This is a genomic window from Pelagibius sp. Alg239-R121 (assembly GCF_947331435.1).
Lineage (GTDB): Bacteria > Pseudomonadota > Alphaproteobacteria > Kiloniellales > Kiloniellaceae > Denitrobaculum.
Window position 1 is genome coordinate 57,672 of the sequence record NZ_CAMZOF010000010.1, and the last position, 57,671, is coordinate 115,342.

The 57,671-nt window shown below is 57.2% G+C and carries 54 protein-coding genes (2 of these 54 cut by a window edge); 24 read left to right on the forward strand and 30 right to left on the reverse strand.

What is annotated here, in order from left to right:
- Positions 1–1,181, reverse strand: partial view of a chemotaxis protein CheW gene (locus QMZ18_RS28355; RefSeq protein ID WP_282609767.1) — the beginning only. 1,618 nt of this gene lie to the left of the window's left edge; 1,181 of the gene's 2,799 nt are visible here — the first part of the coding sequence; it begins with the start codon at positions 1,179–1,181; its stop codon lies beyond the left edge, outside the window.
- 432 nt (positions 1,182–1,613) lie between these two features.
- Between QMZ18_RS28355 and QMZ18_RS28360 the strand changes: the two genes are divergently transcribed.
- Positions 1,614–3,317, forward strand: coding sequence for an iron ABC transporter permease (locus tag QMZ18_RS28360; RefSeq protein ID WP_282609768.1), 1,704 nt, complete (start codon positions 1,614–1,616; stop codon positions 3,315–3,317).
- A gap of 40 nt (positions 3,318–3,357) precedes the next feature.
- Here the strand turns inward: QMZ18_RS28360 and QMZ18_RS28365 are convergent, their stop codons facing one another.
- The 3 genes from QMZ18_RS28365 to QMZ18_RS28375 form a co-directional block, all read right to left on the reverse strand.
- A complete protein-coding gene (locus tag QMZ18_RS28365; protein ID WP_282609769.1) occupies positions 3,358–3,972 on the reverse strand; it encodes a hypothetical protein in 615 nt (204 codons plus the stop codon).
- A 201-nt stretch (positions 3,973–4,173) separates the two neighbouring features.
- Positions 4,174–5,202 carry a Fe(3+) ABC transporter substrate-binding protein gene (locus QMZ18_RS28370; protein ID WP_282609770.1) on the reverse strand — a complete coding sequence of 343 codons (1,029 nt, stop codon included), beginning with the start codon at positions 5,200–5,202 and terminating at the stop codon, positions 4,174–4,176.
- A gap of 452 nt (positions 5,203–5,654) precedes the next feature.
- Positions 5,655–6,290, reverse strand: coding sequence for a histidine phosphotransferase family protein (locus QMZ18_RS28375; protein ID WP_282609771.1), 636 nt, complete (start codon positions 6,288–6,290; stop codon positions 5,655–5,657).
- A gap of 373 nt (positions 6,291–6,663) precedes the next feature.
- Between QMZ18_RS28375 and QMZ18_RS28380 the strand changes: the two genes are divergently transcribed.
- The 3 genes from QMZ18_RS28380 (at position 6,664) to QMZ18_RS28390 (ending at position 9,149) form a co-directional block, all read left to right on the forward strand.
- Positions 6,664–6,843, forward strand: a complete 180-nt coding sequence (locus QMZ18_RS28380) for a DUF3553 domain-containing protein (RefSeq protein ID WP_282609772.1) — start codon at positions 6,664–6,666, stop codon at positions 6,841–6,843.
- A gap of 232 nt (positions 6,844–7,075) precedes the next feature.
- Positions 7,076–7,981 carry a LysR family transcriptional regulator gene (locus QMZ18_RS28385; protein ID WP_282609773.1) on the forward strand — a complete coding sequence of 302 codons (906 nt, stop codon included), beginning with the start codon at positions 7,076–7,078 and terminating at the stop codon, positions 7,979–7,981.
- A gap of 217 nt (positions 7,982–8,198) precedes the next feature.
- Complete coding sequence (locus QMZ18_RS28390) at positions 8,199–9,149, forward strand: hypothetical protein (protein ID WP_282609774.1); 951 nt, start codon at positions 8,199–8,201, stop codon at positions 9,147–9,149.
- A gap of 21 nt (positions 9,150–9,170) precedes the next feature.
- On the opposite strand, the gene QMZ18_RS28395 is transcribed toward QMZ18_RS28390, so the two are convergent.
- From QMZ18_RS28395 to QMZ18_RS28415, 5 genes are all read right to left on the reverse strand, one after another.
- Positions 9,171–9,938 carry a class I SAM-dependent methyltransferase gene (locus QMZ18_RS28395; protein ID WP_282609775.1) on the reverse strand — a complete coding sequence of 256 codons (768 nt, stop codon included), beginning with the start codon at positions 9,936–9,938 and terminating at the stop codon, positions 9,171–9,173.
- 98 nt (positions 9,939–10,036) lie between these two features.
- Positions 10,037–10,309 (reverse strand): hypothetical protein, encoded by a 273-nt coding sequence (locus QMZ18_RS28400; RefSeq protein WP_282609776.1) that lies wholly within the window; start codon positions 10,307–10,309, stop codon positions 10,037–10,039.
- A gap of 20 nt (positions 10,310–10,329) precedes the next feature.
- Complete coding sequence (locus tag QMZ18_RS28405; RefSeq protein WP_322097370.1) at positions 10,330–11,091, reverse strand: 2OG-Fe(II) oxygenase; 762 nt, start codon at positions 11,089–11,091, stop codon at positions 10,330–10,332.
- On the reverse strand, positions 11,088–12,236 hold the full coding sequence (gene ada / locus QMZ18_RS28410; protein WP_282609777.1) for a bifunctional DNA-binding transcriptional regulator/O6-methylguanine-DNA methyltransferase Ada: 1,149 nt from the start codon (positions 12,234–12,236) through the stop codon (positions 11,088–11,090). Before ada ends, QMZ18_RS28405 begins: the two co-directional genes overlap by 4 nt.
- Positions 12,237–12,381: 145 nt before the next feature.
- Positions 12,382–13,359: a DMT family transporter gene (locus QMZ18_RS28415; protein WP_282609778.1), complete on the reverse strand. Its 978-nt coding sequence runs from the start codon at positions 13,357–13,359 to the stop codon at positions 12,382–12,384.
- A 175-nt stretch (positions 13,360–13,534) separates the two neighbouring features.
- On the opposite strand from QMZ18_RS28415, the gene QMZ18_RS28420 reads away from it, so the two are divergent.
- A complete protein-coding gene (locus tag QMZ18_RS28420; protein ID WP_282609779.1) occupies positions 13,535–14,602 on the forward strand; it encodes an isoaspartyl peptidase/L-asparaginase family protein in 1,068 nt (355 codons plus the stop codon).
- A gap of 79 nt (positions 14,603–14,681) precedes the next feature.
- Positions 14,682–15,419 (forward strand): hypothetical protein, encoded by a 738-nt coding sequence (locus QMZ18_RS28425; protein ID WP_282609780.1) that lies wholly within the window; start codon positions 14,682–14,684, stop codon positions 15,417–15,419.
- A gap of 19 nt (positions 15,420–15,438) precedes the next feature.
- On the opposite strand, the gene QMZ18_RS28430 is transcribed toward QMZ18_RS28425, so the two are convergent.
- Positions 15,439–16,344, reverse strand: coding sequence for a LysR family transcriptional regulator (locus QMZ18_RS28430; protein WP_282609781.1), 906 nt, complete (start codon positions 16,342–16,344; stop codon positions 15,439–15,441).
- Between the two features lie 133 nt (positions 16,345–16,477).
- On the opposite strand from QMZ18_RS28430, the gene QMZ18_RS28435 reads away from it, so the two are divergent.
- From QMZ18_RS28435 to QMZ18_RS28450, 4 genes are all read left to right on the forward strand, one after another.
- Positions 16,478–17,659: a cytochrome P450 gene (locus tag QMZ18_RS28435; RefSeq protein WP_282609782.1), complete on the forward strand. Its 1,182-nt coding sequence runs from the start codon at positions 16,478–16,480 to the stop codon at positions 17,657–17,659.
- A 12-nt stretch (positions 17,660–17,671) separates the two neighbouring features.
- Entirely contained in the window at positions 17,672–17,992 is a 321-nt protein-coding gene (locus QMZ18_RS28440; RefSeq protein ID WP_282609783.1) for a 2Fe-2S iron-sulfur cluster-binding protein, read from the forward strand.
- A 44-nt stretch (positions 17,993–18,036) separates the two neighbouring features.
- The gene (locus QMZ18_RS28445) at positions 18,037–19,053 is read left to right on the forward strand and encodes a TRAP transporter substrate-binding protein (RefSeq protein ID WP_282609784.1); all 1,017 of its coding nucleotides are present in this window, start codon (positions 18,037–18,039) and stop codon (positions 19,051–19,053) included.
- Positions 19,054–19,259: 206 nt separating this feature from the next.
- A complete protein-coding gene (locus QMZ18_RS28450; RefSeq protein ID WP_282609785.1) occupies positions 19,260–20,486 on the forward strand; it encodes an NAD(P)/FAD-dependent oxidoreductase in 1,227 nt (408 codons plus the stop codon).
- Here the strand turns inward: QMZ18_RS28450 and QMZ18_RS28455 are convergent.
- From QMZ18_RS28455 to egtB, 6 genes are all read right to left on the reverse strand, one after another.
- A complete protein-coding gene (locus QMZ18_RS28455) occupies positions 20,483–21,445 on the reverse strand; it encodes an endonuclease/exonuclease/phosphatase family protein (RefSeq protein WP_282609786.1) in 963 nt (320 codons plus the stop codon). The two genes, QMZ18_RS28450 and QMZ18_RS28455, sit on opposite strands and share 4 nt — an antisense overlap.
- Before the next feature lie 157 nt (positions 21,446–21,602).
- Positions 21,603–22,439 (reverse strand): VOC family protein, encoded by an 837-nt coding sequence (locus QMZ18_RS28460; protein ID WP_282609787.1) that lies wholly within the window; start codon positions 22,437–22,439, stop codon positions 21,603–21,605.
- A gap of 27 nt (positions 22,440–22,466) precedes the next feature.
- Positions 22,467–23,369: an alpha/beta fold hydrolase gene (locus QMZ18_RS28465; protein ID WP_282609788.1), complete on the reverse strand. Its 903-nt coding sequence runs from the start codon at positions 23,367–23,369 to the stop codon at positions 22,467–22,469.
- Complete coding sequence (locus QMZ18_RS28470) at positions 23,356–23,661, reverse strand: helix-turn-helix transcriptional regulator (protein WP_282609789.1); 306 nt, start codon at positions 23,659–23,661, stop codon at positions 23,356–23,358. The genes QMZ18_RS28465 and QMZ18_RS28470 overlap by 14 nt, the downstream gene beginning before the upstream one ends.
- Positions 23,662–23,739: 78 nt before the next feature.
- On the reverse strand, positions 23,740–24,723 hold the full coding sequence (egtD, locus tag QMZ18_RS28475; RefSeq protein ID WP_282609790.1) for an L-histidine N(alpha)-methyltransferase: 984 nt from the start codon (positions 24,721–24,723) through the stop codon (positions 23,740–23,742).
- Positions 24,720–25,997 carry an ergothioneine biosynthesis protein EgtB gene (gene egtB, locus QMZ18_RS28480; RefSeq protein ID WP_282609791.1) on the reverse strand — a complete coding sequence of 426 codons (1,278 nt, stop codon included), beginning with the start codon at positions 25,995–25,997 and terminating at the stop codon, positions 24,720–24,722. The genes egtD and egtB overlap by 4 nt, the downstream gene beginning before the upstream one ends.
- A 141-nt stretch (positions 25,998–26,138) precedes the next feature.
- Here egtB and QMZ18_RS28485 point away from each other — a divergent pair, with 141 nt between their 5' ends.
- Positions 26,139–27,074 carry a LysR family transcriptional regulator gene (locus tag QMZ18_RS28485; protein WP_282609792.1) on the forward strand — a complete coding sequence of 312 codons (936 nt, stop codon included), beginning with the start codon at positions 26,139–26,141 and terminating at the stop codon, positions 27,072–27,074.
- Here the strand turns inward: QMZ18_RS28485 and QMZ18_RS28490 are convergent.
- The 5 genes from QMZ18_RS28490 to QMZ18_RS28510 form a co-directional block, all read right to left on the reverse strand.
- Positions 27,069–27,617: a GNAT family N-acetyltransferase gene (locus QMZ18_RS28490; RefSeq protein ID WP_282609793.1), complete on the reverse strand. Its 549-nt coding sequence runs from the start codon at positions 27,615–27,617 to the stop codon at positions 27,069–27,071. The two genes, QMZ18_RS28485 and QMZ18_RS28490, sit on opposite strands and share 6 nt — an antisense overlap.
- A gap of 4 nt (positions 27,618–27,621) precedes the next feature.
- A complete protein-coding gene (locus QMZ18_RS28495) occupies positions 27,622–28,002 on the reverse strand; it encodes a hypothetical protein (protein WP_282609794.1) in 381 nt (126 codons plus the stop codon).
- Positions 28,003–28,309: 307 nt separating this feature from the next.
- Entirely contained in the window at positions 28,310–30,157 is a 1,848-nt protein-coding gene (locus QMZ18_RS28500) for a GMC oxidoreductase (protein WP_282609795.1), read from the reverse strand.
- Positions 30,158–30,193: 36 nt separating this feature from the next.
- On the reverse strand, positions 30,194–30,835 hold the full coding sequence (locus tag QMZ18_RS28505) for a hypothetical protein (protein WP_282609796.1): 642 nt from the start codon (positions 30,833–30,835) through the stop codon (positions 30,194–30,196).
- 131 nt (positions 30,836–30,966) lie between these two features.
- Positions 30,967–32,592, reverse strand: coding sequence for a hypothetical protein (locus QMZ18_RS28510; protein ID WP_282609797.1), 1,626 nt, complete (start codon positions 32,590–32,592; stop codon positions 30,967–30,969).
- 527 nt (positions 32,593–33,119) lie between these two features.
- On the opposite strand from QMZ18_RS28510, the gene QMZ18_RS28515 reads away from it, so the two are divergent.
- Positions 33,120–33,548, forward strand: a complete 429-nt coding sequence (locus QMZ18_RS28515) for a YbaN family protein (RefSeq protein ID WP_282609798.1) — start codon at positions 33,120–33,122, stop codon at positions 33,546–33,548.
- A gap of 106 nt (positions 33,549–33,654) precedes the next feature.
- Here QMZ18_RS28515 and QMZ18_RS28520 read toward each other — a convergent pair whose 3' ends face one another.
- Positions 33,655–34,296 carry a c-type cytochrome gene (locus QMZ18_RS28520; RefSeq protein WP_282609799.1) on the reverse strand — a complete coding sequence of 214 codons (642 nt, stop codon included), beginning with the start codon at positions 34,294–34,296 and terminating at the stop codon, positions 33,655–33,657.
- Between the two features lie 239 nt (positions 34,297–34,535).
- Here QMZ18_RS28520 and QMZ18_RS28525 point away from each other — a divergent pair, with 239 nt between their 5' ends.
- Complete coding sequence (locus tag QMZ18_RS28525; RefSeq protein WP_282609800.1) at positions 34,536–35,300, forward strand: META domain-containing protein; 765 nt, start codon at positions 34,536–34,538, stop codon at positions 35,298–35,300.
- A gap of 3 nt (positions 35,301–35,303) precedes the next feature.
- Here QMZ18_RS28525 and QMZ18_RS28530 read toward each other — a convergent pair whose 3' ends face one another.
- Complete coding sequence (locus QMZ18_RS28530) at positions 35,304–36,275, reverse strand: YdiY family protein (protein ID WP_282609801.1); 972 nt, start codon at positions 36,273–36,275, stop codon at positions 35,304–35,306.
- A gap of 291 nt (positions 36,276–36,566) precedes the next feature.
- On the opposite strand from QMZ18_RS28530, the gene QMZ18_RS28535 reads away from it, so the two are divergent.
- The 5 genes from QMZ18_RS28535 to fbaA all read left to right on the forward strand — a co-directional run bounded on the left by QMZ18_RS28535 (position 36,567) and on the right by fbaA (position 43,998).
- A complete protein-coding gene (locus QMZ18_RS28535; RefSeq protein ID WP_282609802.1) occupies positions 36,567–37,121 on the forward strand; it encodes a DUF2199 domain-containing protein in 555 nt (184 codons plus the stop codon).
- A 179-nt stretch (positions 37,122–37,300) separates the two neighbouring features.
- Positions 37,301–37,924, forward strand: coding sequence for a hypothetical protein (locus QMZ18_RS28540; protein WP_282609803.1), 624 nt, complete (start codon positions 37,301–37,303; stop codon positions 37,922–37,924).
- A gap of 214 nt (positions 37,925–38,138) precedes the next feature.
- Entirely contained in the window at positions 38,139–39,851 is a 1,713-nt protein-coding gene (locus QMZ18_RS28545) for an NAD(P)H-dependent oxidoreductase subunit E (RefSeq protein ID WP_282609804.1), read from the forward strand.
- Between the two features lie 17 nt (positions 39,852–39,868).
- Positions 39,869–42,634: a formate dehydrogenase subunit alpha gene (gene fdhF, locus QMZ18_RS28550; protein WP_282609805.1), complete on the forward strand. Its 2,766-nt coding sequence runs from the start codon at positions 39,869–39,871 to the stop codon at positions 42,632–42,634.
- A 272-nt stretch (positions 42,635–42,906) separates the two neighbouring features.
- Complete coding sequence (gene fbaA, locus QMZ18_RS28555; protein WP_282609806.1) at positions 42,907–43,998, forward strand: class II fructose-bisphosphate aldolase; 1,092 nt, start codon at positions 42,907–42,909, stop codon at positions 43,996–43,998.
- Between the two features lie 103 nt (positions 43,999–44,101).
- On the opposite strand, the gene QMZ18_RS28560 is transcribed toward fbaA, so the two are convergent.
- Positions 44,102–45,523 carry a sodium:alanine symporter family protein gene (locus tag QMZ18_RS28560; protein WP_282609807.1) on the reverse strand — a complete coding sequence of 474 codons (1,422 nt, stop codon included), beginning with the start codon at positions 45,521–45,523 and terminating at the stop codon, positions 44,102–44,104.
- A 316-nt stretch (positions 45,524–45,839) separates the two neighbouring features.
- Between QMZ18_RS28560 and QMZ18_RS28565 the strand changes: the two genes are divergently transcribed.
- Positions 45,840–46,100, forward strand: a complete 261-nt coding sequence (locus QMZ18_RS28565; RefSeq protein ID WP_282609808.1) for a YdcH family protein — start codon at positions 45,840–45,842, stop codon at positions 46,098–46,100.
- A gap of 47 nt (positions 46,101–46,147) precedes the next feature.
- Here QMZ18_RS28565 and QMZ18_RS28570 read toward each other — a convergent pair whose 3' ends face one another.
- Positions 46,148–46,585: a GFA family protein gene (locus tag QMZ18_RS28570; RefSeq protein WP_282609809.1), complete on the reverse strand. Its 438-nt coding sequence runs from the start codon at positions 46,583–46,585 to the stop codon at positions 46,148–46,150.
- A gap of 32 nt (positions 46,586–46,617) precedes the next feature.
- On the reverse strand, positions 46,618–47,418 hold the full coding sequence (locus QMZ18_RS28575) for a CmcJ/NvfI family oxidoreductase (RefSeq protein WP_282609810.1): 801 nt from the start codon (positions 47,416–47,418) through the stop codon (positions 46,618–46,620).
- Positions 47,419–47,576: 158 nt separating this feature from the next.
- Here QMZ18_RS28575 and gcvA point away from each other — a divergent pair, with 158 nt between their 5' ends.
- The gene (gene gcvA / locus QMZ18_RS28580; protein WP_282609811.1) at positions 47,577–48,518 is read left to right on the forward strand and encodes a transcriptional regulator GcvA; all 942 of its coding nucleotides are present in this window, start codon (positions 47,577–47,579) and stop codon (positions 48,516–48,518) included.
- A gap of 410 nt (positions 48,519–48,928) precedes the next feature.
- On the opposite strand, the gene QMZ18_RS28585 is transcribed toward gcvA, so the two are convergent.
- Positions 48,929–49,165 (reverse strand): DUF1127 domain-containing protein, encoded by a 237-nt coding sequence (locus QMZ18_RS28585; protein WP_282609812.1) that lies wholly within the window; start codon positions 49,163–49,165, stop codon positions 48,929–48,931.
- 608 nt (positions 49,166–49,773) lie between these two features.
- On the opposite strand from QMZ18_RS28585, the gene QMZ18_RS28590 reads away from it, so the two are divergent.
- Complete coding sequence (locus QMZ18_RS28590) at positions 49,774–50,292, forward strand: GNAT family N-acetyltransferase (protein WP_282609813.1); 519 nt, start codon at positions 49,774–49,776, stop codon at positions 50,290–50,292.
- Positions 50,293–50,426: 134 nt separating this feature from the next.
- Positions 50,427–51,062, forward strand: a complete 636-nt coding sequence (locus QMZ18_RS28595) for a class I SAM-dependent methyltransferase (protein ID WP_282609814.1) — start codon at positions 50,427–50,429, stop codon at positions 51,060–51,062.
- A gap of 260 nt (positions 51,063–51,322) precedes the next feature.
- On the opposite strand, the gene mobA is transcribed toward QMZ18_RS28595, so the two are convergent.
- Both mobA and fdhD read right to left on the reverse strand, forming a co-directional pair.
- Complete coding sequence (gene mobA, locus QMZ18_RS28600) at positions 51,323–51,994, reverse strand: molybdenum cofactor guanylyltransferase MobA (protein ID WP_282609815.1); 672 nt, start codon at positions 51,992–51,994, stop codon at positions 51,323–51,325.
- Positions 51,978–52,859: a formate dehydrogenase accessory sulfurtransferase FdhD gene (gene fdhD, locus QMZ18_RS28605; protein ID WP_282609999.1), complete on the reverse strand. Its 882-nt coding sequence runs from the start codon at positions 52,857–52,859 to the stop codon at positions 51,978–51,980. Before fdhD ends, mobA begins: the two co-directional genes overlap by 17 nt.
- A gap of 391 nt (positions 52,860–53,250) precedes the next feature.
- Between fdhD and QMZ18_RS28610 the strand changes: the two genes are divergently transcribed.
- Positions 53,251–54,135, forward strand: coding sequence for a C40 family peptidase (locus tag QMZ18_RS28610; protein WP_282609816.1), 885 nt, complete (start codon positions 53,251–53,253; stop codon positions 54,133–54,135).
- Positions 54,136–54,263: 128 nt separating this feature from the next.
- Complete coding sequence (moaA, locus tag QMZ18_RS28615) at positions 54,264–55,268, forward strand: GTP 3',8-cyclase MoaA (RefSeq protein WP_322097379.1); 1,005 nt, start codon at positions 54,264–54,266, stop codon at positions 55,266–55,268.
- Between the two features lie 55 nt (positions 55,269–55,323).
- On the opposite strand, the gene QMZ18_RS28620 is transcribed toward moaA, so the two are convergent.
- A protein-coding gene (locus QMZ18_RS28620; RefSeq protein ID WP_282609818.1) for an adenylate/guanylate cyclase domain-containing protein crosses the window boundary here: on the reverse strand, positions 55,324–57,671 show its 3' portion. 1,651 nt of this gene lie beyond the right edge of the window; the window shows 2,348 of its 3,999 coding nt (coding positions 1,652–3,999); the start codon falls outside the window, past its right edge; its stop codon occupies positions 55,324–55,326.

The window sequence follows — 57,671 nt, forward strand, 5'->3', positions numbered from 1 at the left end:
AGGCCGCGGCCGTCATCGACGATTTCGATGATGATATGGCCACCTTCATGATAGGCGTTCAGCAGCACTTTACCGGTTTCGGGCTTACCAACCTTGATCCGGTCGTTAGGCATTTCGAGGCCATGGTCGGCAGAGTTCCGAACCATGTGAGTCAACGGGTCCTTGATGAGTTCGAGAACCTGGCGGTCGAGTTCAGTCTCGGCGCCCTTCATGACCAGGTCGATTTTCTTGTCGAGTTCAAGCGACAGATCGCGAATGATACGAGGCAGCTTGGCCCAGGCATTACCGATTGGCTGCATACGGGTCTTCATGACCCCTTCCTGCAGCTCGGAAACCACATGATTCAGTCTTTGTAGAGGGGCGGCGAATTCACTGTCCTTCTGACCTCGCAGGATCTGCAGGGTCTGGTTCCGGGTAAGGACCAGCTCCGAAACCATCGTCATCAGGTTTTCAAGCAGGTCGACGTTGACTCGGATGGACTGGTTTGCAACCGAAGATTCCTTCGCAACTTCCTGAGCTGCAGCCGGTTTCTTGGCTGCAGGTGCGGCAGCTGGTGCAGGCGCTGCTTCAGGCTCGGGAGCTGCTGGGGCTTCAGCAACCGGTTCGGCAGCGGCTTCAGCGGCAGGTTCTGCAGTGTCGGTGGCGGCGACTTCAGGCTCGGCGGCAGGCTCAGCTTCCGGCTCGCCGGCAGGCACCATATCGGACGCCAGAGTGGGAACGAACTCTTCCTCGGGCTCCTCGTCTGCTGCGGGTGCGTCCGCTTCGGGAGCCGGCGCCGCAGCAGCAGGAGCCGCATCGCCCAGCTTACCTTCGGCCGCCTCGTTCAGACGCCCGATCAACTCGCTGTCGTCGCCTTCAGGCTCGACTTCCGTTGCCTCGAGCGTGTTCAGAATTTCGCGGATCTGATCAAGGCATTCCAAAATCAATGAAACAATGGGGCCGGTTACGACCAGTTCACCGTCGCGAACCTTACTGAGAATATTTTCACCGGCATGCGCGACCGATTCCAATCGCGGCAATCCAAGAAACCCGCAGGTTCCCTTGATCGTGTGCATAAGCCGGAAGATATTTCCCAACAATACTTCGTCGTTTGGATTCTGTTCGAGCTTTACAATCTCGAGATCCAAAGTCGCGAGCCCTTCGTTGGTCTCGGTCAGAAATTCACTCAACAGGTCGTCCATGACCGCTGCCCCATAATAGTGTATTAACTCTGAACGGCAGGCACCACAGGTGTTAACCAAGCCTCCGCTTCAGGCATTAGAGTGCCAAACAGAACTTAATAAGCCCTTACCCCATCAAAAGCCTTACCCTGGGTAGGTAAGTATTTGTAAATCGGGCGATAATTCTCCCTTTGATTGTTGTGTCCAACTAACAGGCGAGAAGATGAACTGGGCGCATAAGGTCTGCTGTGCATGATAAGACAGGAAACCGTCCCCTGCGGCAGGCCCCGATCCGGACCGAACACTTCCACTTGATCAAAGCTTTGTTTGCGAACGCTTCGCGTTGTCAGCTATAAGCAGTTCTTCTGTTGCAGTGTGGGCTTGATGGCGAATTGTCAATCAAGCCCTGCGGCTTAACATCCCGGGTGAAACCTGGCGCCAGATGAGAACTTCGTGACCGACAGCACACAACGGGACTTTGCAAGCTCTCCCGCGCGCTCAAAACTTGGACAGCTGATTCGCATTTCCCGCGAACAGGGCCCTTTTACCTGGCTCACGCTCGTGATCGCCAGCCTGCTGACCATCCCGGTGATCAGCGTTGTTGCCAGTGTCTTTTCCAGTGGGACCGGCACCTGGCAGCATCTCGTGGAAACGGTTCTCCCCGGCTACGCCCTGAACACCACATTGCTCATTTTCGGGGTCGGTATCTGCGTTCCCGTCATCGGCACGACCACGGCCTGGCTTGTGACGATGTGCAGGTTTCCAGGCTGGCGCGTCTTCGAATGGGCGCTGATTCTGCCGCTCGCGGTCCCAGGCTATGTCATGGCCTACACCTACACCGATTTTCTGCAGCCGAGCGGCGCACTGCAACAATGGATCCGGGACACCTGGGATCTGTCGTTTCGCGAATACTGGTTCCCGGAAGTCAGGTCGCTGGGCGGCGCGGTCACAATGCTCTCGCTGGTGCTTTATCCTTACGTCTATATGTTGGCGCGGGCAGCGTTTCTGGAACAATCGATCTGCGCGCTCGAGGTCAGCCGCACCTTGGGCTGCACGCCCAGAAGCAGTTTCATGCGTGTCGCCCTGCCCCTCGCACGCCCGTCCATCGCCGCAGGAACCGCGCTGGCATTGATGGAAACCCTTGCCGACTTCGGCACCGTATCGTTTTTCGGCGTTCCGACCTTCACCACCGGCATCGTACGCGCCTGGATCGATTTCGGGGACCGGATTGCCGCGGGTCAGCTCTCTTCGGTCTTGCTTGTGTTCGTCTTCGCCATCCTGCTGATCGAACGGGCCAACCGGGGGATTGCGCAGTACCATCACACCACCAACCGTTATCAAAACCTGCCGCGCTATGACCTGACAGGTGCCCGCGGCTTCTTCGCGTTCATGGCGTGCGGCCTGCCTTTGACTCTGGGTTTCCTGCTGCCCTGCGTTCTGCTGGTGCTGATGGCCATCGAAAGCGACATCGGCCTGATCGCCCCGAGGTTCCTGGACCTGGTCTTTAACAGCTTCACCCTTGCCGCGGTGACAGCCATTATCGCCGTCGCTGTGGCCCTTGTGATGGCTTACGCCGTACGCCTGAAACCAACCAGTCTATCCAAAATCGCCGCCCGGATCGCGTCGATGGGCTATGCAGTGCCCGGAACGGTGATCGCGGTCGGAGTCCTTATCCCCTTCGCCCGGCTGGACAACGCCGTCGATGCCTGGATGGAAGCTACCTTCGGAATTTCGACCGGCCTCATTCTGACCGGCAGCATCGCCGCCCTGGTCTTTGCTTATCTCGTGCGTTTCATGGCGATCTCGTTGAATACCGTCGAAGCGAGCCTGGGCAAGATCAGGCCGACAATGGACGACGCCGCCCGTACCCTGGGTCAAAGTGCGTTCGGAACTCTCTGCAGAGTCCACATGCCCTTGATGTGGGGCAGTCTGCTGACCGCAGGACTGGTGGTCTTCGTTGATGTAATGAAGGAGCTGCCGGCGACCCTGGTCATGCGCCCCTTCAATTTCGACACCCTCGCCATTCAGGCCCACAATCTGGCATCGGACGAACGCCTGACCGAAGCCTCAATCCCGTCATTGTCGATCGTGATCGTCAGCATTCCACCGCTCATCCTTCTGACACGCGCCATTGCCAGGTCGCGGCCAGGAAGCTAACGGGTGGCAGCTAACGGGCGAGGACTCCAGACCCAACGGTTTATTGGCGCTGTTCCCGGAGCAGGTCGACAAGAAGGTCGGTCAGTTCGACCACGCGCAGATAGGACTTCTCAAAGGCTTCCTCACTGTTCAAGCCCGTGCGTGACGCCACGCCGAAGGCACTCCGGTCCCACACTGTCACCGGCAAAGCCCCCAATCGATCGAGCATGGCGCGGGTTTCGGTGTCGACTCCGGTGATGTTTTGCGCCGGAATCGAAGTATGGAAGGACAGCTCAACATGCAGGGCGCATTCGACGTCCAGCAGGCCAAAGGCGATATTGCTGACGATCAGAGACGCATCCACGAGCGCATCGGGCCGTTCATCCAGCTGCAGTTTCTCCATCGCCGAGACCGCGTGCGCCCGGATTTCCTTGTCGCGCGCGTCCAGGTCACAGTCAGCCGCATCGTCATCAAGCTTCACTTCAAGATTTCGATAGCCGCGGAGCTCCTTGGCAACGTCATTCGCCTGCGCGACGGAGACAAAGGCCGCGGTCAGAATGAGAGACAGGGCAAGAGCGGCGTAGGTGGAGAGTCCGGACACGCCGGTGCGCAGACAGGTTCTGGCACGAGGGCGGCATGGACTCGCAAACGAAATGGCTTGATGGAAATTCCGCATGATAGCCTCCAAAACTTATAGTAGTTTTTTAATTTATATTGCAATCTGTGATTTTCCTGTGGTTTCTCGAGAACCTTTTGCGCCAAACCTTCCTGGAAAGCTTGGCGGCAGCTGTCACACAAAGAAAAAACCCCGCCGGTCAGGCGGGGTTTTCGCGGAAACCTCTCAGCTTCCATTCAGTCGGTTAAAACAGGCTTGGCGTTACTTCCAACCGGCGCGATCAAAGATCTTCTGCGCAAGCGGCTGATTATCGCCAAAGACGGCGACATTGACCGGATCTGACTTGAAGTCTCCCAGGCCAGCCAGTGCTGAAGTCGGTGCGACTTCCGCAACCACGGGGTACTCGTTGTTGCCGTCCGAGAAGTACTTCTGCGCTTCGTCGCTGGCGAGGTACTCCAGGAACTTGATGGCTGCTTCCCGGTTGGGTGCGTTCTTTAGTACGCCGGCGCCGGACACATTGACGTGGGTTCCGCGGTCACCTTGGTTCGGGAAGACAACGCCAATCTTGTCCGCAAGGCCTTTGTCCTTGTCCTTCGGCTTGGTCAGCAGGCGCACGAAGTAGTAGGAGTTGGCGACGGCGATTTCGCATTCGCCCGAACCGATCCCGCGCAGCTGGTTGGTGTCACCCTTGACCGGATCACGTGCGAAGTTGGCAACGACACCTTTGGCCCAGTCTTCGGCGGCCGCCTCGCCGTGCGCGGCAATCATGGAGCCCAACAAGGACTGATTGTAAACATTGGAGCTCTTGCGAATGCAGACTTTGCCTTGCCACTTGGGGTCGGCCAAATCTTCGTAGGAGGTGATTTCGCCGGCTGAGATCTTGGCTTTATCGTAGTAGATCAAACGTGCGCGGGTCGAAAAACCGAACCAATGGCCGTCCGGGTGCCGCAGGTTTTCCGGCACGCGCTTTTCGAGGGAAGCAGACGAAACGGCCTGAAAAAGCTCTGCCTGGTCGGCACGCCAGAGGCGGGCCACATCGACGGTCAAAAGAATATCAGCCGGGCTGTTGGCACCTTCGCTCTTGATCCGCTCGATCAGGGCATCACCCTTGCCTTCGATACGGTTGACCTTGATGCCGGTTGCCTTGGTAAAGTTCTCATAGAGAGCTTCGTCGGTGGAATAGTGGCGCGAAGAATAGAGGTTGACCTCTTCTGCGCCGGCCGCAGCTGCCGTGACCGCCAGGGCCAATCCGGCCACACCTGCGCCCAAGCTGCGGAAAATCGTTCTCATTACACGGTCTCCTGTGTGTCGATCTGAATCTGCAAAAAATGAATTGCCCCCTTGCCGTCTCTGCAGCGCCACTTCCGTCCTGTCAGCAGCTCTGGTTCCGGCATTGCAAAGAGAAAATGCAAATCACTTGCAATCGCGACTATGATGCAACTGCGAGGCTTTCGCAAGCCAATTTGTACGCTGGAAGGCCGGAGCACGCAGCAGCGTTCCACGGGCCTTGGGCTGGTCCCGCCAGAGGATTTTGAGAAAGAAAAATAAGTAAGCAGCCTCACCCTGGGTCAGGCTGGGATACCTCGGCCGCTTGGGGCCTGTCATTGCATCAGATTTAGCGAGGCGCGACTCACATTATTCGCAGCGTGATTCGAAACCGATGGTCTGCAGTATCTCAGAACCTGCCGCGCCCCGCTCGGAACGGTCAAAGACCGCGCCCCTAAGAGCGTTGAAAACAGCGGTCAGAATTCCACCAGGAAACGGACCCGCCCCGGAATGGATGCTTCGACGGCGAGATCGCTGCCCATCCGGCGGGAAAGGAATCTGGTGAAGTAGCCCTGGACATTCCGTGCGGTCAGGTCCTCGATGGCCACGTCCGGATTAAGAGCAATCTCCGCTTCCGGTCTCAATCCGGCGTTCTCTCCGGCTGCAAGAACCGAAAGGGTCACCCCGTCAGGTCTGGCGATCACATCGACGGTTAGGTGCCCGCCGCGTGGCAAAGCCTCTGCAGCCAGGGCAATCATGTTCAGGATAAGCTTGCCGAGATCTTCCGGTCCCTCTTCGGGCGCTGGGCTGTCCGGCCAATCCAACTCGGCCTTGGAATGAGTTACAAAGCCCGTTGCCAGGCTTCGCAGAGTACCGAAATCAGAACCGATCCGGCTGCCGGCCACACCATAGGCCAGACGGTAGAACTGCAAAGCATTCGCGGCCTGCTGGGCACTGGCATTGGCCAGCTTCATGGCGTCTTCCGCCATGTCGAAGGTGTCGTCTTCCAACAGCTCCAGTCCGTTTCCAACGGCCCCGATCGGTCCCACCAGATCATGACAGAGCCGGGAGGAAAGAAGCTCAACCACCCGGAAATCGATATGCGACGTCATAAGTACGCTTCCACTCTATATTTTTCTTCGATCAACGCCGAATGCACCTCGAACATCTTTATTGCAGCAACGGCCCAGCTTACCGTCTTTGCCACACCCCAAGTCGGACCGCGCCACAGGAAGCTTCCTCCCGCGCGACGCCCTTGACCGGATAGCCCCTCAAAAGGGACGAATCGCCCTTCGGGCTTTCCCCTCACTCACGCTCCTTATACACTAAGTTCCTGATTGAAAACCCTTGGATTTTTTGACTCTTGAGACTGATCGTTGCCCATTGAATCATAGAAAAACGTGAATCAGCCTCCAGTTAAATAGGATAGAGAGCGATTCACGCTCTTGATTGAGATAATCAAGAAGAGCCGCACTCTAAATATCGATGAGATACGATTTAGTACCCGGCGTTTACGTCCTGCATCCCGACCAGCCGGACTGGGGAGTGGGACAGGTACAATCCGCGATCGGGTCTCGCGTAACCGTCAACTTCGAAAACGCCGGCAAAGTGTTGATAAACACAGAAAAAATCGAACTCACCTTGTACGAAGAACAGAAACACTGATGACGGTGATCGAGTATCAATCGAAAGGGAAGCCCCTTACCCGAAACTCTGGATTGGCCTGTTCCAACGGTTTTGCAGTCCAAAACCAGTCTCCGGCACGCCGAAAATTGATGCCCGCTTTCCGCAAAACGCATTTACTGATTGGGCCAACGGTGCCTCTATGCAAAACGCGACGGGCGTTTTCACGCTGGCGTTTAATTGAAGACCCAATGAGTTGTCGGTGGAGACAGCGGTGAATATCAGACAACTTCAGTTTCTTGTTGCTCTCTCCCAGGAGCAGCACTTCGCGCGGGCCGCTGCGCGCTGTAACATCTCTCAACCCACATTATCATCGCGTATTCGGCAGTTGGAGGAAGAACTCGGCGTGCCGATCGTCGAGCGCGACAAGCGTTACATCGGCTTGACCCCGGAGGGCACAAGGGTTCTGGACTGGGCCAAGCGTATTCTGGCCGACTGCGATTCCTTGGAACAGGAATTGAGCGAACTCAAGGGCAGTCTTACCGGAAGCTTGACCATGGGCGTGATCCCTTCGGCATTGCCCGCGGTCTCACTTTTGACGTCTCCCTTTTGCGCAGCTCATCCAGGGGTCAGGATCACGGTTCAGTCACGTACCTCTGTAGAGATCGAACGCCAGCTCCATAACTTCGAAATCGAAATCGGTATGACCTACGTGGACAACGAGCCTCTGAGCCACGTCAAAACCCTGCCGCTCTATCAGGAACACTACGTCCTGATAACCTCGGCACAGGGTCCGCTTACAGGACAGGATTCTGTCAGTTGGCAGAAAGTCGCTGAAATTCCGCTGTGTTTGCTGACGCCGGATATGCAAAACCGCCGCATCGTCGATGAAGCCTTCCGGCAGGCTGGCTGTGAGGTAACGCCTCAAGTGGAAGCGAATTCATTAACGGCCCTCTATTCGCATGTCCGTTTCGGGCATTGGTCCTGTGTGCTACCACAGACCTACGGCACCATGGTCGGCCTGGGTGACGACCTGAAGGCGATACCCATCACCGCTCCCGCCATGTCCCATTCGGTTGGTCTGATCGCCTCCGACCGCGATCCACCCTCCCCTTTGGCAAACGCCATGATGATCGCAGCGGCAAAACTGGATCTGACGAAACTACTCAATGAGCTTTGAACCGGCCCCTGACGTGTAATCCTCAATTCCGGCAACAGCCCGCGGTTCCTTTATAAGTCGGGGTTGGCCCGAATCGCCGCGTCATGCCACTTTCAGCGTCGGTAGAGGGGGCATCAGTCGAGAAGCTGGACCACCTCGAAGGCATTGAAGGTGAGACAGAATCACGCTTGCCACTGGTTCGATGACAAGCGGTCAGGCTTTTGGGGGGGGCATCTGCATGAATTTTCCGTGGAGAATATTCGTTACGGTCATTCCGTTGATCATGGCGATGATCGCGCTTCAGTTCTTCGTTCCTGACAACGATCTTCGCGCGGCGATGCCCAGCGACTGGTGGAAATCTCATTTGAAACCAGAGGGCTATAGCGGTGGCTTCATCGGGTATGCCACCGCCTCCAGCGTACACATCTTGATGTGCATCACCGTTATCGCCTTTAACCTCTATCACATCTGGGCCTGCACGGCCGCCACACGGCGCAATCTCATCACAATCGCGGTGCTCTATACTCTTTTGCTTTCTGTTCTCCTGCTCGTGACGAAAAATCCCGATCTTGCGGTCTACAAGATCACCTTCTTGAACATCAAGGAACTGTATGAAGGTACGCGGCTGTTCGGCGTGCTCCAGGACTCGCTGGGGTTTCACGTCATGCTGCCGACCCTGTTCGGCATCGCCGCCACGATTTTCGCGGCCACTGGGGCCGAGAGTCTGTTCGCTGACTTCGATAAGGAGGCGTCGAAACTCAACCAGCTGGAACTGAAAGCGAAGATCGCCATATTGAAGCGCGGGTTTCAATCTCTCAGCGTCGTTCTGGTATCGACGATCATTGCCGCGGCCATCGCCTTTCACCTTCCGGCACGTCTCTATCAGGGTGAAGGCGAGAAGCTCATCAACGCCTATGCCGACGAGTTGACGATCTTCTGGGGGGCGATCTTTACGCTCACGCTCATCGCCACCTACGCGCCGCACCTCTTTCGGTTGCGGTCACTCAGCAAGGCTTACGCGAAGCAGCTGCGAAAGAGCCAGCCGGATAGCTCTCTCCCCGACTGGCTGAGCGACACCGCCTTGTTTGGAAATTTACAGACTCATCTCGGCGCCATCTTCACGTTGCTTGCCCCCTTGATCACCGGATCAATCGGCAGCGTGATTCAGTCACTTTCGGCTGTGTCGTAACATCAGTGGCGATATGGCTTCCTATATTTTTGAGGCCTCGACAAAAAGCACCAGCGGCGCATGTTCGCGCCAACGAGCTAACCACGGGTGGTCTTGAGCCGCCGCCTCGCTTGGCCTCGGCTCATCCAGTGCCGTGATACGGAACCCGGCATCGCTGACAGCATTGATGTAGGTGGATAAAGTGCGCGGAAACCTTGGCACCTTAAACTGCTCAACCCGTTCGCCGTCAGGCCGTTTGCTGAAATGCCAACGCTCGACAAAGGGTTCTTCATCAAAGTAACGGCCGGCACGGTAACCCTCGTAAACGCCATCCTCGGACTGCAGCCATTTAAAAACTGGTGTCATGATGCAAGGGTGCAAAATGCTGAAGCACAGTGTCCCGCCAGGCACAAGCACACGATAGGCTGCTCGCATTGCGGCGGCAAAATCAGGTCCGTCCATCAGCGCCATTGTCGAAAGGGCGCAGTCGAAACTTCCGTCCGCAAACATCGATAAGTCAGAGAAGGACTGAATCTCGTAACGAATGCCGAGAGGATCACGCTCTTCTTCAACTCGTGCCAGAGAGATCATGAGCGCGGAAAGATCTACTCCTGTAACCTGTGCACCGAGGTTGGCAAAGCGGCGTGTGTTCGACCCTTCACCACAGCCAAGATCTATAACTCGGCGACCATGGATCGAAGGCATAAATTCCAAATATGCAGGAAGAGTATAGTACGCACGATACTTATCGTAACCGGCACGCACGTCCTTGGACCAGCGGCTTGCGTTGCCGTTCCAGGCTTCAACCACGTCAAGCTCATCGGAAGGTGTGCTCGTCATGGAAGCAACATTCCGTGGTCGCACCACTTTGTCAATACAACCAAGGCCGCCGGCGCTTCGCTCGTCAATCAGCGATGCCGCGCGTCCGAATCACATTCTATCGGTCGCTTTTTTGCACTACGCGCCTCAGGCGCGACCTTGCAATCATTGACGCGCTGTTCGTCGGTGGCTTTGCCGGCCAAGCGTTCCTTGCCTGTGCGAACCACGTCAGAAGCTTTCTGCACTTCGGGAGGATTAGGCGGCGGGCCTGCCGCAAGGGCATCACCGTTGGTTGAAAAAATTAAAAAGCCAGATAGAGACACGGCTATCAGGCGAGATTTACCCGCGATTTTCAGACTCATTGTTCAGGTCTCCTCTTACACTAAGCCGCGTCATGAAAGATCACACCCAGCGTGTGCCGGCTTCCGCGTCGGATACGGCTGACGCCGTGCCGCATCTTGACCCGATAGAAACCGCGCGTGCCCGCGAACGGCCGCTCGTTCACGGAAAAGATCACGGCATCACCGCGCCGCAGCGGCACCACCTCGGCGCGGGACTGCATGCGGGGCCGCTGCTCGGTCAGAACAAATTCCCCGCCTTCGAAATCCACACCAGGCTCACTCAGCAATAGAGCCAGCTGCATGGGAAAGACAGTTGCGCCATAGAGATCCTGATGCAGGCAGTTATAGTCACCTTCCCCGTAGCGCAGGATCAACGGCGTCGGCCGGACTTGCCCCTGTGCGTGACAGTCGGAGAGAAACCTTTCCAGCTTATGCGGAAAACGCTGTTCCTGCTTCATCTGCTCGGCCCAACGATTGGCCAGAGGGACCAGATAAGGATAGGCCGTAGCCCGTAAGCGGACGATCAACTCCGGCAGCGGATAGGAAAAGTAACGATACTCTCCGAGGCCAAAATTGTGACGCTTCATAATGACCCGGCTTCGATAAAGTTCCTCCCGATCATAATCTTCGATCAACCGGTCGCATTCTTCCGCATTCAGGAGAGGGCCAGTCAGCGCATAACCGCGGGTATCGAGGTCGCCGTGAAGGCTGTCCCAGTCGAGACCCGCCAGGCGGGCCTCGACCGATCCGAGATCTTCTCGGGTTTTTCCGACCCCGCCTGACGACAGCAGAAGGCTGCTCACGCTGCGCGCTCCCGGGTAAGAAGATTTTCTTTGCGATCAACTCCCCAGCGATACCCGCCCAAGCCGCCGTCGCTGCGCACAACGCGGTGACAGGGGATAGCCACGGCGACCGGGTTGGCACCACAGGCCCGGGCGACGGCACGAACTGACTTCGGCTTTCCGATCGCGTCTGCAACCTCGGCATAAGAGGCCGTCTTACCCGGCGGAATACTGCGCAGCGCCTGCCAGACCTGCTCCTGGAACGCCGTTCCTGCAATATCGAGAGGCAGCTCGAATTGCGCTTGTGGCGCTTTCAAAAAGGCGAGCGTTCCCTCAATCCAGATTTGAAAATCAGACTCTGTCTCGGCCAGCTCGAACGAGGCTTCGGGGAAACGCGCGTGTAGATCATATTTGAGGGTACCCCGGTCCTCGCCGAAAAGAATCGCGCAGATTCCCCGTTCGGTGGCTGCAACGAGCACTGGACCAAGACAGCTTTGTGCGGTTCCGTATCTGATGGACATTCCTCTTCCTCCCTTCTTGAAGCTAGATGCCGTCATACCTAGTCGCGCATCTGCCTGTTCGTAGAAGCGACTGTTGCCGCCGTACCCGGCGTCGTAGATCGCTTCAGTTATGCTGGTTCCGGAGTCCAGAGCCTGCTTCATGCGGCCTGCCCGATGAGCCGCAGCATATTGTTTCGGCGTGATTCCGACAGTCGCCTTGAACAAGCGGTGAAAGTGGTGCGGGCTGAGCCCGGCATCTGCGGCCAGTTCCGACAGGCTTGGTGGAACCTCGGACGTTGAGAGCGCAGTGCAGGCGACGGCGACGAGGTTGCGGTGCCGCTCGGCCCTCGGCGGCAGTTCGGGGCGACAGCGCTTGCACGGCCGGAAGCCTGCCTTTTCCGCGGCTTCCCGATAATCGTAGAAGGCCACATTCTCCCGGCGGGGCTGCCGGGCAGCGCAGGATGGCCGGCAATAGACTCCCGTGGTCGCGACCGAGAACCAGAACCGGCCTTCTGCCGCTTCATCACGCCGCAGGACGGCAGTCCAGCGGGCCTCTTCACTCGCGAAGTCTTCTATGGCAGAAACTGCCCCAGCGGCCGATGTCCCGGCGACCGGTGCTCCGGCCACAGGTGAATTGGAAGCAACTGCGGGTTCAATCATACTCATGGTTTCGGTCCTCACTCTGCTGACATCTGGCTCAAAGGAGCCGTAACGCTTGATCAGAGAATGAGGCTTACAGGCACGGGAATCACTCCGATGCTTGCGGTCAAATTGAAAAAATCACCGAAAACCTGTCAGGACATGCGACCCGTCAATGCTGTGGATGATCCGCCGCGCGCGGCCGCATCAAAGGACCGGCATCGGGCCGGGCATTGCGGTTACTCGAAACCGGTGCAGTATCGGAAACCTCGGCTTTACTCTCGCGCCAGACCACGAACAAGCCGCTGCTGATGATGATCGAGGTCCCGACCGCGACCCAGATATCGGGTACATCGCCGAAAAGGAAGAACCCGAAGGGAACCGCCCAGAGAATCTGCGAGTACTGGAAGGGCGCCACCAAGGCGACCGGGGCAGCGCGAAATGCGCCGATCACACAAAGCTGCGCCAGGGTGCTGAGCAGCCCGACCGACGCCATCAGCCCAAAGTCGGTCAGCGGCATGGGTACATAGACCCAGGGCAATGCGAGAGCCATGACCAGAATATTGGCCAACATGGGGTAAAGAATCAGAACAGCGCTCCGCTCTTCCGATCCAATACGCCGGACGATAACGCCCGAGAAGGCGCTTCCGGTCGCCGCCATCAGAGCGGCGGCATGTCCGTAATTAAGTTCCGTATAGCCGGGACGGAGGATGACCAAGACACCGACCAGACCGGCAAAAACCGCAATCCAGCGGCGAAGACGGACCGTTTCCCCCAACAGAGGTACAGAAAGAGCCGTGATCAGCAGAGGCGTCGCAAAGAGCAGAGCGTAGGTTTCGGCCAGGGGCAGGACCGAGAACGCATAGAACGCACAGACCATGGAAAGCATCATGGTACAGGTGCGCGCCAGGACCAGCCAGGGATGATGCGGCCTGAGATTAGCCTCGGCCCGGTCCACCAACAGCATTACCATCACTGGCACGAAGGCGAATAGCACAGAGAAAAAGATAATCTGGAACACTGCATAGTTGGCGCCCAGAGATTTGATTACGGCGTCGTGGGTCGCGAAGATTCCGTAGGCCAGCATGGCCATACCGGCTCCACGGCCACTCGCAGGCTTTTTCGCCCCTAGCTCAGGCATGGCGGTCATATTCAATTCGTTGTTGGGTTTTGGCGTTCGAGATGGAACGCAGAGCAGTTTATGGCAGTTGTATCGTGACGGACAGAATTGTTTGCAACAGACGTTGCTTTTTTTCCCGCCGCATTGAAAGTTGAGTGGTTTCAACGCGGAACAGAAAACACCAAACTCTTATAGGAACCATTGCATGAAGCTTTCAGCTATCGGTCTTTTTATCTGCCCGCTGTTGCTGACGTCCTGTGGCGGCGTGGCCGCAGAAACCAACCTTCGCTGCGCCAGTGGTAAGACGGATTTTGTTCTCCTTGCACACGGCGGCTCGCTCTCGCGGCCCTTCCACTCGAAGGCGGATCGCCGGATGGAAAGCCTGAAAGTCATCCTCCAGAGCGGCCAGGAAGCAATTGCGGGCGGCGCTTCGGCCATCGACACGGTGACCCTGGTCGTCTCGCAGATGGAAGACAGCGGAATCTTTAATGCCGGGCGCGGTGCGATACCCAATCAGGCAGGTAAGTTGGAACTTGACGCCTCGATCATGGACGGCCCGAGTCAAAAAGCCGGCGCCGTCGCCTCTGTCCACGGTATCAAGAACCCTATCCTGGGCGCTCGTTTCGTCATGGAGCAAACCAAAAACGTCCTCTTCGTCGGGCCTTCAGCGGAGCGCCTGTTAAAGGATGCGGGCCTGGAACAAGCCGAACTTCAACATCCGGAGAAAGGGGAGCGCAGAGGCGATACGGCCACGGGCGTTACAGCCACGGGCGTTCCAGCCTCGGTCGAAACCGCTCCCCCCGAAACCGACACTGCCGAAATCGTCTCGGCCGCAATCGTCTCCGCCGCAATCGACCCCAACACTGCACCTTATGGGACCGTTGGTGCCGTCGCGCTTGATCGTTGCGGTCATCTCGCGGCGGCGACCTCGACCGGTGGCTTCGGCAGCAAGAGACCCGGCCGGGTTGGAGATTCGCCGATCATTGGCGCCGGCACCTACGCGAACGAAACCGTGGCCGTATCGGCGACCGGTCACGGCGAGTACTTTATCCGTTATGCCGTCGCACACGATATCTATGCCCGTATGTCCTATGGCGGCCAAAGCCTCGAAACCGCCGCGGCAGAAGCCCTGTCGGATCTCGCGGAAAAGGGAGGCAAAGGCGGCGTGATTGCGCTTGACGCCCAAGGGAACTACTCCATGCCCTTTTCGGCCGCAGGTATGGTGCGTGGCGCCGTCGGCGCAAGGATCGCACTCGACGTCCGGAGCTATTGATACGCGTTGGACACTTGCGTTCGACGTGGCATGTGTTTAGAGGAAACCCATCTTCACCAACTGATAGTGCTGCTGCAACATGACGGCCACCACCGTAACGCCTGACGCCTCCGCCGATCTGAGCAAAACCTACTCGCTCGTAATCCCGGTCTTGCTGGCAATCGTTCCCTTCGCGACCCTGCCGATCGGCGCAGACTACTCCTTTTATCGGAGCTGGATGATCACTGAGGCGGGGGCCATCGAGCACGCGACTGTACTGTTCAGCGTGATTGGCTTCGTGATCGCCCTGCTTGTTGTCGTCAACCGTCAGCACTGTCCACGGTCCTGGATGATGGCACTGATGCTGTTCTTCGCGGTCGGCTTCTTCTATATCGCCGGCGAGGAAGCCAGTTGGGGACAACACCTGTTCCTCTGGGATACGCCGGGCTGGATGGCTGAAGCCAACCGGCAGAACGAGACCAACCTGCACAATCTTCATCTGTCACTCGATCGTATTCCCAAGACGATCATCGGTATCGGAATTGTGTTGTCCGGTCTCGCCTGGCCGATCTACAGCCGCGTGCGGAAGGTGGAGATCACCAACACGGAAGGCGATTGGTACTGGCTTTGGCCAACCGCCGTCGTGCGGGTCACGGCCCTGCTTTTCCTGATCATCTGGCTGCTGGACCGATTGATGGTCCAGACAAATCTGCTGAGCGGTGAAGGCTACAGCATTGGTTTCCAGGAACATCGCGAAGTGATGATGGTCTATTTCCTGCTGCTCTACGTCGCCTCTATCTACGTACGGGTAAAGGCCCGCAAATCAGCTTCCCTCTGACCCGCGTCACCCGGTCCGCTTAACCTCCCTGGCGTCCGATCGAGTCGACAATCAACCGGCGGATCCATTTGTTCATTGCGGAGTGATGTGAGCGCGCTGTCCAGTAGAGGTCGATGCCCAACTCCACATCGACCGGACAAGGCCGGACCGCTATCTCGTCGCTAAAGCTGTCGGCGATGCGTTTCGGTACGGTGGAAATCAGATCCGTCCCCTGTATCATCCCTTCCAGCTCCCCCAGACTGGGCAGATCCAGCGCTGCTTTGAGATGGACGCCGCGCGCCTCCAGCGCATCGAGATACAAGGGACGCCAGCCGCCATCATAGGTCACCACGATATGGTCTGACCGTTCGTAAGCCTCCAGGTCCAGCACTTTGCCGGCGAGCGGATTGGCGCGATCCATGATGCAGACATAGTGGTCGTTGTAGATTCGCCGGCGAAAGACTTCCGAACCCGCGACCTGCATCGGGCTGAGCAGCAGATCGCAGTCGCCATTCTTGAGCAGAACGTCACCCTTTACCGAAGACTGGATCACCCGCAGCTGCAGATTGGGGGCCAGCTTCCGGAGTGCCCGGACAAATCCCGGCAGGATAACCGCGCGCTCATAATAGTTGCAGGACAGAACCAGCGTGCCGGCGGCACTGGATGGATCAAAACTCTTCGGGGCCGCCAGGGCTTCGAACTCGTCCAGCATCCGTCCGGCCTGGTCGACGATCTCCAGGCAGCGGTCCGTGGCCGCGACCCCCTTGCCCTGGCGCACGAAAAGCGGATCGTCGAAGGCGCGCCGCAGACGGTCGATCGTGTAGCTGATGGTTGACTGGTTGTGACCAAGTTTGTCAGCGGCGGCTGAGAACGAGCCCAGGTCGTATACCAGACGCAGTGTTCTGAGCGCGTTGAAATCGATGGCCAGGTGTTCGGGTTTGTCCATTCTCTGAATGATATATCAGTTTTTTAGATAGTTACTATTGAAATCATCGGATTGATCGATGTTCTTAAATCGCGCAATAATTAACATGATAAGCAATTAGCTCTCTGCACGGCCCTATCCGGAGGCACTGGCCATGGCGAACCCTGTTCCCGTCATCGACGATATCTCGCTGGAAAGCCTTTATGCCGACCCCTACCCCAGCTTCCAGAGGCTGCAAAGGGACGCGCCGGTGGCTTTTGTGCGCGCGGCAGGGATCAATTTGGTCACCCGTTTTGACGATATCGTGCAGATTGAGCGCGATTTCGAAACTTTTGCCTCGTCAAATCCCGTTTCGCTCATGAATCGGGTCATGGGGCATTCCTTAATGCGCAAAGACGGCGAAGACCACCGCCTCGAACGCAAGGCCATCGAGCCGTCTTTTCGCCCGGGTGTGGTCAGGAACCACTGGGCGCCCCGCTTTCGAGTCATCGCAGATGATCTGATCGATCAGTTCGATGACCATGGCGCCACCGACCTCTTCGGCAGCTTCGCCGCGCCCATGGCATCACTTTCACTGATGGAAATGCTGGGCCTGCGGGACGTCTCATGGCAGGAGCTGGCCATCTGGTCGCAGTCCCTGATGGACGCCGTGGGCAACTATGGACAGGATCCTGAGGTCATTCGTAGAGGGCAGGTCGCGTCCGATGGGATCGACGCCGCGATCGAAGTTGTCCTGCCGAAGCTGGAGGCCAGTCCCGATCCCTCGATCATTTCCTCGATGCTGCAAGCCGAGGATAAGCATTCGATCGCGCAGATCAGGGCCAATGTGAAGGTCATCATCGGCGGTGGTTTAAACGAACCGCGCGATACCATACTGACAACGGCCTATGGCCTGCTCTCAAACCCTGACCAGCGTGCCTGCGTAATGGAGGACGCTAACCTCTGGAGTGCCGCCTTCGAAGAGGCCGTGCGCTGGATCTCGCCCATCGGCATGTATCCGCGCCGGGTCACGCGCGACGTGGTTTTGGGCGGGATGCAACTCCGGGAGGGCGATCAGCTCGGCATCTGCGTTGGGGCGGCAAATCGCGACGAGAGTCACTTCGATCGACCCGACCTCTTCGACATCCTCCGGCCTAAGCAGTCGCATTTGGGTTTCGGTGCCGGGCCGCACTACTGCGCAGGCACTTGGGTCGCCCGGCAGATGGTAGGCGCCATCGCCCTGCCCGCGCTGTTCGGACGCTTGAAGGACCTGCGCCTGGACGAGGCGGCTGAGGTCAAACTCGGCGGCTGGGTATTTCGTGGGCCGCTCTCGCTTCCCGTCCGCTGGAGCATCTGAGGAGGTCCGCGCATGCCCAAGATCATATTCGTTCAGCCCTGTGGAACACGCCGCGAGGTCGAGGCAACCCAGGGAAATTCGATCATGGAAGCCGCGCTTAAACATGGTGTCACGGGCATCACCGCCGAGTGTAACGGCTCGGCCGCCTGTGCAACCTGCCACGCCTACTTCGAAGACGACCGCTTGTCACAGCTCGGTGCCATTGAGGCGCATGAGGAAGACATGCTGGACTTCACCGCTTCGGAACGGCTGCCCGTCAGCCGTCTGAGCTGTCAGGTCACGGTCACCGATGCAATGGACGGGATGATCGTGCGCCTACCGGAATCCCAATAGAACATTCGCTCGCCAACAATAAGAAAACGTTACGGGAGAGAACCATGAAATCCATGTTGAGATTAAGCCTTGCCGCGGCAATCGGCCTTTGCACGGCTCTGCCCGTGCAGGCCGCCGACCACAAGCTGATCATCTCCAGCTGGGCACCGCCCAGTCACGGACTGAATGCCATTATGTGGCCGCGCTTGATCAAGATGATCGAAGACGCAACCGATGGCCGGGTGACGGCCGAACTCAAGCTCGGTATCGCCCCGCCGCCGGCGCAAATGGATCTGGTTATGGACGGTGCCGCCGATCTGTCGGTCATCTTTCACGGTTATCAGGCCGGCCGCTTCACGGGTACAAAGTTGATCGAACTTCCAGGCTATGAAGGCAATGCAGAAGCTGCCTCCGTCGCTTACTGGCGCACACACGAAAAATACCTGGCTGCTCTCAACGAACACCGAGGCGTCAAACTCATCGCATTGCACACCCATGGTCCTGCGCAACTCCACAGCCGCGAGCCCGTCAAGTCGCTCGAATCGATTTCCGGCCTCAAGGTTCGTATTCCCGGCGGTGTCGGCGGCGACGTCGGCAAGGCCCTTGGTGCAACCGGGATTCAAGTGCCGGCGCCAAAAGTATACGAGACACTGGCCTCCCGCGCGGCCGATGGCGTCGTCATGCCGTTCGAATCTCGCAAGGGCTTCAAGCTAACCGAAGTCGCACAGAATGTATTTGAACTACCTGGTGGGCTTTATCGCGGTTCCTTCGCCTTCATCATGAACGAAGAAAGCTTCGAGGGATTACCCGAGGATCTGCAGACTCGACTGAAAGATCGAGTGTTCGGAGAGCCGGCCAGCCGCATGGCCGGTGCCGTCTGGGACGAGATCGACCGTGCGGGTCGCGAAGCGACGGTCTCGACAGCAGACAACAGCATCAATCCCGCCTCTCCCGGCGACATCCAAGCCTTCAAGAAGATCCAGGCTGATGTGATTGCCAGGGTACTGGCAGAGCTTAAAGAAAAGGGCGTCAAAGCCGACGCGGCCTACGCCATGGTGAAGGCTGAGCTGACAACAAATTGAGTCCTCTGAAAGAAGTGTCGCGTCCGAGTGAGGGGCGCGGCGCTCTTTTGTAAATCCGCGACAAACACCTTCAAGGCAGCATTGACCACGGCGAAATATACGATTATTCGGTTTAGCAGCTTTCTTTTTCGGATAACCTGGTCCGTGACGAATTTTCGGCGATCCTGTGAGCCTATCGCCAGCCTTGTGGGGTGAATGTGGAGAACGTGACATTAGAGAGCCCCATTGTGGTTGTCGGTGGCGGTCAAGCCGCCGCCTCTATGATCGTCAAACTGCGTTCACTGGGAGACGATCGCCCGGTCATTCTTCTGTCCGACGAACCCGTCGCGCCCTATCAGCGGCCTAATCTGTCCAAAAAATACCTCCGCGGCGAGCTTGCGCTCGACGATCTGATGGTCCGTCCGCAGAACTGGTATGCCGAGCACGCTGTGGAGCTGCGGCTCGGCCAAAAAGTTGAAGAGATCGACCGGAATGCAAAAAGCGTCCGACTGGCAGATGGGTCCGCGCTGACCTACGGATACCTCGTTTTCGCAACCGGCGGCGAGCCCCGTCGCCTACCCGCTGCGATTGGTGGCGATCTTGCGGGTGTTTATACGCTGCGTGATGTTGCCGACGCCGATGTGCTTGCTCCGCTCTTCACCGCCGGCAAACGTCTTTTGATTGTCGGTGGCGGCTATATCGGACTGGAAGCAGCAGCGGTTGCCGCTCAGTCCGGCATGGATGTCGTGCTGATTGAAATGGCGGATCGTATCCTGCAAAGGGTGGCCGCCCGCGAGACATCCGACTATATCCGCGCGCTTCATCAGGAACATGGCGTTCGTATTCTAGAGAACACTCAACTTGCCCGCATCGTGGGCGAGGATGGTGTGGCCAGCCATGCGGAACTGGCGACGGGAGAGAAAATCGCAGTCGACTTCGTGATTGTCGGCACAGGTATTGCGCCCCGAACCGAACTGGCGGAACAGGCCGGACTGACGATCGATGGCGGTATCGCGGTAGATGCATCCTGCCGTAGCTCAGACCCGGCAATCCTCGCCGCAGGTGATTGCGCAAGCTTCGTCTGGCAGGGTCGACGGATCAGGCTAGAATCCGTCCAGAACGCCACGGATCAGGGTGAAGCCGTCGCCTGCACTCTTGCGGGACAGGAAGTCGATTATCAGCCGGTACCCTGGTTCTGGTCGGACCAGTTCGATATGAAACTTCAGATTGCCGGCTTGAACACAGGATTCACACACAACGTGACACGTCCTGGCACGCGCGAACACGCCATGTCGGTCTGGTATTACCATGATGACAAGTTGCTTGCCGTCGATGCTATGAACGACGCAAAAAGCTTCATGACCGCAAAGAGACTTCTGCAAAAAGGCCTTTCGCCCGAACCTGATTTCGTTTCAGATCCTGACAGCGACCTGAAGTCCTTACTCAAAGGTTAGGGCACAAACCCCAGGCGCGCGATTACCGGTAAATGGTCGGAACCAACCGCCGGTCCCCGTACAGCACTTACCGCCGCTAATTCAGGGCCGACGAGTATGTGGTCGATCGGCAGCCCAAGACCTGGTGCCCAACGAAGCGACGGCCGATATATGGTCAGACGCAGCCCCTCGACAACGGAAGCATCGGCTGCCTCACCTATTCTGTTGACCGAGTGGCTCCAGGGAGCGGCGTTAAAGTCTCCACCGATGACAACCGGCCTCGGCAGCGCCTGCAAATGGCCTTCCAAACGCTCGACCTGTGCTGCCTGCCCAAAGGGAAAGGGCCAGTGCAGATGTATCGACGCCACAGTGACCGTACGATCCCCGACTTCGACCCTGATCCAACTGAGCCCTTCGCCTATGATGCAGCCACGAACCGGTCCGAGACCTGTTGGAAAAGGAAGACGTGAAAATACGGCAACAGCGCCGACGCGCCGAAACTGGCAGACAACGCTATAGGGATAATCCTGATTCAGATCCGAAACCGTCTGCCAGACAAAAAAAGAGACTTCCTGCAGTGTTACAACATCAGCATCGCTTTCCCTGATCAAACGCACCGCTTCCTTCGCCGTCCGGTTCCGGAAGTTGAGGTTGAGCTGAACCAGGGTGAAATCCGTATCAGCTTTTGGGTCCAGCACTGAAGTCGCCGCCGGCAAGGCAGGTGCCAGACCGGAAATCCCCGGCATGATCAACGCGGCGGCCAGCATTGCCCGTACCGGCGCCCGCAGGAGTACGAGCGCAACGGCGGCAATCGCCAGCGCGAGAATCAGATGAAAACGAAAATGCGCAAAGGAGTCTGCTACCGGCAGCCAGGGCGCAAAAAATCCGAACGCCAGTGCTGCAGCCGCAAGTCCGGCCCCACGGGTCACGAGCGTGAGAAAGACTGACTTTAGTCTCGAGACCTGCTGTTGGTCGTTCAATGAGTTCTTCCTGTCTTACGGTGCAGAGACTGATATTGGCGCAGAAGCTGTCGGTCCTAATTCTGTCTGCAATGCCACCGAGATGTGGCGATCCTAAGGCAATCGCATTTGCAGCGCTGCCTCAGAAACAATCTCTGGCCGGCACCGGCGTATACCTTCAGACAGCGATCCATTCGATGAACAGGCCGCAGGCTGCCGTAGCTGGTGTCGTTTCCCGGGTTTCGCCGCTTGCCAGCGCGATTCCTACGAAAGCAGGGCCGGAACTCAAGTCAATTTGCAGAGAAGGATCGTGCTCCAAGGCCGACTCCGGCGTCACGACCCGGACCTCCTGCCCTGCCCCGCAGGCGACCGAAAAGCCACCGGTAATCGCACTGACCGCGCCACCGAACATTTTGCTGACAAAAGCGCTGTCCCGCTCTGGATTTGAAGAAGCGATGTAAACAGCAGTGATCACCCGAGCAGCGTTTTTATGCTTCTGAAATTCTGGCTTCCAGAAGTACTCCTGCGCCCGGTTCTGACAGACAAAAAAGGCAAGGTCCGGCATATCCGGTGAGGTCGCGAAGGTCAGGGAGAAGGAAACTGTCACCTGCTCGCCACCGGGAAGGCGCGCCTGCCGATCGAAATCAAACACTTCATAGGTCGGAACGCTCGCAGCCTGAAATCGGGCTGCGTCAGCGCGGGCGTCGCCACTCGCAAAAACCAGCATCGACATACCTTCGCGCTCTGCGATCCGCTCCTTATTATGTCCGCCAAAACTGAAAAATGGCGGTGTCTTTGACGGGTCATGCGGTACGAGTGTGTCCGGGCGGTCAACTTCCAGAATTTCAATGAAGTTCTTGCCCGCAAACTGCGCCAGGCGATTTGATGTCCCCATGCGGTCTTCGTGCATGGCACGCGGTGTCAAAGTAAAGCCAAGTTCTTCGTAAACTTTTGCGGCCGCATCGAGATCGCGAACCGCCACAACGATATGATCAATGGAACGTCCTGTTGCCATTCTGTCTCTCCCTGTCCTTTGCCAGGCTCACAAAAACCCGCGCAGTTTTTCGACGACGAGCTCAGGCACTTCCTCTGGAATGAAATGACCGCAGGGCATCGCTGCACAGCTAAGGCTCTCAACCCACCCCTGCCAGACAGCCTGCATGTCGAAGTGGCGCCCGACAACCCCCTCCTCGCCCCATAACACTAAGGTCGGGCAGCCGATTTTCCGTCCCGCTGCCCGGTCGGCGCGGTCATGCTCGACATCAAGCGTGATACCCGCCCGAAAGCATTCGCAGATGGCTGCTACCGAATCCCGCTGGCTCGAAGCCACGAGATAAGCTTCCAGTGCCGCCGGATCGTAAGGTGAGCCGCCCTTGGTAAGATCCAACAGAATCTCGCTCATGAAGCCGCGCGGATCACCGGCGATGAGACGTTCCGGGCGCGGGGCAGGCTGTGTCAGGAAAAAGAAGTAATAGTAGTCCTGTGCAATAGCGGCATTGGCCTGTTCGTAAAAATCCAACACGGGAACGATATCCATGACCGCGAGGCGGGTGACAGTCTCTGGATGGTCCAATGCAAGCCTCCGGGCGACCCTGGCACCACGGTCGTGGCCGACAACAGCGAAACTGTCAAAACCAAGCGACTGCATGACCGCCAACTGCTCAGCCGCCATCGCGCGTTTCGAATAGGCGGTATGACCTCCGTTCGAAACCGGTTTGTGGCTCTCACCCCGGCCGCGCAAGTCCGTCAGAACAACGGTGAACCTGTCGGACAGCTGCGGTGCGACCTTATGCCAGCAGAGGTGTGTTTGTGGATCACCATGGAGCATCAACACTGGTGGACCCGAGCCACCCACAAGAGTTCTTATGGCCTGGCCATCGATACTCACTGTCTTGCGTTCGAACTCCGGCAGCAGACGTGCATCGGCTTTCTCAAAGATTGTCATGTAACCAGTTCCGGTAGTCGGCCAAGGCAGCCTCGTTGCGGGAAAAGAAGGACCAGCGCCCGATCCTCTCAACCGCGACAAATTCAGCCCGGCGCAGAAGCTCCAGATGTCGGCTGACCGTTGGCTGGCTCATCTTGAGTTTTGCAGCAATCAGCGTGACGCAAACGCCTATCTCGGCCGGGTCGCCGGTTTCCTGTTGATGAAAGTGGCGGCGCGGTTCCTTCAGCCATTGCAGAATTGTCATTCTGCTCTCGCTGGCCAATGCCTTCGCCTGTTCCGATCGATCGACCATGCTTCATTGATACATAGTTATTTAGCTATGAGTCAATGAATCAGTTAGCGGAAATTTTCATCGTCTGCCGTTGTTCGATCAGCCGAACAGAAGAACCGAAAAGAGTTTTGAAGGATCTTCCCACGAGCGTAACGCGCGCCAGCCGCAGGTATCGGCGAGGGCCTGTAGAGCGAGGATCGAAAACTTACGGGAATTTTCGGTGTGGATGGTCTCACCGGCCGCAAAATCGAAACTGCGTCCAAGTACGTCTACGCTCTGCGAGCGCTCGCTGACGAGATGCATCTCGATTCTGCTGTCGACGTCGTTCCAGACCGCCTGATGACGAAACTGCTCCAGATCGAACCCGCCATCCAGTTCACGATTTATCCGCACAAGCAGGTTCTTATTGAAATCCGCCGTAACCCCGGCTGCATCGTCATAAGCAGGTATCAGAATGTCGGGGCTTTTTCGCAGGTCCGCCCCAACCACGAGCATACCGTCATCACCGAGCTGCCGGCGGGCACGGGTGAGAAAGCTTGTGATTTCATGGTCACTCAGGTTACCGATCGTCGAGCCCGGAAAGAAACCAAGGCGTCGGCCGGCTGTCAGCAGATCGCCGGGAACCTCGACCTCGGACAGAAAGTTGCCGACGATCGGACGCATTTTAATCGCCGGGTAGTCTTGCGCCAGATTTGCTGCCACAGCCTGTAGAAATTCAGCGGAGATATCGATGGGTGCGTAGAACGCGGGTGTATCAAGAGCATCAAGAAGAATGCGGGTTTTCACGGCCGCCCCCGCCCCGTATTCGACCAGCGCAACACCGGGCCCGACAATTTCCCGCAATTCGTCCACACAGGCATTCAGAATCTCAGCCTCGGTCCGCGTAGGATAATACTCGGGCAGATCAGTGATCTGCTCAAAGAGTTCCGATCCCCGCCGGTCGTAGAACCACCTGCAGGGCAGCTCTTTCTGCGGTTTCGAAAGCCCCGCCAGTACATCCTTGGCGAAGGCTTCATCGGCAGCACCAGATACCGACATGTCGGAACTACCGGTGTTGGCCTTCGGCCGGTCGATGACACTCATGCGTCGTCTGCCAGTCTGAGACCGGAGAACTGCCAGCGCTTGTCCGGCTGGAAGAAGTTCCGGTAGGTGGCGCGCACATGACCGGCCGGTGTCGCACAAGATCCGCCTCGCAGGACATATTGGCCATTCATGAACTTGCCGTTGTACTCGCCGACGGCACCCTCGGAGATCTTGAAACGGGGATAGGCCGTGTAGGGGCTGTGCGTCCACTCCCAGACGTCACCGAACAGGTTTTCAGAACTTCCGTCAGAGGCAACCGAAGCAGGCGGCTTGGGGCGCAGGCGTCCGCTATCGGCGAAGTTGCCCGTTACTTCCCTGCCGGCTGCGGCGTGTTCCCATTCGAACTCACTGGGCAGGCGCTTACCCATCCATCGGGCAAAGGCATCGGCCTCGAAGTAGCTGATATGGCAGACAGGTGCAGCGGGATCGACCGGCTGCAGGCCGCGAAGCGTCATGGTCATCCACGCGCCATCCCGTTGTTCCCAATAAAAAGGCGCGTCCCAACCTCGCTCGTTCACGATTGCCCAGCCATCGGAGAGCCAGAGCGTTGAGGTCCGGTAGCCGCTATCCGCCATGAATTCGAACCATTCGGCATTCAGCACGGGCCGTGACGCCAGCTTGAAGGAACGGATGATCGCCTCGTGACGCGGGCCTTCGCAGTCAAACGCGAAGTCCGAACCTGCATGGCCGATCTGAACCATTGCCTGATCAAAGGATAGCCAGTCGAGCGGTGCTGGCCCATTGCTTTCAACCGCCAAGGGTTCGGGTGCGCGAAACGCCGGGCGGAGCGGGTTTTGCGCGAAGAGATGTAGAATGTCGGTCAAGAGCAGCTCCTGATGCTGCTGCTCGTGATGAAGTCCGAGTTCGACCAGATCCAGGATTTCACCGGTTGGTCCCGAGTCGAGAAATCGCGCCATTCCGGCATCGACATGCGTCCGGTAATTGCGGATGTCCTCAAGCGAGGGTCGGGTCAGCATTCCCCGGCTTGGTCGGGGATGACGTTCACCAACCTGTTCGTAGTAGGAATTAAACAGATAGCAATAGTTGGGATCGAAGACCTGATACCCAGTCAGCCGCGGCTCAAGCAGGAAAGTTTCGAAGAACCAGGTGGTATGGGCCAAATGCCATTTGGCCGGGCTGGCATCTTCCATCGACTGCACAGTCGCGTCGGAATCGGACAGACCTGAAACCAGGGACAGCGACTCGCCTCTGACCTTTAGATACGACTCGGCCAACGCCCCGGAACGCCGGGCGGAAAGAAGACTCTGACTCAAGGGATGGCTCCTTTTGGTGCTTCGGTTCTTACGGTCGGGTCGCCGCCCCGTCGAATCACGGGTTATATTGAAGCTTACAATTGCTTCTGCAACGACCATATGTCGAACAGTCTGGTTCAAATCTGTTACAGTGGAGATCGCGTGACCAACTGGGACGATCTGAAATTTTTCCTGGCCCTTGCGCGTCACCGTTCGGTCCGCTCTGCCGCCGCTTCGATTGGTGTCAGTCATTCGACCGTGGCCCGCCGGATCGGCGAATTGGAAGAACGCATGGGCGTACGCCTCTTCGACCGGACGGCTGAAGGCTACGCGCCGACGGAGGCCGGCGAGGAGATGATCGAAGCCGCCGAAAAAGTCGAAGACGAAATCAGTGGAATTGAGCGGCGCGTTCTCGGCACGGACGCCAAGCTGTCCGGCGAGATCAGGGTCACCATGCCGAATGTGGTCGCCGAAGGCTTGCTGATGCCGGACTTCGTGCGTTTCGGACGTGTCTATCCGGCCATCGATCTGAACATTATTACATCCCACGACTTCGCCGATCTCAATCGGCGGGAAGCAGACGTTGCGATCCGCCTGGTGCGTATCGGCCAGTCTCCACCAGAGCATCTGGTTGGGCGCCGAATTGCGCGCTTTCACTCTGCGGCCTATGCGACCCGGGAGTACCTGGACAGCGTTTCGCTGGAAACCGATCCCACGTCAGCGCGCTGGATCGGCTGGGGCGATCGGGAAGCCTTTCCCGGCTGGGTGAAGAACAGCGCTTTTCCCAAAACCCCTGCCCGCGACAGAATCAACGACGTCATGATCCAGTATCAGGCGGCACGGCACGGCATGGGCCTCGCAATTCTGCCCTGCTTTCTGGGCGACCTCGACCCACTGCTCAACCGGGTCGGCCTGCATCCGCCCAAACAGAACTTCGACATTTGGCTGCTCAGTCATCCCGATTTGCGCGAAACGGCCCGCCTGCGTGCTTTTCGTGATTTCATCGCCGAATCAATCGCGGCGAAACGAGACCTGATCGAGGGACGCTTGCCGAAACGCGAGCGTAAAAAACCGAGGATCTCACGGGTCGTTTCATAGGGTTGGCGCCGTGATCTCTTCTTCGTTGAAGCGCTTGCCCATCTCGATGGCCGGCAGATAGGCCCCATTAGAAAGCTCGACAGCGGCGTTACCGGTCTTGCGATACCCAAGCGAGCGATAGAAGGTGACGCCCGACAGCATGGCTGTCAGTTCGACGCAGTCATAACCGGCACGCCTGATATCAGCCTCTACATAGGCCATAAGTGCGCTTCCGATCCCCTGGCGGGCGTAATCCGGGTGCACGAAAAACGCACGGATCTTCGGGTGATGGACTGCAAGCTCTTCGCTGTCGAGATACTTTCCATAGTGCGGCGGTCGATCGCTCCAGCCGCCACAGCCGACGATATGTCCTTCATGCTCCACCACGTAATAGGTCCGGCGGTGGATCAGGCTGATATCGAGCGTGCCGACCTCCCGGATGTAGCTGTCCAATTCGAAGTCGCTGTAAAATGCAAACCCCAGTTTGTGTGTGCAGTCGACCTGCAGCGTCACGAGGGCCTTTGCGTCGGTCATCTTAGCCAGGCGGCAATTCCACTGTTTCATGATTTTAACTCCCGGAAGATTTCCGGGCTCCTCTCGACGCCAGCGCGTGCCTGCTCATGCCCTTCCGAGTCTTATGTGATTTGCGTCGGCGTTCATGGAGCAGTGTCACGCCAAGACCCGCGATGGCGACGCAAAGAAGAGCAATGGACGTGATCTGTGGCATCGCGACAAAACCCATGAAGACCCCGCCATGATTCATGAAGGTCTGACTTTGCGGAGCTGTAACGGCGCCCGGTGCCGGACGGCCGCCAAGATTCAGACTTGGGGCACTATCTGCGTCCGGCGCATCGAACGCCCGCAGACCGGCAGACGCGGGGCATTGCGCCGTAACGACCAGAATTGCGAAAAGCATGAATGTCATTGCGGGTTTACGAAGTGAGCACACGTTTCTTCTCCTAGAGCCGGGTCGTTTTTCGCGGATTTAATGGAAAACGTGAGCCGAGCTCTATTTCAGGGTGTTAGAGGACACACACGTACTTGACCACTTCGGCCAAGAACGATCGCGTCCTCGATTAGCGATGGAGGTAAGATTAGGCGTGTGCTGTCAGCAGCTCGTCAAAGACACGTGAAATCGCCGTAAATAATAGAAAAAAGAAGACGAATCCGGAGGTGAAAGCGTGAAAAAAAGAATGTGGAGCGCCGCGCGTGAGGGAACAATACAGCTCCCCCACCACGCGAGTCGGCATTGAAAATTACAGGCGGTTGGCAATTTCCTGAGCAGTGAGCCAAGTCAGGGCCGTCATGGTAAGGGTCGGATTCTCGGTACCGATACTGGGCATGGAACCACAGCCGATAACATAGAGGTTGTCGTGATCCCAGCTTCTTTGTGTGCTTGTCACCACCGAGTTCGAACTGGACGTGCCCATAACATGGGTGCCGCAGAGATGGCCTGCACCGGAGTAATTGTAGGTCTGCTTGTTGTAGGTGAAGGTAGCCGGGTTATCCTTCGCGCTCGCCGTTACGGTAAAATCGGTCGCGCCGATCCGAGACATGAATTCATCTGCGGCAACGCGTGCTTTCTCGAAGCCTTTCATGGTGTATTCCGAAAGGCCATAGGTGACCAGTGGACGGGGGATCTTCAGATTGTCGGTTTCCGTCGTAGAAAGCTGAACCCGGTTCGATGCCTCCGCATCCTGTTCCACCAGAAAGCCGATGCGGAACTGGCGGGTCAGAATATCGTTCAGCGTGGTCACGTAATCCTGATTACCGTAGATGGCGCTCCCGGAATTGGTCCCGCCGTTGTTGGTTCCATAGATGTAGTCGAGACCGGATACATAGGGGTCTCCGACTGGCCAGTTCCAGGCCGCATTGCCCAGTTCGATCCGCCAGGCCGCGCGCTTGCTGCGGAACGGGCCGTCCCGCAGGGTCTCGATGCCCGAGGTCGAAATCGGCCCGCGGTAGGCATAAGCCGGCGACGCCGAGGGCAGCAGCCCCCACGCCAGATACACCGGATGATCCATCAAGTTTCGCCCAACCTGATCGCTAGTGTTCGCGATATTCTTGCCAGAAATACGCGCCGAGTTCAGCAGGATCTTCGCGTTTTCGACGGCATGGGCGGCCAGGACATACATCGGACCCGTGGCCGTGCCCTGCCCCGTTGCCCCCGAGCTCGCCGGGACCAGGATGTCCTCGTAAGTTATGTAGTGGACGCCGTCGATCTTGCCGGCACTGTCGACGGTTATGTAGTCAACGACGCTTTTGTAGATGATGTCCACATTCCCGGTCGCGAGAGCCTGATCCAGGCTGACCGTCGGGTCGTATTTCGCCTGGATCGGACAGACCGGCGTGCAGTTGGTGTTGCCGTGACAGACCCGCCGCTCCTGATAGGGTTCTGAATTCCGCCCGGCAGGCGTGGCGGTCACGATGGTCGCGTCGATCGTGTAGTCCTCGTCGGTCAGTGGCGCTCCATCCACCTTGTCCTTGGCGATCTGGTCCCAATTCGATTTGGGAATACCACGCATCGGATAGCTGTAGCCCGGCGCGAACTCTGTGCCGACGATCTCTTGCTCCGCCACATCTGCCGACACGCCGATCTGATATTCGGCTTGTGCGTAGTAGTATTGAAGGTCGTCGTAATCGAGCGGCCAGTCCAAACCATGCCCGTAGTTTGTCTTCAGCTTGAGATCCGCATTGCTCATGCGCAGGCAGGTCCCCATCCAGTGGTTTCCGGTGCCGCCGGCAACCCGCTCGTAGGTGCTGGTGAAAGGAAGCGAACCATCGGTGTAGGTGAAGTAGGCTTTCTCGGGATTGTCCCAATCGGGAACGCCATTGTCCTTTTCAACCAGCGCCTGGATCGTCGGTCTGGGCGCATTGGTACGGGCGGGATCGAGCCCGTTGTCATCCGGTGAGTAAGGCGAAGACGGCGACTTGAAGGTATTCAGGAAGAAGTTCTCCATGAAGTCTTCTCGGTTGGACGGAAAGTTGTCGCCGGCCTCGATAATCAGGACCCGTTTGCCATCGCTCCCGAGCAGTAGCGCCAGATTGGCGCCGGCGAAACCCGAACCCACGATGACGACGTCGTAGCTATCATCCTTAGACATGATCCACCTCTGTTGTTTGCTTGTCCGGACGCTGCCTTAGATCGAGATGCCGTAGTCGGCGAGACTTGGCGGTTGATCCGCCCAACTCCCGAAACTGAAGGTGCTGAAGGCCATGGGATGGGCCTGCGCAATACGCCAGATCCAGCTGTTCTTGTAGGCCCGCGCCGAGACGATGAAATCTGTCTGATAGCCGGCATCGACATACTGTTTTGACGACGGCAGGGTCGTGACCTCGGTGCTGCCGTACCAGATGCCGTAAAGCCACATCATCATGGTCAGCCGGGAATAGACCCCCAGGAAGCTTTCATTCGGTTTGCCTTTGCTGTCGGTCAGCAACTGCTTGGCGATTTCCGGCGGAGGCACATTCGCATCGACGAGCTCCTGGTAATAGACCAGCAGGCCCTCCATGAATTCCGCACCCGTCTGGGTCGCGGTGGGCACGGAATAGTAGAGCGCCGCCAACGACAGATCGTCCTGGATCAGATCCGGCACCAGGCTCTTGACGTCGATGCCCAGCAGAGCCGCAGAGAGATTGCTGAAGGTATCGATGTCGCTCTGCGAAGCCGTAGCGAGAAGCTCGTCGGCTAGCGCCCACATGGGCAGCGCCGGTGCCAGAAGCACGCCGCCCAGTGCCCCGGCACTTTTCAGAATGCTGCGTCTTCGGAGTTGATCGGTCATCGGAGGTCTCCATTGGCTACAGAATTTTTTGTTAATTTTAAAAAGGAGCGTGAGAAGCAGAGTGGAGCGCGCTTCGAATGGACTCGCCAACCGCCCGGAGGCGCTCCTACATCGGCCCCCAGAGCAGGGAATCAATCGCTTCGTTCTGCGCGGTTCAGGGAAAAGACAAAGTTGCTCGACGCACCGGTTACCATGGAGCTGTCGCCATGGCACCCGACGCAGCTGGAGGTGTTGCGCTGTGCCCCGCCGGAGTGATTGAAGATGCTGACGGCGAAAGGATCGACGGTCGACCCGCTCACAACAACATTCTGCATCTGGTCGCTGACCGGGATGATGTTGCCGTTGGTCGTCGTCTGCTCGGCGTAGAAACCCTGGATATAGGTTTCGAGCGTCGAGTTGGCGAGGAAGGTCGGGGTTGGAAGGCCGTCAGGATAGGCCGGATTAATTTCCGCCAACCCTGTGCTTGGATCCGTGACCTTGACGACGGTCGGGAACTGAACGTCAGTGAGAAAGTAGTTTTCCCAAACTGTCCCGCCGCTATAACCCGCCTTCAGTTTGGCCCGGTAGTTCCCATTGGCAATCTGCGCGTATTGCCCTGGTGCCGCGAGCCGGATCATCTGCTTCGGTTCGGCGTAGCTGCGCTGCGGATTCCAGGGCCGTGGTGGCTGCTGGTTAAAACTGCAGGAGGGAACACCCGAAACCGAAGCGCAGGAAGTGGGGTCGAAGAAAGAGTAGCTTCCACTTGGTGTGCCACTGGCAAAGTCAACCAGCCAGGGTGCATTGTCGACATGTTCGAAGGTGGACCAGACCCAGATTGGTGAAGAGTTGGTGCGGTGGACGATGTGGAAACCGACCAACCCGACCTTTGAGACGATACAGGACTCCTTGACGGTGGGCTCGTCACCAAAGGCGCCGCCCGCCTTCTCGTAGATGTAAGCATTGGTGCGATAGTATTTTGTCGCATCATCGGCACCGGTCAGGAGTTTCCAGGAGGCTTTGACCATGATCGATCCGACTTTAGACGGGTCGTTGCTTGAACTGAAAACCCCGCGCGGCCAATCGACGGGCGTGTCGTCGCGGTCCGGATCGTTCGCGTCGAAGGCCTCCTGCCCCTCCTTGTTATAGAGTTGATGCTCGATGACGTAGTTGTACATGGTCTCGTTAAAGTTAATGCCGAAGCGGGCATAGAGACCGTTTTGATCGATAATGGGGCCCATGCGGTTGGCCTGGACATATTCATCGAGCACATTGTTCTTTTTAGTCAGGCTGCTTGCGCCATCGTCCGGATCGAGACCGGAACAGATCGCGGGAAGAACATGTCCCGCGCCAAAGGCAGCAGGGGCGACGCCATTTGGCAGAAAAATATCGCGGGCCTCCGGATAAACCTGCCAGACCGCGATGTAATCCCCGTTGTTGTAGTTTAGCCCATTGGTTGTACTGGGCACGGCGACAGGATCGCCCTGACTATCCGTCTGTGCAGGAAAATTCAAGGCGATGAAGTCCTGCCAGGCGAAAGCCGCGTAGGCGGCATAGAGATCTTCATAGCTTCTCGCAGTCGCGGGATCGATGTCACCTGACAGGCTGCAATCGTAGGGCGCTGAAAAACACTCTGCAGTCCTCGCGTCTTCTGCACCCGCAGCCAAGGAGAACGCGGCAACGACACCAATGGCGCCGGCCTTCAAAGAATAGGAAAAACCACCAACACTATGTTGCTGTTTTGGAATGTCGGAAAGTAAGGAGTCTAAGGGCTTAGTCATTCCGGGCTCCTGGGACTTTGGGTGATCGTCAGAAACTTTTAGCCGGGCTTGAGCGGTCGGGTCGAACGACCAGCTTCGCAACTGGACTCGCTGCGAAGAAACGCCTAACGCGTAACGCGAATTCTGGTCAAAACCAACTGAAAGACGGAATTCTTTAGGTGTCTTCTCTTGGCGCAAAACCTCTTTTTCGAGTCCTTAAAGCCGCCTTTACCAATCTGTCTTAGTTGTATTTATCAGATTTAAACGTCAGACAGGTAGAAATTTTTGCGCCCATAGCGCTGCCGAACCGGCATCGCATAGGTTGAACTTGTTGAAAATATGGAGCAACAAAGGAAAAGTAGCGCTGAAAAATCACTCTGGTCACATACGTGAGTCAACCTGAACGCCAGCCGAGTAAAGGCCTGATCATGCGAAACAACGGTCGTCCACAGCAAAAAAGGCTTCAGTGCGTCCGAGAGTAGGACAGATACCAAAACGTCGCTTACAGCGAATGTAGAAGATATCGCCATGGCAAGAACCGTCCATGCATGCTATTTCGCCGGGACGAATGGAACCTGTTGAAGGGAGGGGCGGTGCTCCATAGCACCACACGATTTTTCTGGCGTGTTGCTGGCCTGATCTCATTGGTCCTTGGGATCATTGGGATCTTTTTGCCGCTTCTGCCGACCACACCATTTGTGTTGCTCTCCGCCTTTTGCTTCAGCCGAGGCTCGCAACGCCTACACGATTGGCTACTCACCCATCCCCGTCTCGGGCCGCCGATCCTGGAATGGCGCGATCACGGCGCAATTTCAAAACGCGCCAAATGGCTCGCGGCCATTGCAATGATCCTGGCGTTCGTGGTGGCGCTGTTAGGCGGTGCACCGAAGGAAGCTCTGGTGATTCAGGTCGTTGTCTTGCTTGGCGTGGCAGTTTTCATTTTCACACGCCCGATCCCGCCGGCCGACGAGTCCTAAACCGGCCATAGCTCCCGCCGGACAGGATTTGGAATTAGTCACTTTCCTGTCGGATAAAGCAGGCGCCGGTTCTTGTTTCCCACTAAAAGAATGGACAAGTTCAGAGCTAACCGCCTTTACTCTCCCCTTCGATGCTGGGATAGCCTTCGAAGAGTTTCTCCGGCCAATTGTCCTCTTCCCAATAGGGCTCATTAAGCATCCAGTCCCACATGGGTTCCGGAACATCTTCCAAAACAAACCCGGCCTGGGCGCCTTTGTCACTCGCGAAGACTGACAGGTCAGCCAGTTCTTCGGCTGTAAGTTCAATCTGATACCCCAGCTCAACGGCCTGAAGCTCCAGCATTGCCGGGGCCCCGCGCCACATGCGCACCACGAAATCCAATGGGTCCACCGGAGCTGCGGCCTCCCCCTCCTCCACGTCAAAAGCATCTAGCGCAGGTGCGGCACGCCCGCCAACACCGTTGATCGAATGACAGATGACGCAGCCCTTTGAGACAAACAGCCTCTTACCGCGCGTTGCATCGGCAATCGGCAGCAGCATGCCTGTGGGGGATGACGACAGCCCTTCACCAGCAAGCCCTTCAGAACTGCTTTGCGCAAAAGCAGTGGTCTGGATTGGCAGGACATCACCGACAAGCCAACTGCCAAAACCAATCACGGTGAGTACAGCGACGCTGGCGCAATAGCCCGCGAGCGACCTCCTGGTATCTGTCATCGCATCGAAGCCTTTCGTTAGCGGTTTTTCCATGCGGGAACCCATTGCGGTTTATGGGTTCCCGGTTCAGGGTCGGTTGACACTCAAAGTGTCAGCAAGCCCCAACAAATTGGCCTGTCACCCGCTTCAGTGCATTGATCTCGCTCAGTTCCCCGTAATGCTTCTCTGGAATAAGATGGGCCTAAAGCTGCTCTGGATCATTGGACCTGCGTGCACCACTTATAGAACTCCAAAGCCACGTTCACCGCCGCCAACAACCCATGAGGCTTACGATGAGACCGCCCCTCACGCTTGCCGCCGCATTCTGGTTCGCGCTCTCTGCAACGCCAGCTGCTGCCGAAGACAATGCGCTCGACGACTGCTGGGCGCAATCAGACAACCGGATCGAACTTGGTCACTGTTTGCGCGGCTTGAAAAACAGCGTCGACGACGAACTCCTGGAGACTTATGTCCAGGCACTGAATGCCCAAGCAGCCATAGACGACTTCGTAGGGCAGCGCCGGGCAAGCCGGACCATCGAACGCGCTCAAAAGGCTTTCGAGCTTTATCGCGACCTGGATTGTCATCTCCAGGAACTGCAAGCAGGCTCGGGCAGTGGAGCGGGCGACTTCTACCAGGCCTGCTGGATCGATATGACCCGTGAGCGGATTGCGAACTTGCAGAGTCTGCTGCCCGAAACAAACGAGGGAGCAACGCCACTTGGCGACTGGCGCGTCGAGCAGCTCGAAGGCGGCAAAGTCATGGAACGTCCACCCTTGAATCTGATGATCGAAAGCGGAGAAAAAATCAGCGGACATGGCGGCTGCAACCGCTTCTTTGGGCCCCTAAAACTCAAACCTTCCGGGAACAATCAAGGAGAGATCGAAATCGGCCCGCTCGGCTCCACCCGCAAAGCCTGCGGCGATATGATTGATGATCAGGAACTGCGTTTCCTCGAGGCTTTGGCACAAGCCGACCACTATTCGATTGAAGGTGGGAGTCTCGTGTTGTCCGGGTTAGATGGCCGGGTAGTTTTGCGTCTCTCTCAAGAGGAGTAACGCTCAAAAATCGTAAACGATAGAGGCTCGGGTCGTTGTATCGGTCGTTTCCGTGTCTTCGGGAACATTGCTTCGATAGCGGGTATTCAGAGACAATTTGCCTGAGAGCTGTTCGACGATCCGCATTTTAATGCTGGTATCATTGTCGATCGTGACCCGCTCGCGATCCCAGAGCACTTCAGTCTCGTTGCCTAAAAAGGCGCCGTCGGAGATCTGCCAGGTGATGTCGTTGGTAAAGCGTGCTCCAGGGCTCGTTTCCATCTCGTCGCTGTCGGAAATTTTCGCATAGCGAAGGCTCGGCCCTGCCGTGATCTCCCACTTCACCGGTCCTTCATCGAACAATCGCACGCCAAGGCCGGCAGCGGACAAAAGTTCGTAATCGAACCCGCTGAAGCGATCGTCGGTATAGTTCGCGAGGCCAAAGGCGAAAATCTCTTTTCGGATATCGTAATTGGCTTCGTATTCGAGCTCAAAGCGTTGCTCCAGCGTGTCGGTTTCGCTCTGCAAATAACCGCCTTCCGCCAACCCCTTGTGCTGCCATCGGTCGGATTGATAGCCGAGTTTCAATTGCGCTTTCAGTCCGGCATTTTCGGTGTTCCCGGTACGCAGAATGCCACCGAAATCAACAGAGCCGGAAACCGCAGGCTTCACTGGCGCCTTTGGGATCGGTTTCGTATTCACCGCGGTTCGATCCTTAAGAGTCGTCGCTGGAACGACCGCCGCAACAGGTTTCGGCGCAGCTAACGCTGGCTCTTCCTTCATCAGAACATCGGCTATCCGACGGGCCGCCCAGTCTGGCCGTAGCGCGATCGCAAGACGCAGGATCTTTGCCTGCTGTTGTGGCGCGTGGCTCAAAGCCTCCCGTACCGCTGCTTCGAAAGCTGCCGGCAATTCGTCTTCGGCAGCCTGCTCCAACGATTGAATAAGGTTGGGTCCCAGTTGTGTCAGAGGTTGCTCAGCCGCAATGCCAGGCAACGCCGCAATGACCAAGAATTTGACACAAAAAAAAGCGAAGCAAAGTGGCCACAAGAGGTTGAGCATAGGGCCGGACTATAAGGACTATTCCTAACTATTGGCTGTGCCCTCTTTGTGATGCAATTGAAGCTGGGATTTCTATGACTGTGCCCTTTTCGTCGTCAGCGAATCTTAATCTATTTCTGTGACCCTTTTTTCAACGGCAAGGCGCTCTGACTTATTAAAAAAGAGCCTAAATCTGCCGCTTCGATGCGAAATGAATTGAAATGATAAAGCCCAAGGAAAGACTCGATGGCTTTTAACTGGTTTGGCGCCGCTGCCGATCCCATAAAATCATTCGAATTCCGCTGTGATCGCTGCGGCGGCATTCATAGCGGGTCGCCGTCATTCGCGAACGAAGCGCCGTACAGTTACTATGAGTTAACCAACGATGAACGCACGACACGTGCCAGGTTGACCGACGACACCTGCGTAATCGACAAGGACAGTTTTTTCATCCGCGGCACACTGGAAATTCCTATCGAAGATGCCGAAGATCCCTTTTGCTGGGGGGTCTGGGTCAGCCAGAGCGAAGAAAGCTTTAAACGCTACCTCGAAACCTTCCAGGATGATCAAACAGGTGACGGCAGTTTCGGTTGGCTGGCGATCACTATGCCGGGTTATCGGCGAACCGCCAGTCACGAGCAGATCGAACACCTTGCCTGCAATGTAGAATGGCAGGGGAAAGGGCAACGCCCTCTTATTTTCCCTCATGAATGCGATCATCCGCTTTACACCGACGTTACCGACGGCATCACCTGGGACCGCGCAATCGAACTGGCGCAGATGGTGATGCATCCGCAATGACTGCGGAGGAATTCACGACCGACACTATAAATTTCGTATAAGCCTATACAAACTTTGCGTATCAAAAGCTCTACGCCCTCCCCCAACATTTACATCTATCACCTGCAATAAAGCCCACTCCGGCAAAGTGCTTTGTTCGATGGGTCGCTGCAGGGCAACTGGTAGCTTGGGAGGTTGTGATGGGTTTAGAACAATTTGCCGTCTTCGGATTCGAGCAGGAAAAGGTTCTGGGGCAACATTATAACGAAGCGGTTGCGAAAAAAGGTGTGTGCTCAGGTTTGGTAGTGCGTTTTGCCCAGCTTTGCTATGGCGGGCAAAAGGTCACCGAAACCGCAATGGAAAACAGCATTTTTTATTCGAAGTTAGTTCAGGATCGAAAATCTTCTGAATTCCAAAGCGATGTCGAGAAGAACGGCGCTGCCAAGGAAATGGACGCCTTAACAAAGGTATCGCCTTACACCGGTTTCATAACGAGATGCGATTATGCCGATGCCGGAATGGAAGGTGTCCTGAGCAGTATCAGGAACAAGCTCGGTATCGTCCATTTTGTTGGAATACACTTCGACAACGACCAAGCTCATAGCATTGGCGTTACAATGGACAACAACAAAAATTGGTGCGCCTTCGACCCGAATCAGGCCTATTTCGAAGGTAAGGAAAAGGATTTCGAAAGCTTCTTCACCTTCCTTGCAACGGTCTACGAACAGCATTATTGCAAGATTTTCAGTTGGCAGTGCATCTCTCTTATCAAGACACCAGGCCATGGCAGACTCACCCAATTCTTAAGTTCGCAGGGCTTGTAGCAACAAGGGCCGGAAACTGTTGCCATGCTTGCACGCTCTGAACCAACCTGATTCGGGAGCTCCCTGATCAGCATCTTCTATCACCTCATTCGAAATAGCGATTTGCTTATTTTTTCCGCTTCTCGGCAATATCGTCATAGGTGTCTCGAAATTTGAGAATACGACGCTTAATCGGGGTGTAACGCCGCAGGTCGGCGCGTAGAGGTGTGGAAAAATGGTTCAGAGCGTAGAGCGCGGCACGGAAGGTTCCGGCCCACAGATTCATCCGGGGTCCGGGCGGCGGAAAGCACCGGCCTTCAACAAGGGGCGGCAGCTCGATCCAAAGGACCTCGATGAGATCCTGGATCTGCTTGACGAGCGCTCGACCCAGCGGGACCTGCTGATCGAGCATCTGCATCTGATCCAGGACCATTTCGGCAGCCTGAAGGCAGGGCATCTGCAGGCCCTGGCCGATATCATGAAGCTGCCGATGTCCGAGGTTTACGAGGTCGCCTCCTTCTACGCCCACTTCGACATCGTTCAGGACGGCGAAAAGGTCGATCACGAGATTACCGTCCGGGTCTGCGACAGCCTGACCTGCGAACTGAAGGGCGCCCAGGCTCTGCTGGAAGGCCTGAAGGCCAACAGCGGCGCCTCCGTCCGAGTGGTGCGCGCGCCCTGCATGGGACGCTGCGATACCGCGCCGGTTGCCGAGGTCGGGCACCATCATGTCGACCATGCCGACGTGGAAAACATCACGGAAGCAGTAGATTCCAAACATATTCACCCGGAAATTCCAGCCTACACCGACCTTGAGGCCTACCAGAAAGACGGCGGCTACAGCCTGCTGCGCGATTGCCTGTCGGGGCAGAAGACCCCCGATGAGTTGATCAAGGTGATGGAAGATTCAGGCCTGCGCGGCCTGGGTGGCGCGGGCTTTCCCTCCGGCCTGAAGTGGAAAATCGTCCGCCAGCAGCCGAAACCGCGCCTTTTTGCCATCAACGGCGACGAAGGCGAGCCCGGCACCTTCAAGGACCGCTATTATCTGGAGACGGATCCGCACCGCTTTTTGGAGGGGATGCTGGTCGCTGCCTGGGTCACCGAAGTCGAGACCGTCTACGTTTATATCCGCGACGAATATCCCGCGGTGATCGAGATCCTGCGGCGGGAGATCGCCAAACTGGAGACCGCGGGCCTGACCGGCGGGCGTCGGATTGAAGTGCGCCGGGGTGCAGGGGCTTACATCTGCGGTGAAGAGTCTGCCATGATCGAATCGATCGAGGGCAAGCGTGGCCTCCCCCGCCATAAACCGCCCTTCCCCTCGGAAAAGGGCCTCTTCGGCCTGCCGACTCTGACCCACAACGTCGAGACGGTCTTCTGGGTCAGGGATCTGGTCGAGCGCGGCCCGGACTGGTTCTCCTCTCAAGGACGTAACGGCCGCAAGGGCCTCCGGTCCTTTTCGGTCTCTGGCCGCGTGAAGTCTCCCGGCGTCAAACTGGCGCCGGCAGGTATCACCGTACGCGAACTGATCGAGGAATATTGTGATGGAATGGCGGACGGCCATGCCTTCAAAGGATATTTGCCTGGCGGTGCTTCAGGCGGTGTTCTCCCCGCGTCCATGGGCGATATCCCGCTGGATTTCGGGACACTGGAGGAGTACGGCAGCTTCATCGGTTCCGCCGCGGTGGTTATCCTGTCGGACCAGGACAATATGAAGGATGTGGCCCTGAATCTGATGCGCTTCTTCGAAGACGAAAGCTGCGGTCAGTGTACGCCCTGCCGTAACGGCACCGAAAAAGCGGTCAAGCTGATGTCGGCGCCAAGCTGGGACAAGGATCTGCTGAACGATCTCTCGCAGGTCATGACCGATGCTTCGATCTGCGGTCTGGGCCAGGCGGCGCCCAACCCGCTTCTCACCGTGATGAAATACTTTCCGGAGGACGTATGATGTCCGGAGGAAACGAAATGACTTCAGCAATCACCTTTAATCTGAACGGCCAGGACGTCACTGCACAGGATGGCGAGACCATCTGGCAGGTCGCCCAACGCCAGGGCGTGGAAATTCCGCACCTTTGCTATTCGCCGGAACCCGGCTACCGGGAAGACGGCAACTGCCGCGCCTGTATGGTGGAGATCGAGGGCGAACGCACGCTCGCTGCCTCCTGTATCCGCACACCAAGCGAAGGCATGAAGGTCAATACCGCCAGCGACCGGGCCAAGAAATCCCGCGAACTGGTGTTCGAACTCCTGGTCGCCGATCAGCCGGCCCGCGATGTCGCGCATGACCCGGATTCCAAATTCTGGAACTGGGCTTCCGACATCGGTGTCACCGAGAGCCGCTTTCCGGCCCGCGAAGGCCATGCACCCGACGTGACCCACACCGCCATGTCCGTGCATCTGGACGCCTGCATCAATTGTGGCCTCTGTGTGCGCGCCTGCCGTGAAGTCCAGGTCAACGACGTGATCGGCATGGCGTACCGGGGCGGTCATGCGAAGGTCATCTTCGATTTTGATGCAGCTATGGGCGAGAGCACCTGTGTCGCCTGTGGCGAGTGTGTCCAGGCCTGCCCGACCGGTGCACTGATGGAGTCCTCGCTGCTGAATGACCAGGGCGTGCGTACGGAGTTCGAGGAACGCGACGTCGATACGCTCTGTCCTTTCTGCGGCGTCGGCTGTCAGACCACGGCCCACGTGAAGGACGACAAGATCATCTCGGTCGACGGCCGAGACGGCCCGGCCAACGAAAACCGCCTCTGCGTCAAAGGGCGGTTCGGGTATGACTATATCGATCACGCGGGACGCCTGACCAAACCGCTGATCCGCCGGGACGACGCGCCAAAAGATTGGCAGGCCCAGATGCGTGACGGCGACTACAGCGCCGTCTTCCGCGAAGCGACCTGGGAAGAGGCACTGGAGCGTGCGACGACAGGCTTGAAGAAGACCAGAGACGAGCATGGCCCCTTCTCCATGGCCGGATTCGGTTCGGCCAAAGGTTCCAACGAAGAGGCCTATCTGTTTCAGAAGCTCGTGCGGACTGGTTTCGGCAGCAACAACGTCGACCACTGTACGCGGCTTTGTCATGCCTCCTCTGTTGCCGCTTTGATGGAAACAGTCGGGTCGGGAGCGGTTTCGGCCCCCTTCACGGCAATCGACGACGCCGAATGCGCCATTGTGATCGGCGCTCGGCCAGCGCAGAATCACCCGGTTGCCGCGACCTATTTCAAGCGGGCAGCAAAACGCGGCACCAAGCTGATCATCATGGATCCGCGTGGCCAGAACCTTTCGCGCTACGCGACGTACACTCTGCAGTTCAAACCGGGACGCGATGTCGCCCTTCTGAACGCCATGCTGCATACGATCATCGAGGAAGATCTCTACGATAAGCAGTATGTTCAAGCGAATACCGAGGGCTTCGAAGATCTTCAGGAGCGGGTCAAGGACTACTCGCCGGAAGCAATGGAAGAGGTTTGCGGCATCGATGCAACCACGATCCGTGAAGTGGCCAGAACCTATGCCACGGCCCGCACCTCGCTCATCTTCTGGGGCATGGGCATTTCCCAGCACACCCACGGTACCGATAACTCGCGCTGCCTGATCTCATTGGCCCTGATCACCGGTCAGGTCGGCCGTCCTGGCACCGGACTGCATCCGCTGCGTGGTCAGAACAACGTGCAGGGCGCCTCCGACGCCGGACTGATCCCGATGTTCTATCCGGACTATCGTTCGGTCGAAAAGGACGAGGTGCGCGAATCCATCGAATCCTTCTGGGGTAAACCCATGGATCCGAAACGCGGTTTGACGGTGGTCGAGACCATCAATGCGATCCACGACGGCAAGGTGAAGGCCATGTACATCATGGGCGAGAACCCGGCCATGTCGGATCCGGACCAGAACCACGCCCGGCAGGCGCTGGCGATGCTGGATCACCTGGTGGTGCAGGACATCTTCATGACCGAGACCGCCTGGCACGCCGACGTCATTCTGCCGGCATCCGCCCATGCGGAAAAAACCGGCACCTTCACCAACACCAACCGGCAGGTACAGCTCGCCCGCCAGGTCGTACCGCCGCCGGGCGAAGCCCGACAGGACTGGTGGATCACCCAGGCGCTGGCGCAGGGCATCGGACTGGATTGGAGTTACCTGCATCCCAAAGATGTTTTCGCGGAGATGGCCCAGGTTATGCCCTCCCTGAACAACATCACCTGGGACCGGCTGGACCGCGAAGATGCTGTCACCTACCCCTGTGATGATCCAGGCAACCCGGGCAACGAAATCATCTTCGTCAATGGCTTCCCGACGGCCAGTGGGCGCGGCAAGATCGTGCCTGCCAAGCTGATCCCGCCCGACGAGCTGCCGGACGATGATTACCCCATGGTGCTGACCACGGGACGGATGCTGGAACATTGGCACACGGGTGCCATGACCCGACGCGCCACCACCCTGGATATGCTGGAGCCGGAAGCGATCGTCATGATCAACGCCAGGGATATCCTGCGCATGGGCGCCCAGCCCGGTGATCAGGTCCAGGTCCAGACCCGGCGCGGCACGATCCTGCTGAAAATCCGCCAGGATGGAGATGTCCCGGAAGGCATGCTCTTCATTCCCTTCTGCTTTGCAGAGGCGGCGGCCAATGTGCTCACCAACCCGCAACTGGATCCCTTCGGCAAGATCCCGGAGTTCAAATTCTGCGCGGCAAGGATCGAACCAATTCAAGCAGTTGCGGCCGAATAAGGGCGGCGCCTAAAGCGCACTGCGAAAGGCCTGGAAGGGATTTTGTTCGCACAGAAATGTTCTGTGGACAATTCGCCCAACGATTTGTAAAGGTCTTGTCGTAATATTCGCGTATCACAAGACACGTTGGAATCGCGTGCGTGGCCGCCTCCGGTCGGATAAGTTCCGACCGCCGGCGGAATCCGCCCGGCTCCGAATAACGCGTGGTTCACCGTTAACGGCTTCCGAAGGAACGGGGCTGGCGGTCGGACCACAGGGAAAATGGGGTTAAGATGTCAGCAGTAACTTCAACGAAAACGACCGGCCTCGAAGCGGGTGTGGTCACGGGTTCCGACTACTTGACCCTGGTCAAGGCCTGCAAGGACGGCGGCTATGCCCTGCCCGCGGTCAACGTGGTCAACACGCACGGCATCAATGCCGTGCTCGAAGCCGCCGCCAAAGCCGGGTCGGATGTCATCATTCAGCTTTCAGGCGGTGGTGCGCAGTTCTTTGCCGGTAAAGGCATGAAGGACGGTGAAGCGGCCAAGGTCCTGGGCGCCGTTTCGGCTGCCCGTCATGTGCACACCGTCGCCAAGGCTTACGGCGTCTGCGCCGTCCTGCATACGGATCACGCAAACCGTAAGTTGATTCCCTGGGTCGAGGGTATGATTGCCTTCAGCGAAGAGGAACATGCACGGACCGGCCGACCTCTCTTCTCCTCGCACATGCTCGACCTCTCCGAAGAGCCGATCGAGGAAAACCTAGCGGAATGTGCCCGCATTCTTAAACGCCTGGCCCCGATCGACATGAGCCTGGAGATCGAACTGGGTGTCACAGGCGGCGAGGAAGACGGTGTCGGCCAGGACGTGGATCAGATCGACAACAGCAAACTCTACACGCAGCCTGAAGAGGTCATGCGGGCGCATGAGCTGCTCTCGCCGATCGGTCACTTCTCGGTCGCAGCCGCCTTCGGCAACGTCCACGGCGTCTACAAACCCGGCAATGTGGTGCTTCGCCCCGAAATTCTTGCTCATTCTCAGGAGCTGGCACAGAAAACTCTGGGTGGTTCGGGCAAACACTTCGACTTCGTCTTCCACGGTGGGTCAGGGTCCGAGAAAGCCAAGATCACCGAGGCCGTGGGTTATGGTGTGTTCAAGATGAACATCGACACCGACACCCAGTTCGCCTTCGCCGAAGCAGTCGGCAGTTATGTCGAAGAGAATGCACGGGCCTTTAAGTACCAGATCGACCCGGATACGGATCAGCCCTACAAGAAGCAGTACGATCCGCGCATGTGGACCCGCGCAGGCGAGGTTGCCATCGTCGAGCGCCTGACTCAGGCATTCGAAGATCTGGGTTCAACCGGGAAATCGCTGGCCAGCTAACATCCGGCAGCGGCTAGACGCAAAAGACACGGTCTATCGAAAAGCGGCAGGAGGCATTTCTTCTGCCGCTTTTCTTATGCCCAGATTACAAGAACAGGCCCTCTTAATCGTTGCTCCAGGCCGTGACATCGATATCTAGATCCGAAAACTTTGCCGGATCGAACTCCGGATGCTCCTTGCCTGCCTTCAGTTGGTCCCGGTAGTCGTTGAGGACGCGTAAACCAACCGGAAACAGCATGATGATCGCCAGCAGGTTGACCAGAGCCAATATCCCCATCATGGGATCGGAGAAGAAGAACACCGCGGTGGCCCCCGGTGCGGAAGAGCCCAGGAATACCAGACCGACGATCAGAAGGCGCAGCACATGCCGGGCGATATGGCTCTCGGTGAAGACCGTCAGGGCGTTTTCGCCGAGATAGTAATTGTAGATGATGGAGCTGAAGGCGAAGAGCAGGATCGCTATGGTCAGAAAATACTGACTCCACTCGCCGACATGCGAGACCAGCGATTGCTGAGTCAGGACAACCCCGTCAACACCTTCCGCGCCGGCCACATAGATATCACCGAGCAAAATCACAAAGGCGGTGCAGGAACAGATGATGATGGTGTCGATAAAGACAGACAGCGACTGGACGATTCCCTGGCTGACCGGGTGGCGGACGTAAGCGACAGCCGCGACGTTGGGCGCACTGCCCAGCCCCGCCTCGTTGGAGAAGAGACCACGGCGAAGGCCTTGCGCGATGGCTGCGCCCATACCGCCGCCGACCGCCTCCTCCAGTCCAAAAGCGTTCTTTACAATAAGGCTCAGCACCGCCGGTACTTCGGCGATATTGATCACGACAATGAGCAACGCCAAACCAATGTAACCCACGGCCATGATGGGCACGACGAATTCGGCCACCTGGGCGATACGTTTGATGCCGCCGTAAACCACCAGTCCTGTCAAAACAGCAAGCCCGATTCCGCTCCACAACCTGTCGATACCAAGGCTGTCCTGCATTGCTCCGGCGACTGTGTTGCCTTGAAAGGCATTAAACCCAAGGCCAAAAGCGGCAATCAGGGAGATCGCATAGATGACGGCCAGCCAGTTAAACTGCCTACCCAAACCATGGAGAATATATTGCGCCGGACCGCCCCTGTAAGTGCCGTCTTCATCGCTGCGCTTGAAGACCTGAGCCAGCGAGCACTCGAACAGGCTGGTCGCCATTCCAACCAGCGCAATGGCCCACATCCAGAAAACCGCGCCGGGTCCGCCTAGAGTGATGGCCACCGCGACACCGGCGATATTGCCACCACCGACCCGACCGCCAACGCTGACCAACAGTGCTTGGAGGGAACTGATGTGACCTTCACCCGGCGGCTGCGTGCCGGGCATCATCACCTGAAACATCCGGCCAAAAAACCTGAACTGAACGAAGCCCGATGCCAAGGTGAAGAAGACGCCTAAGACAACCAGGAACGGGATGAGAGACCATCCCCAGGTACCGTCGCCAATCGCGGTAAATAGGCTTTCCAATAAGCTCATTTGTCTTCCCCCGAATTCTGGTTTTGGTTTCCGTTCGATGCAATTTGATTCGCTGGAACTGATCTGCCGTCGCAGGGTTTTTTGGAGCTAACTTGCCTCAAAAAACAAAAGGCGCGCCGTGTTAAAGTCGGGCTTTTCGACAAGTCTTCGCCATCTCCGGAGATTTACGAGCATGATAGTGCATGACTCTGTTCCCGCGAAACATAAGAAGACTAACTCAACCACCGACTGTCGGGAAGCTTTGAGCCATATCAAGGTCTTCTTTGCCGCATCCGATATGCTTATCCCCAGGCCCCACTAAAAGAAGCGAGACAAGATGTACGGAGAACATCACGACCTGCGGCATGATCTGCCCGAGCACGCCGACGCGATCCACGAGTTGAAAATCGCAGACCAGCATTTCGCAAGGCTTTTCGAGGAATATCACCTTGTCGACCGGGAAATCCGCCGGGTCGAGCAGCAGATCGAGGCGCGGGGCGATACTGCGATGGAGGACCTCAAGAAGCAGCGGATCCTTCTTAAGGATGAGTTGCTTGCCATGATCCGAATCCATGAAAGCAGCGAACTCGCCGAATAGCCTCACGCCAACCGATTATGATGGGGCTGTTCGGACTTGCACAGCGGTCAAGTTTCCCCAGGCTTGGGCGTCAGATGTTCGATATCTTCCTGTGCGATTGCCGGCAGCCCATCTGAGAGCTCGAAATAGTCAGCTTTCGTCTGCACGTGGATGTGACACTCCATGTGAAGACCTGTCGGCTGGTCAAGCGTCCCGGCCATAATGGAAAACAGTTCATTGCCGTGGCGCCGCCAGAACAGGCTGCTGCCGCAGTTTTTGCAAAAGGCGCGGCTGGCGGTATCGGACGAACGATACCATGCCAGCCCGTCCTCATGTTTCAAGTGCAGATGTTGCCAGTAACCTTGTGTCGCGGCAACGTAGTGCCCAGAGGTCTTTTGGCATTGCCTGCAGTGACAACCAACAACCGGCCGCAAAGGACCGGCGATCTCGTAGGTGACGGCACCACAGAGGCAGCTCCCACTGTATACTTTTCGCTCGCTCGTCATAACTTCCCCCCTGCTAGACGTCCTCATTCAAGCTACAGATCGAAGAACGCCATCGTGCGTATTTCGATCGATTTGCGCGGCGGCACGCCTTCTGCCGAGCGCGGCAGTTCGAAGGCCGTGTGCGGACTGTACTTTGCTGTACCGTCATCGGCTGAGTCGTACCCCTTGATCAGCAACACTTCATCCGGGGTCATTTCAGGGAAATGGAACCAGCGGTGCCCGGGGTTGTAGGCGAGGCTAAAGATCTCCCCGACACGGTCCGTATAGACCAGGTCCGTCGCGACCAGATCCTTCGGGGCGACCGTGCGGGCATCGACCAACGCCAGCGGAGAGGTTTGAACCACGTTCTCCAAGGGGCGCCAGACATTAATCTGGGCAATACGGCCCTCCAGAGCTTTTGCGGCGCGCGCTTCGCCAAGAAGATCGATGGTCCGCTGGGCAACCGATTTCGGCGTGTAGTCATTGTGGGCATGGCGGGCAGGCCGGCGAAGGCCGTCACGCTCATCATCGATTCGGGTCGTGTGGTCAAACGGGATCACCACTTCAGCACCGGTCAGTTCTTTCACCAAAGACGCAGTTTCCGCAAAATAGTGCGACTCGATTTCGTCGCTATCGCTGAAATCCCGAACCGACGTCGGATGCTTGAGCAGAGCAAAGCCTGCGCGGTCCAAAGACGGGGTTTCGGCAAGGGCACGGGCGTTGAAGATAGGTACGGGCCGCGTGATGTAATCCGCTGTCCGGGCCGGATTATCACCCGCTTCACCGATATGAATGGCGGGCTTGACAGCATCGTCAACTATATAGCTAACCTTACCAATAACATTGTCCAACATTATCTTTCTCCTCAGCTCTTCCCAAAGATCCAGCAGGCATATTCCCGCATTCTCTTTTCTTTTTGAGCGGCGTAGATACCTAAGATGTGTTCGGATTGGACCAGGAACAAACGAGTTTTGATTTACAATTTATTAGAAAATCTATTCAATAAATCGATATGAAACGCCACCTACCCCCTCTGAACAGCCTGCGCGCCTTTGAGGCAGCAGCCCGGCATCTCAGCTTTCGTCAGGCAGCGGAGGAGCTAAACGTCACACCTGCCGCCATCAGCCAGCAGATTAAACAGCTCGAAGCCACCTTATCTGTGGAGCTCTTTACGCGGACCACACGCGCCCTGGCATTGACTGATGCGGCTGAAGCGGCGCTACCGGAAATAAGAAACGGCTTCGACAGCCTTGATGGCGGCGTGCGCACCCTGCGCGCGCAGCGTGACGGCGGGATCCTGACGGTGAGTGTCAGCCCTTCCTTTGGCATGCGGTGGCTGTTGCCGCGGCTCGAACGCTTTCGTCAAACCTATCCAGACATTGATGTCCGCATCGATGCCTCTAACCAATTGACCGATTTCGGTCGAGGCGGTGTAGACGTCGCCCTGCGGTACGGTCGCGGTAACTATAAGGGTTTGACGAGCGAACGCCTGATTACCGATATCGCCTTTCCGGTCTGCAGTCCGAACTTGTTGCCCGATCCGCAACAGCTTCTAGAGCCGGAAGACCTTCACAATCACGCCTTGCTCCATGTCGACTGGGTGATGGAAAGTGAATCTGCCCCGACCTGGGCAAGATGGCTGCAGCGAGCCAACATCACGGACATCGATACCCGTGGCGGACTGAGGTTTTCAATGGACGATATGGCGGTAAGTGCGGCCATCAGCGGTCTCGGGATCGTAGTTGCCGCCCGCGCCTTTGTCGTTGCGGACCTTGCCGCTGGTAGATTGGTAAAGCCGTTTTCAAGCGAGTTGGATATGCCGACGGAATTTCATCACTATGCCGTCTATCCGGCGCAGAAGGCAGCACAGCCGAAGGTCAGCGCTTTCCTCGATTGGGTCCGAGGTGAGGTTTCACTTGATGCCGAGTTGTATGATTCGCTCGATTTGGGATGAGTGCCGCCCGTTTCGCCTTCATGGGTTTTACCCCCTGCGCCCAACCTCTGCCCCAATTGGCTGGACAGCTTTTGCACTGAGCAGAGCTCTCCGCGCGCTGACTTGCGTGAATCAAAAACCGGCACGGATAAAATCCAGTGCCGGTTTTTTCTGAACACCCTGTTTAGCAGGCGTTGTGTAATCGCCGTTTGCCCAAGATGTTTTGGTTAGGTGTTTCGACTGCCGTCGATGATCAAGTGCCATTAGGCAAACACAGTGACGATTAGACCTACGATAACCAGCGCAGCAACATAGCCGAGGCCGGTGCGGGTTACGACACCACCCAAATCTCCGGAGAGGTACATATCACGATCCTTTTTGCATTTAGTGGCGCGCTCGTTCAGCAACGCCGAAGTTAAACCGAGCCGCATTTAGGCGGCGTGGGCACCGGATTGAATGGAAACCCGGCGGCCGTAGCGCGAAGCACCGACCGGATAAGCTTCATTCACGATCCGAGCGATATCGGCACGCGACAGGCCAATGTCGTTAAGAGCGCGGTTGTCCATGGACTCCATGTCACGGCGAAGTTCGTTGCGCTTCTGCAGGCGCCACAGCGGATCGATCACATAAGCGTTGATAACACCGCGAAGGCCAAAGTTCTCAGTCATTGTTTCTACTCCATAAAAAACTGCGATTTCGCAGCTGCACAGTGATCCGTATTTCTTTCTTTTCTGTGATATTTTCAAGACCAATCCGCATGAAATGTTGCATTGCAGTATTGCGGTTCCTGCATAGCAGAGAAAAGCCCAGGAAAACCGCCATTTTCCTATGGTTAACAAAAGCTTACCGGATATTTCCAATCACTGCTGTGAAGACCGTGTTATGCAGTCAGAACCTGGGAGCTATTCAGCAATGGAATGACTGCCGGCCTTCCCCCTCTCCGGCGCCCAGATCGGCTTACTGGATAATGCCGTTCCAGCGAATCATCTCCTCGCTCGAACCCGGCACAGGCAACTGAAGGTTCCTCCGTCAATCCAGATTCGTTCGCTGACGTCGGGGTCGCCGTGGGCTTTTACTGCGGTATGGCTACATCGGATTGCTGCGGGAACGGATCTAAAAGAGGTACAAATTGCCGGCTCTCCTGGTGGGTATGGCATCCGGTACGGTGACGTACCGGAGCGACAGCTGAGGCGGGGTCTCACTCAACCTACACTTTGCGCCCGGAGGGTCTCAGACGCTATAAGACCGGCGGCCAAAACGATAGAAGATTGCCGCCGTGAACAAATCTCAACTCGACATCCGCGCTGTTGGATCCACCGGCGACCTGGAGTTAGTGGTAAATCTCTGCAACGCCTTTCGCGCCTGGTTAACCGAACGCTATCCGGAACATGACTGGGCCAGTGATCCCTTCTATGGCCCCACGCGCTGGGCTGAGCTGATGACCAGGCTGAAGGAACTCCATGCACCGCCGGAAGGTACAATTCTGCTGGCAACTCTCGCTGGCCGGGCCGCTGGTTGTGTTATGCTGCAACAGCTAGCGCCGCAGATTTGTGAAATGAAGCGGTTGTTCGTGCTTCCCGAATGCCGGGGCCTGGCCGTCGGACAAAAGCTCTGTGGACGCCTGATTGAAGATGCCGCCGCACTGGGATATCGAACCATGCGGCTGGATACTGGCGTGCGGCACCATGAAGCGCAGGCGTTATACCGTTCTCTCGGCTTCCAAGAGATCGCCCCCTACTATGATTGCCCTGAAGAACTGCGTGATCTCATGTTGTTTATGGAGCGGTCACTCTAGGTTGGGAACCGGTAGATATGAGGGCTGCTCATTAGTTTGACGGTCTTCGTCAAAAACGATGGCGCGCGAGTCCTGAGTTTCATCACAGCACTGGCTGCAGTAAGCTGAGGGAACTTTCAACTGGATCAAATCACATGGCAGACGGAACCAGCGAAACCCCACTTGCAAGCATCTATGAGACCGGCGACGAAGCCGCGCTGGAGGCCGAGTACGACAAATGGTCGGACAGTTACGATGCCGATACTGCCGCTGGCGGCTATCGCTTCCCCTTTCTGGTGGCAGGTTTCGTGGCCCGCTATATACAATCGCTCGACGCACCAATCCTGGATGCCGGCGCCGGAACGGGGCTTGGTGGCGAAAGTCTCGCCATTCTCGGCTACCGCAACCTGACCGCCATCGATCTCTCTCAGAAGATGCTGGACCGAGCAGTGCCTCTTGGTGCCTACAAACATCTGGAACGGATGAAGCTCGGCGATGCCTTGGGGTTCGAAGACAATTGCTTTGAAGGTGTCATCTCGACCGGCGTCTTTACCGAGGGCCATGCGCCGACATCCAGCTTCGACGAATTGATCCGGGTCACGCGGCCCGGCGGGTACATTATCTTTACCGTCCGCGACAACGTCTATCGGGATAAGGGTTTCCAACAGAAACAGGAAGAGCTCACCGCCGCTGGCAGGTGGAAGCTGGTTGAGAAAACCGAGCCCGTTCGCGCCTATACCGTCGGCGAGCCCCACATCCGCGGCTTTTTCTTTATCTATCAGGTCGTTTGACGCGGACCTCAACTAACAAGCGCCTGCTTATTCGCAGCGCCTCACTCGGCAACCATGGCCCCGCATCGGGCATGGTGCAGATTGCTGTTGAGCGTTCGCAAGATCACCGCGCATCAGTACAGGTGGCATTTCTTGAAGGGAATGCTGTAAATTCTGCCAATCGCCAATGCACTGTTGATGCCGTCAAGCCTCTCTGCTCACCCATCGCCGGCTCGACATTCCCAAAAATCCTGTCAGCCAGATTTTGTCATCGACCAGGCTCAAATTCCTGCGATTTCGGCGAAAGCCTCGGCCTGAACAAGATCATCAGGGCGGTTGGTGTTGAAAAAGGGATCGAGCGGCCCCTGCCCTGTTTCAATCAAATCAAACTGAACCGGGATAAGGCGATGCCGGGCGGTCCAGAGATCGACTTTACGTAAACCTTCTTCGACAACAGCTTTCCTCAGGTCCTCCCGAAGCGACATCGACCAGAGACCGAATACCGGATGGCTGCGGCCGTTGGATTCGGCGCAGGCCAAACTGGCGCGCGCCTCATCGGTTGCCGTCAGCATGCGCACGACCATGTCTTTGGGAAAGAATGGCGCGTCACTGGCAAAGCTCGCCATCCAATCAGCTTCGGGTGCCTGGGCGGCAACCCAATCCATCCCGGTCAATATACCCGCAAGGGGTCCGGCAAAGCCTTCGATCACATCCGCAGCAATCGGCAGGCCGTAGCTGGCGAAGCGTGCCGGATCGCCGTTGGCGTTCAGAACCAGAGGCCGGGCTTGAGACTCTGCGCGTTCGATGATCTGAGAAAGGATGGCTTTGCCGCCCAAAGGCCGCAGGCATTTGTCACCGCCCCCCATACGCCTGGACTGGCCACCGGCAAGGATGATTCCAGCCACTGAGGCTGGTTTTTTCTGAGAAGCGGCCATTTCAGGAGGCATGGTCATCGCGGCTCGACTTGCGTTGATGGCGTTTGTCTTCGTCGTCTGAGCCGGCGTTATCGAAATCATGCTCGATCCGGTCCTGCCCTGACAGCGCGAGAAAACGTTTACCCTTTGAACGGCCGATCAAGGTCAATCCGGCCTGCCGCGCCAGATCCACACCCCACGCGGTAAAGCCGGATCGCGAAACCAGAATCGGAATGCCCATCTGGACGGTTTTGATGACCATCTCCGAAGTCAGGCGGCCGGTCGTGTAGAATATCTTGTCGTGCGCCTCGATCCCCTTCAGGAACATATAGCCGGCAATCTTATCCACGGCGTTATGGCGACCGACATCCTCCATATAGAGTAGCGGCCGGTCCTTGATGCAAAGGGCACAGCCATGAATGGCTCCCGCCTCCAGATAAAGGCTCGGCACCGAGTTGATCTTGCGGTTGAGACTGTTGAGCCAGGAGGTCTTAAGCATTGCATCGCCGGGCAATTTTACGTCTTCGAACTTTTCCATCAGATCGCCGAAAACCGTGCCTTGGGCACAACCCGAAGTCCGGGTCTTTTTCTTCAGCTTTTCTTCGTAATCGGTTTCCCGCTCGGTGCGCACCACAACAAGCTCCAACTCCTCGTCGTAGTCTATTGCCGTGATAACGTCATCGGACCGAAGCATGTTCTGGTTCAGCAGATAACCGACCGCCAGATAGTCGGGATAATCGTTGATTGTCATCATCGTGACAATTTCCTGACCGTTCAGGAACAGAGTCAGCGGACGCTCGACCACGACCGTAGTCTCAATTGCGTTGCCATCCTGGTCGATACCGGAAATCCGTTCCGTCAGGCGGGGGTCGGCAGGATCGGGCCGCACGAGAAACTCATTCAAAAGGGCGGGATCCTTAAGCTTGGCTCGCCCTCTCGCGGCGGTCTGTTCGGGACCCGGCTTTCGGTTTTTGTTCGCTTCGACCTGCTCGCCTGAGGAATGACTACCCTTCAAGCACCTTACTCCTCTTTCCTGCTCGTCTGGTCTGAATCGGCGACACAAACAACCAGGCAATGACTGAAGCCGCAATGAGATCACAGACGCCCTCGACCGCACAAGCGAACGCTGCCAGCGCAAGTTACATTGATGCAAATTTGCATCAACGACAAGAAACGTTGCCTCAGAGGGACTATCGGTAGAAATACATCGGCCGGAAAACCGAATTTTCATTACAGAAAGTAGAGAAAGAGGTAAAATTAGGGAAATATTGAGGGCGTATGGAAAAAATACTGTTATGTCAGTTGTTGTAGATCCCAAACTCGACCCCAGGGTCAATTGCTATCGCGAGGACCTTGCCGCCAGCTATTTGGAAGGCAAGATTGCCGGGCGGCGATTCGTGTCCGGCAGGCAGGCGCAGGTCGTGCGCTGTGGCGCCGCGTTGCGCCGGGCTCCAAGCGCTGACAGTCCGCAAGACAGCCAGCTGCTCGCCGGCGAGACGGTGCAGATCTATGACGAAGCTGACGGTTATGCCTGGGTTCAGAGCGAAATTGACGGTTACGTCGGCTATGTGGAACGCACGGCCCTTACGACCTCCGTCACGGAAATAACACATTGCCTAAGTGTCGTTCGGAGCTTTGTTTACCCCGAACCCAACATCAAAACGCCGCCAATGACACAGTTATCCATGGCGGCCTTGGTAGAAGTTACTGATCGATATCAAGGATTTAGTTTGATATCGATCGGAGGCTGGATTTACTCCGATCACTTGATGCAAATCGACAGTCATGTGCCCGATTTCGTCACCACGGCACTACGGTTCCTTGAAATGCCCTACCTTTGGGGCGGCAAGGGCAGTCTGGGGATCGATTGCTCCGGACTGGTGCAGGTTTCGCTCATGCGCAGTGGATTGGCCTGTCCGCGCGATACTTACATGCAGGCCAAGACCGTCGGGATGGAAATTCCCGGAGAAGACGGCAACTTTTCCATGCGGCGCGGCGATTTGATCTACTGGCCGGGCCACGTCGCCATTGTATTGGACCAGGAGACGGTGGTGCACGCATCCGGACATCATATGTTCGTGACAATCGAACCCTGGAAGGACATCGACGAGCGGGTCCGGCGCGAGACAGGCGGTAAGGGAATCGAGGTTCTACGGCGTTTACCGCAGTCTCGCGGCTAAGTTAGCCCACCCTTCCACAGCCTTGCCGGGCGAGAACAGTTTGGTCTTTTCAAGGCATAGACTCCTTGTAAATATTCGTTAAAATGCCGAAGTTAAGCGCGGAAAAGCGCAGAGTACGGGAGCACACCTTGTCGGCGCCATTAATTGATCCTTTCCAACGCACGATTAACTATCTGCGTATTTCGGTAACCGACCGCTGCGACTTCCGCTGCGCCTACTGCATGTCGGAAGACATGTCATTTTTGCCGAAATCCGAGGTCCTGAGCCTGGAAGAGCTGGAACGCCTGAGCTCAACATTCGTGCGGCTCGGCGTAAAGAAGCTCCGGCTGACCGGTGGTGAGCCGCTGGTACGACGCGACATCATGCACCTCTTCAGAGGGCTTTCGCGCCACCTGAAGAGCGGCGAGCTGGAAGAATTGACGGTCACGACCAATGGTAGCCAGTTGACCCGTTTTGCGGATGAAATGGCGGATCTCGGTGTGCGCCGCATTAATGTTTCTCTCGACACGCTCGATCCCCATAAGTTCGCCGCCATCACGCGGTGGGGCAAGTTCGACAAGGTCATGGCCGGCCTTCAAGCCGCCAAACAGGCCGGGCTGAAAGTTAAAATCAACACCGTGGCGCTGAAAGGCGTCAACGACGACGAAATCGACCGCCTGATTTCATGGTGCGGCGACGAAGGTTTCGATCTCACGTTTATCGAAGTCATGCCCATGGGCGACATCGGCAGCGTGGAGCGCGTGGACCAGTACCTGCCACTCACTCAGTTGCGCGCCGGTATCGAGGAAAAATGGACGCTGAACGAAAGCGACCATAAGACCGGTGGCCCCGCCCGCTACGTCGAGGTCATGGAGACTGGACAAAAGATCGGTTTCATTACACCGATGACCCATAACTTCTGCGAAAGCTGCAACAGGGTCCGCTTAACCTGCACCGGCATGCTTTACATGTGCCTAGGGCAGGAAGATGCGGCCGACCTGCGCATTCCCCTGCGGGAAAGCGACGATGACGCGGTTCTCGAAGCCGCGATCCGCGAAGCCATCACGCGCAAACCCAAAGGTCATGATTTCATCATTGACCGGGACCATAAGCAGCCGGCCGTTGGCCGTCACATGAGCGTCACCGGCGGTTAACCCCCTCCGCAGATCACCTCTACCGGAATTGCAACTCGTCAGGCCGAGAATGCTATCAGACAGCCGCATCGCTCAAGACGCCGGCTTCGGCGAGGGCGGCCTGTAACCGCGGGATGGCGGATCTAAGCCCGATCCGTTCCGCATCCTCGCTCAGCTCCCGCAGGCTCTCCAACTCCCCGCCGTCGCGCAGACCGCGACCGAAGTCTGACAGAGCGCGCCCCCGTGCTACGTAATAAGCACTCCAGGGCGTGGGCTCCGTGCGGTTCGAATAGCCTTCCAGTGATGCGGCATAACGGTCGGCCTCATCCCAGTCGCCGGAATCCAACGCTGCGTCGATCGCATTCTGATAGAAGTGTAGATAGTTGTGGCTGACGCAGCCTTCGGTCAACAGCGCTTCCCCCTCGGCCAATGCCCATTTTCTCAGCGCGACATCATCGGTTTCCACGGCAAGTGCCGAGAGTATCCATGGAGCGCCGTATGTTTTTTGCGCTTCTGAAGCAATCCGATAGGCCTTTAAGAGACGATCTTCGGTATTCTCCAACTGCCCCATTCTGGTAAGTGCCTGAGCCTTGTGCATCAGACTCTCAGCCTCGAAAACCGGCGAACCGAGTTGGCGTGCCAAGGTCAGGCCCCGCTCAGCATGTTCATAGGCGCTGGCCGGATTATCGGCGTAGAGCATCATCGGCCCGATGGTTAGATGTGCGAGCATCTCGGCCCGATAGTTATTGACCTTGAGTGCAATTTCCACCGCCTGAAGCGAATCTTCGCTCGTCCGCTCCAAGTCCAGCAAATAGAAGGCAACGACGCCCCGCATCGGCAGGTTGACGCAAAGTAGTTCGCGCACATTTTCCCGCTCGCACAGATCGATGCACTTGTTGAAATACTGGTAGGCGGTCTTGAAGAAGCCGCGCTGATAGTAGGCATCACCCAAACCGCTGAGCGCGCGCGCTTCATCAAGCGTCGACCCGCTGCGGCGGGCGGCCGCAATGGCCTCTTCATGGGCTTCGAGACAATCGTCGAGCCGTCCCATCGGGAAATACACACTGCCGGTCAAGGAGTAGATCCGGGCCAGACTGCGGTCGTCATCGTAACTCAATGCCGCCTGTTCAGCCTTTTCCAAAACCTCTAAGGCCCGGTCAAACTCGTTCAAAAGCCTCAGTCCTTCCGCCATGCCGGTCCAGGCTTTGCATTTCTCTTCATCTGTCTCGGAAAAAGCGAGAGCACCTTCGTACATTTCGACAGATTTGCCGACACTCCCCGGCGCCCGCAGCAGAAAACCGCTCAGCAGCGACAGGTCATAACTCACGTTCCGGTCTTGGGAACATTCCAGGCCGCGGGACGCCAGCTCAAGCGCCGTGCCGAAATGATACTTTCCGGCAGAAATTCGGGCTGCCTGCAACAATGCTGTGGCCGCATCGGGGCTTGCCGCCCTATCCAGATGATCCGCGTAGAGAACGATGTTCTGATCCTTGAACAGCTTCGATGCCTCGGTATGCATCTGATTGCGTTCCGACTTTAGGATCGCGCCGTAAATGGCTTCATGAATCAAGGCATGGCAGAACCCGAAACGGTCGCCGTCTTCAGGACGGAGAATGGCCAAGTCTGCGAGAGTCGCACAGTCGTAATCCGGGTCTCCGATGATCTCCCTTAAATCGCCGAGCACGAAGCGCTGTCCCAGAACCGAAGCAACATTCAGTGCCCGTTTTTCTTCCGCCGACAGAACGTCCAGACGCGCGAGTACAATCGACTGGATGGACCCCGGCAGCTCCTTGGTTTCATGTCCGTAGGCGCGCAGTAACTGATCCAGGAACAAAGGGTTGCCCTCTGAACGATCAATACAGGCTTTGGAATAGGCCTCATCAACCTTCAGATACTGGCGCGACAACTGTGCACATTCTTCGCTGGAGAGCGGCATCAGATCCAATGTCGTCAAAGGCACACCCTGCGCGGCCATCCGCCAACTCCGGTCGAGAGGATCCTCGATTACGCGCGAAGTCATGACCAGCAGCACGGAAGAATCACGTATCTCCGCCGCAACGCCGGCAAGAATTGCAAGCGTCCGCGAATCCGCCCAATGGATGTCATCAATCAGGACCAGCAGCGGCCGCTCCAGACTGCGTCGTTCGATCAGGCTCGACAGAAGTTGAATCTTGCTGCTCAGACGCGTCGAGTTTTCCATCGAGTCCTGGAGAGACTCCAACTTGGCGGGCTGCTGGAGGTCCAAAATGTCGTATAGAAAAAACAGGGAATCCTGCGGCAACCAGCCCTTGACGACGGCATCGTCAAAAACCTGCTCGACATCCGATGCTTCGGCACCCCAGGGCAGATCAAGCAACGATAGGGTGATGCTTTTCAAGGCGCCACGGCCACGCTCCGCACCGAAATCCTGAAGCAATCCGGCAT

Bases quoted from the DNA above. Each gene is read 5' to 3' on its own strand.
- QMZ18_RS28610 (WP_282609816.1), top strand. From the start codon at position 53,251: ATGTCAGTTGTTGTAGATCCCAAACTCGACCCCAGGGTCAATTGCTAT.
- QMZ18_RS28500 (WP_282609795.1), bottom strand. From the start codon at position 30,157: ATGTCTAAGGATGATAGCTACGACGTCGTCATCGTGGGTTCGGGTTTC.
- QMZ18_RS28585 (WP_282609812.1), bottom strand. From the start codon at position 49,165: ATGACTGAGAACTTTGGCCTTCGCGGTGTTATCAACGCTTATGTGATC.
- gcvA (WP_282609811.1), top strand. From the start codon at position 47,577: ATGAAACGCCACCTACCCCCTCTGAACAGCCTGCGCGCCTTTGAGGCA.
- QMZ18_RS28440 (WP_282609783.1), top strand. From the start codon at position 17,672: ATGCCCAAGATCATATTCGTTCAGCCCTGTGGAACACGCCGCGAGGTC.
- ada (WP_282609777.1), bottom strand. From the start codon at position 12,236: ATGAGTATGATTGAACCCGCAGTTGCTTCCAATTCACCTGTGGCCGGA.
- QMZ18_RS28570 (WP_282609809.1), bottom strand. From the start codon at position 46,585: ATGACGAGCGAGCGAAAAGTATACAGTGGGAGCTGCCTCTGTGGTGCC.
- QMZ18_RS28400 (WP_282609776.1), bottom strand. From the start codon at position 10,309: ATGAGTCTGAAAATCGCGGGTAAATCTCGCCTGATAGCCGTGTCTCTA.
- QMZ18_RS28470 (WP_282609789.1), bottom strand. From the start codon at position 23,661: ATGGTCGATCGATCGGAACAGGCGAAGGCATTGGCCAGCGAGAGCAGA.
- fdhF (WP_282609805.1), top strand. From the start codon at position 39,869: ATGACTTCAGCAATCACCTTTAATCTGAACGGCCAGGACGTCACTGCA.
- QMZ18_RS28435 (WP_282609782.1), top strand. From the start codon at position 16,478: ATGGCGAACCCTGTTCCCGTCATCGACGATATCTCGCTGGAAAGCCTT.
- QMZ18_RS28420 (WP_282609779.1), top strand. From the start codon at position 13,535: ATGAAGCTTTCAGCTATCGGTCTTTTTATCTGCCCGCTGTTGCTGACG.
- QMZ18_RS28560 (WP_282609807.1), bottom strand. From the start codon at position 45,523: ATGAGCTTATTGGAAAGCCTATTTACCGCGATTGGCGACGGTACCTGG.
- QMZ18_RS28380 (WP_282609772.1), top strand. From the start codon at position 6,664: ATGAGATACGATTTAGTACCCGGCGTTTACGTCCTGCATCCCGACCAG.
- QMZ18_RS28510 (WP_282609797.1), bottom strand. From the start codon at position 32,592: ATGACTAAGCCCTTAGACTCCTTACTTTCCGACATTCCAAAACAGCAA.
- QMZ18_RS28540 (WP_282609803.1), top strand. From the start codon at position 37,301: ATGGGTTTAGAACAATTTGCCGTCTTCGGATTCGAGCAGGAAAAGGTT.
- mobA (WP_282609815.1), bottom strand. From the start codon at position 51,994: ATGACCATGCCTCCTGAAATGGCCGCTTCTCAGAAAAAACCAGCCTCA.
- QMZ18_RS28595 (WP_282609814.1), top strand. From the start codon at position 50,427: ATGGCAGACGGAACCAGCGAAACCCCACTTGCAAGCATCTATGAGACC.
- QMZ18_RS28515 (WP_282609798.1), top strand. From the start codon at position 33,120: ATGCTATTTCGCCGGGACGAATGGAACCTGTTGAAGGGAGGGGCGGTG.
- QMZ18_RS28535 (WP_282609802.1), top strand. From the start codon at position 36,567: ATGGCTTTTAACTGGTTTGGCGCCGCTGCCGATCCCATAAAATCATTC.
- QMZ18_RS28525 (WP_282609800.1), top strand. From the start codon at position 34,536: ATGAGACCGCCCCTCACGCTTGCCGCCGCATTCTGGTTCGCGCTCTCT.
- egtD (WP_282609790.1), bottom strand. From the start codon at position 24,723: ATGAGTGTCATCGACCGGCCGAAGGCCAACACCGGTAGTTCCGACATG.
- QMZ18_RS28565 (WP_282609808.1), top strand. From the start codon at position 45,840: ATGTACGGAGAACATCACGACCTGCGGCATGATCTGCCCGAGCACGCC.
- QMZ18_RS28545 (WP_282609804.1), top strand. From the start codon at position 38,139: ATGGTTCAGAGCGTAGAGCGCGGCACGGAAGGTTCCGGCCCACAGATT.
- QMZ18_RS28370 (WP_282609770.1), bottom strand. From the start codon at position 5,202: ATGAGAACGATTTTCCGCAGCTTGGGCGCAGGTGTGGCCGGATTGGCC.
- QMZ18_RS28520 (WP_282609799.1), bottom strand. From the start codon at position 34,296: ATGGAAAAACCGCTAACGAAAGGCTTCGATGCGATGACAGATACCAGG.
- QMZ18_RS28445 (WP_282609784.1), top strand. From the start codon at position 18,037: ATGAAATCCATGTTGAGATTAAGCCTTGCCGCGGCAATCGGCCTTTGC.
- QMZ18_RS28465 (WP_282609788.1), bottom strand. From the start codon at position 23,369: ATGACAATCTTTGAGAAAGCCGATGCACGTCTGCTGCCGGAGTTCGAA.
- QMZ18_RS28505 (WP_282609796.1), bottom strand. From the start codon at position 30,835: ATGACCGATCAACTCCGAAGACGCAGCATTCTGAAAAGTGCCGGGGCA.
- fbaA (WP_282609806.1), top strand. From the start codon at position 42,907: ATGTCAGCAGTAACTTCAACGAAAACGACCGGCCTCGAAGCGGGTGTG.
- QMZ18_RS28460 (WP_282609787.1), bottom strand. From the start codon at position 22,439: ATGGCAACAGGACGTTCCATTGATCATATCGTTGTGGCGGTTCGCGAT.
- QMZ18_RS28390 (WP_282609774.1), top strand. From the start codon at position 8,199: ATGAATTTTCCGTGGAGAATATTCGTTACGGTCATTCCGTTGATCATG.
- QMZ18_RS28365 (WP_282609769.1), bottom strand. From the start codon at position 3,972: ATGCGGAATTTCCATCAAGCCATTTCGTTTGCGAGTCCATGCCGCCCT.
- QMZ18_RS28375 (WP_282609771.1), bottom strand. From the start codon at position 6,290: ATGACGTCGCATATCGATTTCCGGGTGGTTGAGCTTCTTTCCTCCCGG.
- QMZ18_RS28490 (WP_282609793.1), bottom strand. From the start codon at position 27,617: ATGAAACAGTGGAATTGCCGCCTGGCTAAGATGACCGACGCAAAGGCC.
- QMZ18_RS28425 (WP_282609780.1), top strand. From the start codon at position 14,682: ATGACGGCCACCACCGTAACGCCTGACGCCTCCGCCGATCTGAGCAAA.
- QMZ18_RS28415 (WP_282609778.1), bottom strand. From the start codon at position 13,359: ATGACCGCCATGCCTGAGCTAGGGGCGAAAAAGCCTGCGAGTGGCCGT.
- QMZ18_RS28430 (WP_282609781.1), bottom strand. From the start codon at position 16,344: ATGGACAAACCCGAACACCTGGCCATCGATTTCAACGCGCTCAGAACA.
- QMZ18_RS28575 (WP_282609810.1), bottom strand. From the start codon at position 47,418: ATGTTGGACAATGTTATTGGTAAGGTTAGCTATATAGTTGACGATGCT.